Here is a 47177-nt window from a genome sequence, read left to right on the forward strand (position 1 = left end):
CCCGCCCGCGCCGCCGTCGCCCCCGCGCCCGCCGCGCACCTCCGTTCCGAGGACCTGATCCATGGACGCCCTGATCGACTTCCACAGCAACCAGCCGTTCTGGATCTGGCTGGCGCTCGGCGTGATCCTGCTGGCGGTCGAGGCGGCCTTCTCGACCGAGTGGCTGTTGTGGCCCGCCGTGGCGGCCGGGGTGGTGGCGGTGCTGACCGCCATCGGCCTGCCGCTGGGCTTCTGGGGCGAGGTCGCCCTGTTCGCCGCCCTGACGGTCGCCGCGACCCTGCTGTCCCGCCGCCTGATCCAGAAGGTGAACCCGTCCGACGCGCCCGACATCAACGCCCGTGACGGCCGTCTGATCGGCCAGCGGGCGCAGGTCGTGCAGGCCTTCGTCGACGGCCGCGGCCGGGTCTTCGTCTCGGGCGCCGAATGGTCCGCCGAGATCGACGGCGCCGCCCCTCCGCCCGGCGAAAGCGTCATCGTCGAAAGCATCGACGGCCCGAAGCTGAAAGTGCGGGCTGCGTGATTCTCACCTCCCCGTCGCCCTTCAAGGCGATGGGGAGAGGGGCCTCAGCCCTGGCGCCCCCGCTCCTCGATCCATTTGTTCGACAGGCGATCGGCGCGCTCGTTCAGCTCATGTCCCGCATGCCCCTTCACCCAGTGCCATTTCACCTCGTGGCGTGAACGGGCGGCGTCGAGCCGTTTCCACAGGTCCTCGTTCTTGACCGGCTTCTTGTCGGCCGTCTTCCAGCCCCGCGCCTTCCAGCCGCGAATCCACTGGGTGATCCCGTCCATGACGTATTTGCTGTCCGTGTGCAGATCGACGCGGCACGGCCGGGTCAGGGCCTCCAGCGCCATGATCGCGGCCATCAACTCCATGCGGTTGTTGGTCGTCTGCGGCTCGCCGCCCCACAATTCCTTCTCGTGACCGCCGCCGGTCTGCAGGACGGCGCCCCAGCCGCCGGGCCCCGGATTGCCCTTGCAGGCGCCGTCGGTGTGGATGATCACGTGACTCATCCGCGCGCTGTATCAGGTTCCCTTGGCGTCGCGCCACCGAACGGCCTATATGCGGCGTGAAAGTATGCATCGGGCCGCGCATCGGTCCGTACGAGGAGAGACCGCCGTGGGCGCTATGAGCATCTGGCACTGGGTCGTTGTGGGCCTGATCGTCCTTCTGCTGTTCGGCGGCCGTGGCAAGCTGTCGGGCCTGATGGGCGACGCCGCCAAGGGCGTGAAAGCGTTCAAGGACGGCCTGAAGGACACCGACGAGAACAAGCCGTCGGACGACCGCGCGGGCGCCCTGCCGCGCACCGACGCCGAAAAAGAAGACCTGAAGTCGTAATCGCGCGCGCGCGACGGAGAGACTGACGGATGGGTGGCCTGGGCCCCGGTATCGGGGGCATGGAATATATCGTCATCGCCATCGTGGCCCTGCTTGTCGTGGGGCCCGAACGGCTGCCTGCCATGCTGAACAAGCTGGGCAAGCTGGTCGCCAAGGCCCGCAACATGGCCAATGAGTTCCGGCACAGCTTCGACGAGATGGCGCGTCAGTCCGAGCTGGACGACCTGCGCAAGGAGGTCGAGGCCCTGCGTCGCGGCCAGACCAATATGATGCCCCTCGGCGCCGAGGCTGAAGCGACCTTCAAGAGCATCAGCGACGACCTGAATCGTCCGCTGAACGCGCCTGCGCCCGCCCCCGCCCTGACCGGGCCGGAGGAATGGCCCGACGCCGCCCCGGTGATGCAGCCGCTCGAGCCCGAACCGGAGGCGAAGCCCGCGCCCAAGCCGCGCCGCAAGGCTGCGACCAAGACCAAGGCCGCTGACGCCGCTCCGGCGAAGAAAGCTACGCCCCGCAAGACGGCCGCCCCGGCCGCCAAGCCGAAGGTCACCCGCAAGAAGGCGGTCGAGCTGTGACCCATACGGACCGGGACGAAGCCGATATCGAGGCGTCGCGCGCGCCGCTGATGGATCACCTGATCGAGCTGCGCAGCCGGCTCCTGTGGTGCGTCGTCGCCTTCATCGTGGCGTTCATCGGTTGCTTCTACTTCGCCGCCGACATCCAGATCTGGCTGATCAAGCCGTTCCAGGCCGCCTACGCCATGCATTCGCTGGCCCAAGCCTCCGGCGCGCACGGGACAAACCCGCTGGAGCTGATCGCTGTTACGTCCGGCCTGCATCCGATGCCGCACGGCGTGGAGTCTACGGTCGCGTTGCAGGCCACCGCCCCGCTGGAGCAGCTCTTCACCAAGATGAAGGTCGCAGGCTTCGGCGCGGTCGCCCTGGCTTTCCCGATCCTGGCCTACCAGCTTTATCGGTTCGTGGCGCCGGGTCTTTACCGCAACGAAAAGGGCGCCTTCCTGCCCTTCCTGTTTGTGGCTCCCGTCCTGTTTATCATCGGCGCGGCGCTGGTTTATTTCATCATGCTGCCGTTCGTGATGTGGTTCTCTCTGAACCAGCAGATCGCCGCCGAAGGCATCACGGTCGAGCTGAACACCAAGATCTCCGAGTATCTGAGCCTCGTCACCTCGCTGATGCTGGCCTTCGGCCTCTGTTTCCAGTTGCCGGTCGTCACCACCCTGTTGGGCATGGCAGGCATCATCACGTCGAAGATGATGTCCGAGTTCCGCCGCTACGCCATCGTCGCCGTGGTCGTGGTCGCGGCCGTCGTCACCCCGCCCGACCCCATCAGCCAGATCATGCTCGCCGTGCCGCTGGTGCTGCTCTACGAGATCTCCATCTGGTGCGTCCGTCTCATCGAGCTGCGCCGCAAGAAGGCGGACGAGGCCGAGGGGCTGGCCGCCTGAGACGCGCCGCGCGCCTGAACTGACAATCGCCGGTTTGCGAGCGACGGGACGAGCGTCGCCGTACGTGATACCGGAATGCCTATGTCCGTGACCGCCCCCTTGCCGACCTCGCCTCTGGCTCGCCTGACGCATCGCCTCCGCGCCGTGCCGGGCGCGCCCTACTGGGGCGCCGCGGCTCTGACGCTGTGTTCCCTGGGCCTGCGGCTGCTGTTCGCGCCCATTCTGGCCAACGGCTACGGCTTCCTGCTCTTCTATCCGGCGGTGATCCTGGCGGCCTACTGGTGGGGCGGACGTCCCGCCCTGCTGGCCACGGCCCTGTCGACCGTCATGGTCTGCGCCTTCGGCCCGACGCCGTTCAGCTTCCTGGAAGACGACCGGGCCCTGCTGTCCCTCACCTTCTACCTGATCTCCTCGATCCTGCTGGTGCACGTCCTCAGCAGCATCCGCGCCCGCTTCAGCGACCTGGCCCGCAGCCACGCCCGGGTCGAGGCCCTCGCCACCGGTCAGGCCGAGCTGTTCCGCGAACACGCCCAGCGGACCACCGACCACCTCCAGCTGATCTCCGCCATCCTGCAGATGCGGGCCTATGGCGAGGAAGACCCGATGGCCGCGCGCGTGCTGAACAACGCCGCCTCCCGGACCCTGCTGATCTCGCGCACCCATCGCGAGTTCACCGGCGATGACGGCCGCACCGTGGAGTTCGAGGCCTTCGGCCGGCGGCTGGCCGACGCGGTGGCGGAACGGGGCGGGCTGGACCCGGCGCGGGTCACCTTCGGCGACGCCGGCGTCGTTGTGCCGATCGAGCAGGCCACCGCGCTGGGCCTGATCCTGCTGGAGTATCTGACCACCCTGCAGGTGTGCGAACAGCCCCCGCGACTGCTGGTCCTGCTCGACGCCCGCGACGGCGACCGGGTGCTGACCATGATCGCCTCGGGCGCGGCCAACATTCCCGCGCCGCGCGACATGGCCCTGGTCGAGGCGATGACCGAACAGATGGGCGGGACCCTCAAGATCAGCCGCAACCCGAAGGGCTGCGACCTGCGCCTGTCCTTCCCCGCCGCCCTCCAGCCCCCGCCCCGCTGGGAGCCGTTGAACTTCAGCCTGCATTGAGAAAAACGAAAAGGGCGCCGGACGATCTCTCGTCCGGCGCCCTCCTCGATCAGCCCCCGCTGTCGATCAGCAGCTGTAGTACATGTCGAATTCGACCGGGTGCGGGTGCAGTTGCAGCCGCGCGACTTCTTCCTTCTTCAGCTCGATGTAGCTGTCGATGAAGTCGTCATCCATCACGCCGCCCTTCTTCAGGAAGGCGCGGTCAGCGTCCAGGCTGTCCAGGGCTTCCTGCAGCGAGCCGCAGACTTCCGGGATGTTGCCGCGCTCTTCCGGCGGCAGGTCGTACAGGTTCTTGTCGGCGGCCGCGCCCGGATCGATGCGGTTCTCGATGCCGTCCAGACCGGCCATCAGCAGGGCGACGAAGGTCAGGTAGGGGTTGCCCATCGGATCCGGGAAGCGGGCTTCGATGCGCTTGGCCTTCGGCGAGTTGACCCACGGAATACGGATCGAGGCCGAGCGGTTGCGCGACGAATAGGCCAGCTTGACCGGGGCTTCGTAGCCCGGGACCAGACGCTTGTACGAGTTGGTGGTCGAGTTCGAGAAGGCGTTGATGGCCTTCGCGTGCTTGATGATGCCGCCGATGTACCACAGACAGAGGTCCGACAGACCCGCGTACTTGTCGCCGGCGAACAGCGGCTGGCCGTCCTTCCAGATCGACTGGTGCACGTGCATGCCCGAGCCGTTGTCGCCGAAGGTCGGCTTGGCCATGAAGGTCGCCGACTTGCCGTACGACGCGGCCACATTGTGGATCACGTACTTATAGAGCTGGAGGCGGTCGGCCATGGTCAGCAGGTCGCTGAACTTCAGGCCCAGTTCGTGCTGCGCCGGGGCGACTTCGTGGTGGTGCTTCTCGGGCTGCATGCCCAGGTCGCGCATGACGCCGAGCATTTCGCCGCGCAGGTCCTGGGCGCTGTCGACCGGGTTCACCGGGAAGTAGCCGCCCTTCGGCCCCGGACGGTGACCCATGTTGCCTTCCGAGTATTCCGCGCCGGTGTTGGCGGGCAGTTCGGTCGAGTCATAGGTATAGCCGGTGTCGTGCGGAGCGGTGGACCAGCGCACGTCGTCGAAGATGAAGAACTCGGCTTCCGGACCGAAGAAGACGGTGTCGCCCACGCCCGAGGACTGGACGTACGCCAGCGCCTTCTTGGCCATCGAGCGGCTGTCGCGGTTGTAGGCCTCGCCGGTGTCCGGGTTCAGCACGTCGCAGAACAGGAACAGGGTGGTCTGCTGGTAGAACGGGTCGACCCAGAAGTTCGACAGGTCCGGCTTCAGCAGCATGTCGGACTCGTTGATGGCCTTCCAGCCGGCGATCGACGAACCGTCGAACATCGTCCCCTCTTCGAGGAACTCTTCATCGACCAGGTCGATGTCGAAGGTGACGTGTTGCATCCGACCCTTGGTATCGGTGAAGCGGAGATCGACGTAGCGAACGTCCTTCTCCTTGATCTCTTTGAGGATCTTGCCGGCGTCGCTCATTCTTCGAGGTCCTGTTTCTTATGGGGAGGTTAGTAACGGCCGCCCGCGGACGGACGACCGGTCGTCAGGGTGATCAGACCGCTTGCGCGCCCGTCTCACCGGTTCGGATGCGAATGACGTCCAGGACGTCAGACACGAAAATCTTGCCGTCGCCGATCTTCCCGGTGCGGGCGGCGGTCTGGATGGCTTCGATCACCGAGGGGGCCAGGTCGTCCGGCACCACCACCTCGATCTTGATCTTGGGCAGGAAGTCGATGACGTATTCGGCGCCGCGATACAGTTCCGAGTGACCCTTCTGGCGCCCATAGCCCTTGGCTTCGAGCACGGTCATGCCCTGGACGCCCGCGTCCTGCAGGGCTTCTTTCACTTCATCCAGCTTGAACGGCTTGATGACGGCTTCAATCTTTTTCATCGGCGTTCCCGGGCGGGCTCTTGAATGCCTCGCGCTCGGGCACCAAAGGGACATTGCATTGCACAATAAGGCAAGCCCTTTTCCACCGGTGGCGCCATCCGTGAACGGAGTAGAGGCCCTGTGACTGTGTACGATCCCGCTTCGACCCTGCCGGACTGGCGATCCGCCCTGCCCTGGCCCGCCGCCGACGCCCACAAACACGCCCGGGGACGACTGGGCGTCGTCTCGGGAAAAGCCACGCAAACGGGGGCCGCGAGGCTGGCCGCCCGGGCCGGTTTGCGGATCGGCGCGGGCGTGGTGCGAATCCTCTGCCCGCCGGACGCCGCCACGGTCATCGCCGGGGCGATCGAAGCGGTCATGGTCACCCCCTTCGCCTCTGACGAGGCGCTGGCCGCGGCCGCCCGGGCCAAGGACGCCGTGGTCGTCGGCCCCGCCGCCGGGGTCAATGACGCCACCGTCGCCAATATCCGCGCCCTGGCCGAGACCGGCGCCGCCCTGGTCGTCGACGCCGACGGGCTGACGGTCTTCCAGGACTGGCCCGACGAGCTGTTCGACCTGCTGGACCGCGACGACGTCCTGACCCCGCACGAGGGCGAGTTCAAACGCCTGTTCCCGGGCCTGCTGGACAAGGGACGTGAGGCCGCGGCCGTCGGGGCCGCCCGGCGGGCCGGAGCCGTGGTCGTGCTCAAGGGGCCCGAGACGCTGATCGCGGCCCCGGACGGCCGCCTGTCCCGCAATGACAACGGCACACCCTGGCTGGCCACGGCCGGAACCGGCGACGTTCTGGCGGGCATGATCGGCGGCCTGATCGCCCAGCGGATGGACAGTTTCGACGCCGCCCGCGCCGCCGTCTGGATGCACGCCGAGGCCGCCCGCCGGTTCGGCCCCGGCCTGATCGCCGAGGACCTGCCCGAGGGCCTGCCTGCGGTGCTGGCGACCCTCTATGCACAACGCAGCTGAGCCGCGACCCCGGGTCCGGTTCAAATCGTCACCGAACGGGCCTAACAGGACGCCATGTTGATCGTCCTGTCTCCGGCCAAGCGGCTGGACTTCACCGAAGCCGACCCCGCCCTGCCCGCCTCCGGGCGGCGCTTCCTCGAGGACACGGCCTCCCTTTCCAAGACCGCGCGCGCCCGCACCGTGGCCGAACTGCGCAGCCTGATGAGCATTTCGGACGATCTGGCCCGCCTGAACCGCGAACGCTTCCAGGCCTTCCAGCCCGACTCGCTGGACGGTGTGCAGGCCGCCTTCGCCTTCGCCGGCGACGTCTATGAGGGCCTGCAGGCCCGCACGCTCGACGCCGCCGGGCTGGACTACGCCCAGGGCCACGTCCGCATCCTGTCCGGCCTCTACGGCCTGCTGCGGCCGCTGGACCGCATCCAGCCCTACCGGCTGGAGATGGGCACGCGGCTGAAAACCCGTCGCGGCTCCAGCCTGTACGACTTCTGGGGCGACCGCCTGTCGAAGCAGCTGAACGCCGACGCCGAGGGACAGCCGGACCCCACCCTCGTGAACCTCGCCAGCCAGGAGTATTTCGGCGCCGTAGACGCCCGCGCGCTCAAGCTGCCGGTCGTCACCCCGAACTTCTATGAGGAGAAGGACGGGCAGCGCCGGATCATCTCCTTCTTCGCCAAACGCGCCCGCGGGACCATGGCCCGGTTCGCCATCGACGAACGCATTGAAACGGCGGAAGACCTCAAGGCGTTTGATCGGGACGGCTATCGCTTCGACGCCGCCGCCTCGACCGGGACCGAATGGATATTCACCAGATCGGGAAATTCTTGAGCCCGACCGCCATCATGGCGTAAGACCGCAGGCAGAGTCGCAAAGACCTCCAACGGGGAAACGATATGTTCCAGTGGCCCAAGCGTGGTGACGCCTCCAGCGAGAGCGAGCCGTTCCGCGACATCGGCGACCTGAAGGGCCAGGTGGCGGTCATCTCCGGCTCCACCTCGGGCATCGGCCTGGCGCTGGCCAGGGCCGTGGCCAGCCGGGGCGGCGACGTGGTCCTGAACGGCCTCGGCGATCCCGCCGAGATCGAGCGCACCCGCGCCGAGATGGAGGCCAGCTGCGGCGTCCGCGTCCGCTACCACGCCGCCAACATGACGCGCGGCGAGGAAGTCGCCGACATGGTGGCCTATGCGAAGCACGAGCTGGGCCGCGTCGACATCCTGGTCAACAACGCCGGCATCCAGCATGTCGAGGCCGTCGAGAAATTCCCCGCCGACAAGTGGGAGCAGATCATCGCCATCAACCTGTCGTCGACCTTCTATGCGACGCGGGCGGCGATCCCGATCATGAAGGCGCAGGGCCGCGGCCGGATCGTCAACATCGCCTCGGCCCACGGCCTGGTCGCCAGCCCGTTCAAGTCGGCCTATGTCGCCGCCAAGCACGGGGTGATCGGCTTCACCAAGACCGTCGCCCTGGAGCTGGCGCAGGACAACATCACCTGCAACGCCATCTGCCCCGGCTTCGTCGAGACCCCGATCGTCGCCAAGCAGATCGACGATCAGGCCCGCACCCGCGGCATGTCGAAGGAAGCGGTCCTGAAGGATGTGATCCTCGGCTCCCAACCGACCAAGAAATTCGTCACCACCGACCAGCTGGCGGGGATGTTCCTCTATCTGGTCAGCGACCTGGGGGCCTCGGCCAACGGAGCCAGCTTCTCCATCGACGGCGGCTGGACCGCCCAATAGGTCCGAAGGGAGACCGGCTCTGAGCAAATCCAAGGCCGCCTCCCGCCCGACCATCAGCCTCGCCCTGCAGGGCGGCGGCGCCCACGGCGCCTTCCAGTGGGGCGTGCTCGACCGCCTGCTCGAGGACGGCCGCCTCGACGTCCGCGCCGTCACCGCCGCCTCCGCCGGGGCCATGAACGGCGCCGCCCTCATCTCGGGCCTCGAGGCGGGCGGACCCGACGCCGCCCGCGTCCAGCTCGACAAGCTCTGGCGCGAGGTGAACCAGTCCGGCGGCCGCAACGTCTTCGGCGACAGTTCGATCTGGAGCCAGGCGCTCACGCCCGGCTGGCTCAAGGACACCGGCCTGTGGCGCACGGGCGAGAACCTCGCCCTGTCGATGAGCCCCTACCAGTTCAATCCCTTCAACCTGAACCCGCTCAAGCGGGTGCTCGACAACGCCGTCGACTTCGACGCCGTCCGCGCCTCGGCAATTCAGTTCTTCGTCTCGGCCACGGCGGTGAAACAGGGCCGCGCCCACATCTTCCGCACGCCCGAGATCACCCCCGACGTCCTGCTGGCCTCCTCCTGCCTGCCGCACCTCTTCCAGGCGGTCGAGATCGACGGCGAGAGCTATTGGGACGGCGGCTACCTCGCCAATCCGGCGCTGTGGCCCCTGATCCATCCGGACACGCCCGACGACATCCTGATCCTGCCGCTGAACCCGTTCGTGCGGAACGAGACGCCCCACGCGGCGGGCGAGATCATGGATCGCCTGAACGAGATCGTCTTCAACGCCCCGCTGGTCTCTGAACTGCGCGCCTTCGCCCTGCTCCAGTCCCTGATCGCCGACGGCCAGCTGAAGACCGGCAGCCGCCACCGCGTCCAGGCCATCCGCATGCACGCCATCGAAAGCGATCGCTGGCTCGGCCCCCTGTCGCTGGGCTCGAAATTCGACACCGAATGGACCTTCCTCAACCGGCTCAAGGGCTATGGGCGCGAGGCGGCGGAGGACTGGCTGGCCAACTGCTTCGACGCGGTGGGGGAGCGGTCCAGCGTCGATGTGAGGGCTCGGTTCCTCTAGCCGATATGCCCCGCCGCCCGGCTGAGCCGGTCGTTGATCGCCTCGCCCAGACCGGCCTTCGGGATCGGAGACACGGCGATGCCCGCGGGCTTCTCGCGGTCGGCCTCGCGCAGGCGGCGGAACAGGTTGGCGGCGGCCTCGCGCAGGTCGCCGGTCGGGCTCAGGCTCCAGCGGGCGTCGCCGACGCCGGGGCCGAAGCCGAGCAGCAGCTCCCCCTTATGGAGCGAGGTCACATTGATCCGCACCGGGGCGTCCGGCGCATAGTGCAGGGTCAGGCGGCCGGGCGAGCGATGCCCCTCCCCGCCCGCATCCAGCGGGCCGACCACGGCCTCCAGCTCCTCACGGGTGACCGAGCCGGGCCGCAGCAGGCTGACCTTGCCGCCCAGCACCGAGACCACCGTGCTTTCGACCCCCACGGCGCAAGGGCCGCCGTCCACGCCCTCGGCGGCGGCGAAGCCGGTCTCGTCCATGGCGTCCTGGAAGGTGGTCGGGCTGGGCCGTCCCGAGCGGTTGGCCGACGGCGCCACCACCGCCCCGCCGAACAGGTCCAGCACCTCGCGGGCACGCGCATGGCCGGGCACCCGCACCGCCACACTGTCCAGCCCCGCCCGGGCCAGATCGCAGACCGCCTGCCGGTCGCGCACGGGGGCGACGAGGGTCAGCGGCCCCGGCCAGAAGGCCTCGGCCAGCTTGCGCGCATGGTCGTCGAACAGGGCGATCCGCTCGGCGCCCGCCGCATCGGCGACATGCGAGATCAGCGGATTGAAGCGCGGCCGGCCCTTGGCTTCGAAGATCGCCGCCACGGCCTTGGCGTTCGAGGCGTCGGCGCCCAGGCCATAGACCGTCTCGGTCGGCAGCAGGATCAGCTTGCCGTCCGCCAGCGCCCGGGCGGCGGCCTCCTCGGCGCCGTGATCCCGATCCGTCATGCCGTCCGACCTGTCCACGCGTCTGACATCCTCATGCTCGTCCGGCGGTCATGTGCGCCTCCCGACAGTGGGTGCGCAAGTCCGACCGGCGTCAGGGCCGCCGCGGGATCAGCGGGATCATCCGATGCAGGACGTCATCGCGGTCCAGGAACTGGTGTTTCAGCGCGCCGACGACGTGCAGGAACAGCAGCCCGTACAGCGCCTTCACCGCCAGTTCGTGGACGTCCATCAGGGCCCGCGCCGCGTCCCGACCGCCGCCGATGGGCAGCAGGGGCCAGTCGAACAGGCCGAAGAAGACGATCTCCCGTCCCGTCGCCGAACTGGCCGCCCATCCGGTCAGCGGCAGGACGATCAGGGCGACGTAGAAGAGCCTGTGCGTGACCGTGGCCAGCAGCTTTTCCCACGGACGCATGGTCGCAGGCGGCGGCAGCGGGCGATTGGCCACCCGCCATCCGATCCGGACCAGCGTCAGCAGCAGGATGCCCAGCCCCACGGACTTGTGGATCTGCACGAACTCCCGCGACAGCGGCCCCTCGGTCGCCTCATGCGCCGTGATCAGCAGGATCTGGACGAGGATCAGCACGGCGATCCCCCAGTGAAGCACGAGGGAAACCGCGGAGTATCGATTACGAGGCTCGGCCATACTTCCCTTCCGTGACGGCAAACGTTCACTGTGGGTCGATCCTGTCCGCTTCGACCGCCCTTGCGCAAGAGAGGGCGGAGGGGCCATGACCTCTTCATATCGTACGCCAAGCCCGGAATACCGATGACCTACCGCGCCCCGATCCGCGATCTCGCCTTCGCCCTGCAAGCCGTCGCCGGCATTGATCAGGTCGCCGCCACCGGCGCCTTCCCCGACTATGACGCCGACCTGATGGGCGCCGTGCTGGAAGCCGCGGGCCAGTTCTCGGAAGAGGTGCTCGCCCCGCTGAACCGCGTCGGCGACCAGAAGGGCTCGGTCTGCAAGGACGGCAACGTCACCCCCGCCCCGGGCTTCTCGGACGCCTATCGCCAGTTCGCCGCGGGGGGCTGGACCAGCCTGACAGCCCAGGCCCACTCGGGCGGACAACAGCTGCCCAAGGCGCTGGAGCTGGCGGCCTATGAGACCGTCCACGCCGCCAACATGGCCTTCGGCCTCTGCCCCATGCTGTCGCTCGCCGCCATCGAGGCGCTGGAGGCTGTCGGCACCGACAGCCAGAAGGACACCTATCTGACCAAACTGGTGTCCGGCGAATGGACCGGGGCCATGGTCCTGACCGAACCGGGCGCGGGCTCCGACCTCGGCGCCCTGACCGCCACGGCGATCCCGAACGGCGACGGGACGTACAAGCTGTCGGGCCAGAAAATCTTCATCACCTGGGGCGATCACGACGCCACGGACAATATCGTCCACCTGGTGCTGGCCCGCCTGCCCGACTCCCCGCCAGGGCCCAAGGGCATCAGCCTGTTCCTGGCGTCCAAGTATCACGTCAACGCCGACGGCTCTCTGGGCGACCGGAACAGCTTCTATCCGGTCAGCGTCGAGCACAAGCTGGGCATCCACGGCTCGCCCACCTGCGTCATGGCCTATGAGAACGCCACCGCCGAACTGGTCGGCCAGCCCAATCAGGGCCTCGCCCACATGTTCGTCATGATGAACGCCGCCCGCCTCGCCGTCGGCGTCGAGGGCGTCGGTATCGCCGAGCGCGCCTACCAGCACGCCCTCGCCTACGCCCAGGAGCGCAAGCAGGGCCGCAGCGTGTGGACCGGCGCCGCCAACAGCCCGATCGTCGATCATCCCGACGTGCGCCGGACCCTGTCGGTGATGAAGGCCAGAATCGCCGCCGCCCGCGCCATCTGCCTGTCCACCGGCGTCGCCGCCGACCTGGCCCGCCACGCCGCCACCGAAGACGACCGCCGCAAGTGGAAGGGCCGCGAGGACCTTTTCACCCCCATCGCCAAGGCCTGGTCCACCGACGTCGGCTGCGAGGTCGCCTCGCAGGGCGTTCAGGTCCACGGCGGCATGGGCTTCATCGAGGAGACCGGCGCGGCCCAGTACTACCGCGACGCCCGCATCACCCCGATCTACGAGGGCACGAACGGCATCCAGGCCATGGATCTGGTCGGCCGCAAGCTGTCGCAGGACGGCGGCGACGCCGCCAAGGCCCTGATCGCCGACTTCAAGGTCACCCTGACCGCTCTGGGCAAGCTCTACGCCGGCAAGCCGGTCGAGCGCTTCGCCAACGCCGTCGAGGCGGTCGAGGACGCCACCCTGTGGCTGCTCGACGCCAAGCAGGACCCCGCCCGCGCCGCTGACGTGCTGGCCGCCGCCGACGCCTATCTGAAACTGCTGGGCGACGTCACCGGCGGCTGGATGCTGGCCAAGGGCGCGCTGGCGGCGAAGGCCCGACTGGACGCCGGGGACGGCGACCCCGTGTGGCTGAACGGCAAGATCGCGTTGTACGAGGTCTACGCCGCCAACGTCCTCGGCCACGTCTCCAGCCGCCTCGCCGCGGTCGGCCAGGGCGGCGCCCTGCTGGAACGCATGAGCGTGGACGTGCTGGTGGGCTAGTTTTTCAACCACTCACCTCTCCATTCGCCCTCAAGCGAATGGAGAGGGCAGACCGGCGCGATAGCGACGGTCAGGTGAGGGCGGCTCGGTGTCGGCAGGAGACGCCTCGAACGCCGGTGTCGGCGGCGAACCACTTACCGCCTGCGCCGCCCCCTCCTGATCGGCGAAGACGCCGATCTGTCCTCCCCATCGCCTTGAAGGGGCGATGGAGAGGTGAGCGTTCGGCCGTTGACGCTCCCCGCGACCGCGCCCAAGGTCCGCCGTCCAACGGGGAGCCTGTCATGAATCGCCGCGATCTTATCGCCACCTCAGCCGCCGCCCTCGCCGCGACGGCCCTCCCCGCCATGGCCAAAGCCCACGCCGCTGCCAAGACCTCTGCCGGAGCCTCGATGCCCAACGCGCCTGTCCCGCCCGTCGCCAAGAAGATCCCCGTCACCATCGAGCAGCTCGGCCGCACCCGGACCGACGACTATCAGTGGATGAAGGACGACAACTGGCAGCAGGTCCTGCGTGATCCGTCGATCATCAAGGCCGACGTCAAGGAACACCTGAACGCCGAGAACGCCTATCGCGAGGCGATGATGCGCTCGACCGAGCCGCTCCAGCTGGAGCTGTTCGAGGAGATGAAGGGGCGGATCAAGGAGGACGACAGCTCGGTCCCCCTGCCCGACGGTCCGTGGGAGTATTACACCCGCTTCGAGACCGGCCAGCAGCACCCGCTCTACTGCCGCCGCCGCCGACAGACGCCTTACGCCGACGGTTCAATCGCCGTCGCCGGTTCTCATGAACGCCGCGATCCGACGGCTATCGACGACTCGAGCCTGCACACCTCAACTGAACAGATCCTCCTCGACGCCAACGCCCTGGCCGAGGGCAAGGCCTACTCCTCGGTCGGCGAGACCGAACACAGCCGCGACCACACGCTGTTCGCCTACGCCGAGGATGCGCAGGGCTCCGAGGTCTATCGCATCTACATCAAGGACATCGCCACCGGCGCCTTCCTGGGCGAGACCATCGAAAGCGCCATGGGCGGCCTCGCCTTCTCGGCGGACGGTGAGTGGGTGTTCTGGATCAACCGCGACGACAACGGCCGCTCGGACAAGATCCTGAAGCGCCGCACCCGCGGCGGCGAAATCACCACCGTCTACGAAGAGCCGGACGACGGCATGTACATGGGCCTTCAGCTCAGCGCCGACTACAAATACGTCCTCATCACCTCGGGCAACGGCGAGCAGACCGAATACCGCTACGTCCCCGCCGACCAGCCGGAAGCGACCCCGGTCGTCATCGAGCCGCGCCGCGAGGCCGTGCGCTATGACGCCGATCACTGGGGCGACCGCTGGGTCATTCGCACCGACGCCGACGGCGCCGTGGACTTCAAGATCGTCACCGCCCCGACCGACGCGCCGGGGCGCGCCAACTGGACCGATCTGGTGCCGTTCAGCGAGGGCCGTCTGATCGAAAGCGTCTCGCCCTTCGCCGACTATCTGGCCCGGGTCGAGCGCTACGACGCCAACACCCGCATCGTCATCCGCACCCGCGCCGGCGAGGAGCACGCCATCGCCGTGGACGAGCCCGCCTATGTGCTGGGCCTCGGCGGGACCTACGAATACGACTCGCCGATGACGCGGTACGTCTACACCTCGCCGTCCACGCCCGCGCAGACCTTCGACTACAACATGGCCACCCGCGAGCGGACCCTGCGCAAGACGCAGGAGGTCCCGTCGGGCCACAACATCGACGACTATGTGGTCGAGCGGCTGAACGCCCCGGCCCCGGACGGCGCGCTGGTCCCGGTGACCATCCTGCGTCGCAAGTCGACCCCGGTGGACGGCTCGGCGCCGTTGCTGCTGTACGGCTACGGCTCCTACGGCATTCCCATGGGCGCGGGCTTCAACACCAACCGCCTGTCGCTGGTCGATCGCGGCTTCATCTACGCCATCGCCCACATCCGTGGCGGGTCGGACAAGGGCTGGGGCTGGTTCCTGGCCGCGCGCCGGATGACGAAGAAGAACACCTTCACCGACTTCATCGCCGCCGCCGAGCACCTGATCGAGAAGAACTACGCCACGGCCGGAAACATCGTCACCCACGGCGGCTCCGCCGGCGGCATGCTGATGGGGGCGATCAACAACATGCGGCCCGACCTCTGGGCCGGGGTCATCGGCGACGTGCCCTTCGTGGACGTCATCAACACGATGTCGGACACCAGCCTGCCGCTGACGCCGGGCGAGTGGCCCGAGTGGGGCGACCCGATCACCGACCCGGCGGCCTACGACTACATGTACTCGTACAGCCCCTACGACCAGGTCGAGGCCAAGGCCTACCCGGCGGTGCTGGCGACCGGCGGCCTGTCGGACCCGCGCGTCACCTACTGGGAGCCGGAGAAATGGGTCGCCAAGCTGCGTCCGGCGACCACCTCGGGCAAGCCGGTCCTGCTGAAGATCAACATGACCGCGGGCCACTTCAGCTCGTCGGGCCGCTTCGATTATCTGAAGGACATCGCGGTGACCTACGCTTTCGCGATCTGGGCGATCCGGAAGGGCTGGGAGCGGACCTGAGCCGGGCCTACGGGTCCAGCGTCCAGGTCCATGTGCCGGGTTCGTCGGTGCTGAAGGGAACGAACCCGCGCAGTTCCTGCCAGGACTCGCACTCGGTCGAGTCCCCCGAGTAGAAGGTGTAGGGGCCGGGATATTCGACGCAGAGGTCGTGCCCGCCCCGCCAGCTGCGCCCCGATCCGTCAGTGGCGTCCGCATAGAAGTAGAAATTCTGGTTGTCCGTCGAGACCAGCTCCCGGCAGGCGCCGTTGGCCACGTCGTACCAGCCGCGGTTCATGAAGCGGCTCTCGCCCGGCTGGACGTAGGACACCGCCACCGTCGCATCGCGGCCGCTGTTGTTGCAGACGCGCAGATCGACGGTCGAACTGCCACCGCCCCCGTACGAGGCCCCGGGCTTGGTCTGGGCGTCGGCAAGGGTCGGAACCGAGGCCGCCATCACGGCGGCGAGGATGAGATGGATGGACTTCATGGCTTGCTCCCCTCCAGGTGCAGGCATGACGCTATCAAGAAGAACCGCGTTCTGTCACTGATCAAGCCTGACGAGTGAATTCCATGGCCCCGACGCTCCGCGACACCGTCGACGCTGATTTACCGGCGATCACCGCCATCTATGCGGACGAGGTCCTGCACGGCACGGCGACGTTCGAACTGGATCCGCCGGACGAAACCGAGATGGCGTCCCGGCTGGCGGGGGTCCGCAAGCTGGACCTGCCCTGGCTGACCGCCGAGGCCGACGGGCAGTTGCTCGGCTACGCCTATCTGTCGCCGTTCCGACTGCGCCCGGCCTATCGCTACTGCGTCGAGCTGTCGGTCTATATCGCGCCCGAGGCGCGGGGACGGGGCGTCGGGCGGATGCTGATGGAGGCCCTGATCGCCCGCGCCCGGGCCTTGGGCCTGCGCCACCTGATCGGCGCCATCGGCGACAGCGCCAATGCGGGCTCCATCGCCCTGCACAAGGCGGCCGGCTTCCGCGAGGCGGGCGTCTGGCGCGAGACCGGCTGGAAGTTCGAACGCTGGATCGACGTCGTACTCATGCAGCTGGACCTCACGCCCGACGGTCGTCCGCCCGAGAGCGAGGGCCTGCGGCTTTGAGGCCGTTGCGGGGACGACGATAAGGGCCTAGGTCGGGGACATGGCCCTTCTGCGGACCCTGCTGATGCTGTGCGGCGCCCTCGCGGTGCTGACGCTCGGCGCCCTGCCCGCCGCGGCGGCCGGGCCCGCGGCCCCGCCGTGCCACGAGACCTCCGGCCAGATGCATCACGGCGACGCTCCGGCGCAGGGATCGTCCAAGGCGATCAAGGTCATGGCCTGCTGCGTCATGTGCGTGACCGCCCCCCTGCCCGCGCCCATCGAGGCGGCGGCGGTCGCGGCCCGTCCGGACCTTCGCCCCCTTCCCGTCGTCCACCTGAACGGCCACGCCCCGACGCCCGAGCACGGCCCTCCGCGCGCCTGATCCTCCCCTTCGCGCGCCGGTGAGGCCGGCGCAGGATCAGACACGTATTCAAGGAGCCGATCATGGCCCGTCTTCTCGCGCCCCTCGCCGGCGCATCCCTGCTCGCGCTCGCCCTCCCGGCGGCCGCCCAGCAGCATGATCATCACCCCGCAGCCCCCCCGGCCCCCGCGCCGCGGCAGACGCCCGTTCCGGCCCATCCGCCCGAGCATCAGCATCAGGCGCCGGCGCCCGCCGCCGATCCTCACGCCGGTCACGACATGTCCGGCATGGACCACGCCGCCCATGCACCCGACCACGGCATGACCGGCACGCTCGGCCCCTGGCCGATGACCCGCGAGGCGTCCGGCACCGCCTGGCAACCCGACGCCTCCAGCCACGGCGGCGTGCACTGGGGCTCGGGCGACTGGAGCTTCATGGGCCACGCCCAGCTGAACCTGACCTATGACTGGCAGAACGGCCCGCGCGGCGACGACAAGACCTTCGTCAGCGGCATGATCATGGGCTCGGCCCGGCGCGACTTCGCCGACGGCTCGACCCTGAACCTGCGCGCCATGCTCAGCCCCGATCCCTTCATGGGCAAGGACGGCTTCCCCCTGCTGCTGGCGGCGGGCGAGACGGCGGACGGCGTCACTCCCCTGGTCGATCGCCAGCATCCGCACGAGCTGGTGATGGAGCTGTCGGCCAGCTACGCCCGCCCACTGACCGACAAGGACACGGTCTTCGCCTACATCGGCTATCCGGGCGAGCCCGCCTTCGGCCCGCCGGCCTTCATGCACCGCATGAGCGCCATGGACAGCCCCGAGGCGCCGATCACCCACCACTGGCTGGACTCGACCCACATCGTCTTCGGGGTCGCCACCCTGGGCTGGGCGCACGAGAACCTGAAGCTGGAGGCCTCGTCCTTCACCGGCCGCGAACCGGACCAGAACCGCTACGACTTCGACCCGCCGGAGCTGGACAGCTGGTCGGTCCGGGGCACCTGGAACCCGACGGCGGAATGGTCGCTGCAGGCCTCGTACGCCGACGTCACCGGCCCCGAGCAGCTGGAGCCGGACGAGAATGACCGCAAGCTCTCGGCCAGCGCCATCCACACCCGCCGCATCGGCGCCGACGGCTGGTGGTCCACCACCCTCGCCTGGGGCCGCAAGACCGACGACCACGACGAGTCGAAGGACGGCTGGATGCTGGAAAGCGCCTTCAGCCCCGATGATCGCTGGACCGTCTTCGCCCGCGCCGAGCGGATCGAGACGGACGAGCTGGTTCCCGGTCACGGCGGCGGCCACGGCGACCTTTACACGGTCTCCAAGGCCTCGGTCGGCGCGGTGCGTGACTGGCAGGTGGCGCAGAACGTCCGCTTCGGCCTGGGCGCGCTCTACACGGTCAACCAGGTCCCCGGCGCGCTGGAGCCGATCTACGGCGGCGACCCGGACGGCGGCATGATCTTCATGCGGGTGAAGGTGCAGTAGCGGGCCTTCTCCTCCCCGTTCGCGTTGCGAATGGGGAGGGGGACCACCCGGGCGATTCAGCCCGGGTGGTGGAGGGGGCGGCGCAGGCGAAAGGGGATTGGTAGACGGCTTTCCCAAGCCGGAGCCGCCCCCTCCACCACGCTACGCGTGGTCCCCCTCCCCATCTCCGATGGGGAGGTGAGGCTACGGTTCACCTCTCCACGCAGTGGGGAGGTGGCGCGGCGCGGATACGCGCCGTGACGGAGGGGGCGGCGCCGGCGTCGGCTGGCTCTGCTCCCGACAGTCCTAGTGCGGCGCGATATCGTCCGGCGGCGTGGTCAGCCAGGGCGCCAGCCGGAAGCGGCGCGGGGTCTCGCCCACCGTGCGATGCAGGATGAACTGGCGGGCGAAATTGACCACCGACCGGATGGTCTGCTCGTCGAACGGCTTGGACACCGCGCCCAGGGCGCCGGCGAAGCCTTCGGGGATCTGTTCAGGGTTCGCCGTCAGGAACACCACCGCCGTGCCGTAGTCGCCCACGATCCGCTGGGCGATCTGCGGCCCGGTCATCCCGTCCAGCAGGTTCACGTCGATCAGGGCCAGGTCCGGCCGCTCGCGCTCCGCGACGGCGAAGGCGCCCGCCTTGTCCATGGCGCAGCCGACGATGTCGCAGCCGGCCTCGCCCAGCACGAGCTCAAGCTCCATCGCCAGCAACGCCTGGTCTTCAACGATCATGACCCGGAGGTCCGGCAGGTCGGACACGCGACTCCCCCACACACGCTAACGGTACGCGTTTACACTGTTGTGTCCGCCAGCGGACAGGCCAACGCGCCATTGGCTATTTGGTTCTGTGTGGAGTAGGAATTCCCGGCATTTTCAATCGTCGGGGGAACGATGGCCGCGGCGGCGGAAGACCGGATCGTCGAGCTTCAGAGGCGTCTGCTCGGCGGCTATCAGCTGTTGCAGACGCTCGTCGGAATTCGTCTTCGCAGCGTCAGCGACCCGCAAAGCGTCCGGCACCTGACCTGGCTCAGCGACATCACCGCCGCCATGGAGCTGATCAGCCGGCGGATGACCAGCGACGGCCCGCTCGACTTCGCCGGCTACCTCGACGACGTCGGCGCCTTCTGGACCCGCGCCTGCGAAGGGCGGGCGGTGCGGATCGAGGTGCGCGGCCAGACCACCCTGATGCCCGACAGCCACCTCCTGCCCATGGCCATCATCACCCATGAGCTGATCGCCAACGCCTGTCGCCACGCCTTCCCCGACAACCGCCGAGGCTCGATCGCCGTCGCCTTCTCGCGCGCGGTGGGCGGGGTCAGCCTCGTGGTCCGCGATTCGGGAATCGGCGCCGACGCCATCGATCCCGGCGAGGGCCTGTCTCTGGTGCAGGGGCTGGTCGACCACCTCGGCGGGTCGATGACCATCGAGACCGCGCCGGACGCCGGCGTCGGCGTCCGCATCCGCCTGCCGCTGGACACCGTCCCGGCGCACTAGCCCGCCCGTTCACGCATACGAAAAAGCCGCGGAACGCCTGCGCGCCGCGGCCTGTGAACCTGCCTGATCGGGATCAGAAACGGATGGCTGGGGAACTAGGACTCGAACCTAGAATGACGGTACCAAAAACCGGAGTGTTACCATTACACCATTCCCCAGCAGGTCCGGCGTCGCCCCGCCCTGCGGCGAGGAGGCGGTCAGATACGCCGAGCCGAAGCGGGACGCAAGAGGGTTTTCGCGGGGAATTGCATCGGGGTTCCGGAAGGAATTCCAGGGATCGGCGGTCGGCGATCGGCGACCCGAAAACTATTTGCCGGAAGGCGTTTTCTGCGCTTGCGGGGGCAAAAACGCGTCGCTATAAGCCCCCTCCTCAAGTCGGAGTGTGGCTCAGCCTGGTAGAGCACTGCGTTCGGGACGCAGGGGTCGGAGGTTCGAATCCTCTCACTCCGACCATTCTTTCCAAGGGGTTCCCGAGACCCTCGGAAGCAAGCGAAAGAGCCTCCCTCGGGAGGCTCTTTTCGTTTCAGCCTCCCGCTTTTGACGCCACCGCCGCCAGATGCGCGCCCACGCTTTCGATCGTGCGCTCGCCCAGGGCCTTGCGGCGGGCCAGCAGTTCCGGGGAGCCGGCGTCGTAGTCCGTCATGAGCTTCTGCACGAAGGCGCCCGAGCGAACCTCGCCCAGCACCTCGTCCATGGCCGCCTTCGAGGCGTCGCCGATGATGCGCGGCCCGGTCAGGTAGGCGCCGTACTCGGCCGTGTTGGAGATTCGGCCGAAGGCCCCGGCGATTCCCTTCTCGAACATCAGGTCTGTGACCAGCTTCAGCTCGTAGAAGCACTCGAACCACGCCACCTCGGGCGGATAGCCGGCGTTGACCAGCTTCATGAAGGCGCCGTCGACCAGTTCGGCCACCCCGCCGCACAGGACCACCTGCTCGCCGAACAGGTCGCTTTCGCACTCGTCCTTCATCGTGGTCTCGAGAATGCCCTTGCGGCCGCAACCCAGCGCCGCCGCATAGGACAGGCCCAGCGCATGGGCGCCGCCCGTGGCGTTCTGTTGCACCCCAAACAGACAGAAAACCCCCTCCCCGGCCTCGTACAGGTCGCGGATGCGCGGCCCGATTCCCTTGGGCGAGGCCAGAATCACATCCAGGTCCGCGCGCGGCTTGACCAGTTCGAACCGCACCGACAGGCCGTGGGCGAAGATCAGGGCCGCGCCCGGACGGATGTTGGGCTCCAGCTCATCGCGCCACAGGTCGCGGTGCGCCTCGTCCGAGACCATGACGGCGACCACATCGGCCCCCGCCGTCGCCTCGCCCGCCGTCTGGACGGTGAATCCGTCGGCCTGGGCCTTCGCCCGTGTCGCCGAGCCCGCCTTCAGCCCGATGACGATGTCGGTCACGCCCGAGTCGCGCAGGTTCAGCGCATGGGTCCGCCCCTGGCTGCCGTAGCCGATCACGGCCACGCGCTTGCCGCGGATGATGGACAGGTCGCAATCGGCGTCGTGGTAGGCGGGAAGCGGGGTCACTGGATCACCTAAATGAGCTCAAAAACCGCTCCCAGAGACTGGTCCCTGGGGCGCGGCACACTTTGCCATCAACACGCAGCCAATCGTCATCGATTGAAATATCGTCGATGCTCATTCCCATCCAGTAAGCGTGTGGATACGGCGCCCCGAGATACCGGCCGAGAATGTCGAAGCGCAGATAGCGCAACAGGCTCATCCGACTATCCCGAGGAAGGTCAAATAGCTGCATCAACGACGGATAGCCGACCTGACCTTCGTACTCCGGTGTGAAGCCGCCGACCTTGTCGTCCTCCCGAAACTCCCGGATCATCTCTTCGTAAATTGGTTCAACCCAAGCGACGAATTCGCCGCGCTCGACCAGAAGCTGGAACGAATGGAGTTGCGCGGCTGGCCGGGTGGCTTTGCCAAACTGCCACTCGTCGAAGAGAACATTCCGGGGCTCTTCCGGAAGCCCACCGATACTGACCCGCACCGTCATAGCTACGCCCTTTTTGAGCCGCTTGAGGCCCTGTTCATGGTGCCAGATAATGCGGCATGAGCACTGACCTGACCCCCGCTGACGTCGTCACTTTCTGGAAAGAGGCCGGGCCCGGCAAGTGGTTCGCCAAGGACGACGCCTTCGATGACGTCTTCCGCCAGCGGTTCCTGCACGGCCACATGATGGCGGCGCGGCGCGAGCTGGATCACTGGGCCGAGACGGCGGAGGGCTCGCTGGCTCTGCTGATTCTTCTGGACCAGTTCCCGCGCAACTGTTTCCGCGGCACGGCGCACCAGTTCGCCACCGACCCGCTGGCCCGCCATTTCGCCGAACGGGCGGTCGCGCGCGGCCATCATCAGGCCTTCGACGCGGACCTGCGGAACTTCCTGCTGCTGCCATTCGAGCATTCGGAGCGGCTGGAGGACCAAGACCGCTATCTGGCCCTGATCGGCGACGACGCGGACCTGATCAAATGGGGCCACATCCATCGCGACATCATCGTCAGGTTCGGCCGCTTCCCGCATCGGAACGCGTGCCTGGGCCGGGAGACGACGGCGGAGGAGCAGGCGTTCCTGGACGGGGGCGGGTTCGGGGGGTGACTTCCCCCTCCTCCCCATCGCGAACCGCGACGGGGAGGAGAACCACGTTCCTGTGAGCAACCGAATCGATGGTCTGCCCTTCGCGGCGAATCGGCGACACTGTGTCCCCATGAGCGCCGCCTTCGATTTCCAGGACCTGCAGGCCAAGACCGGGGCCGTTCCCGCTGACCACCCCGAGTGGCAGTACCTCAACCTGCTGCGCGACATTCTCCAGAACGGCGCGCGTCGCGATGACCGCACCGGCACCGGCACCTTGGGCGTGTTCGGCCGCCAGATGCGGTTCGACCTGTCCAAGGGCTTCCCGGTCCTGACCACCAAGAAGCTGCACCTGCGCTCCATCATCGTCGAGCTGCTGTGGTTCCTGCGCGGCGAGACCAACATCGGCTGGCTGAAGGAAAACGGCGTCAGCATCTGGGACGAATGGGCCAATGCCGAGGGCGAACTGGGCCCGGTCTACGGCAAGCAATGGCGGTCGTGGGCCGCGCCGGACGGCCGCGTCATCGACCAGATCGAGAAGCTGGTTCACGGCCTCAAGACCAACCCCAACGGCCGCCGCCACATCGTCTCGGCGTGGAACCCGGCCGACGTGGACGACATGGCCCTGCCGCCCTGCCACTGCCTGTTCCAGTTCTTCGTCGCCGACGGAAAGCTGAGCTGCCAGCTGTACCAGCGCAGCGCCGACGTCTTCCTGGGCGTGCCGTTCAACATCGCCAGCTACGCCCTGCTGACCATCATGATGGCGCAGGTGGTCGGGCTGGAGCCCGGCGAGTTCGTGCACACCTTCGGCGACGCCCACCTGTATTTGAACCACATCGAACAGGCCGAACTGCAACTGACCCGCGAGCCCCTGCCCCTGCCGACCATGACCATCACGCCGAAGGACGACCTGTTCGCCTACCGGCTGGAGGACTTCGTCCTGGACGGCTACCAGCCCTGGCCGCACATCAAGGCGCCGGTCGCGGTCTGATGGACCTGAAAGGCCTGCAGGACTCCGTCCTGCAAATCTCCGACATCTACGCCCGCGAGCACGGCATCGACCGCGACAAGGCCGCGTCCGGCGACTGGGCCCTGCTGAAGGTGCAGGAGGAGCTGGGCGAACTGGTCGCCGAGCACCTGCGCACCACCGGCCGGGCGCGCGGCGCGGCGGATCACGCCAAGCTGGGCGACGAGGCGGCCGACGTGCTGGGCATGCTGCTGATCTATTGCCGGGCCGCCGACATCGACATCGAACAGGCCATGCAGCGCAAATGGCTGCATTGGCTGGAGCCCCGCTGATGGCCCTGCCCTCTCTCGTCCTCGTCGTTGCGCGCGGCGCCAACGGCGTGATCGGCCGCGACGGCGACCTGCCCTGGCGGCTGCGCAGCGATCTGCAGCGGTTCAAGGCGATCACCATCGGCAAGCCCTGCATCATGGGTCGCAAGACCTGGGAGAGCCTGCCGCTGAAGCCGCTGCCGGGCCGTCTGAACGTCGTGGTCACCCGGGACGAGGGCTATGGCGAGGACGGCGAGGCCAAGGGCGCACTGGTCGTCACCAATCTGGACGAGGCGATCGAGATCGCGCGCGAACAGGCGGAAGAAGACGGCGTGGAGGAGGTCTGCGTGATCGGCGGCGCGGCCCTGTTCGAGGCGGTCCTGCCGCGCGCGAAGCGGCTCTACATCACCGAGGTGGACGCCGCGCCCGACGGCGACGTGCATTTCCCGGCTTTTGATCCGGTCTGTTGGACGGAGGTCTCGGCCGAGGCGCATCCGGCCGGCGAGAAGGACGACCACGCCTTCGTCTTCAAGGTCTTCGAGCGGCGCTGAATGAAGGGACTGGGGATTAGGGATTAGGGATTAGGTGGACTGTGGGTCGCTTCTGCGTCAGCGCCATGCTCGCCCTGCCAATCCCTAATCCCTAGTCCCTAACCCCTAATCCCTACGACAGCGTCATCAGGGCCGAACGTTCGAAGTCCTGCAGCTCATCATGACGCCCCTCGCGGACCTTGGCGACCCAGTGGGGATCGGCCAGCAGGGCGCGGCCGACGGCGACCAGATCGAACTCCTCGCGTTCCAGCCGTTCAATCAGCCCGTCCAGCGAGGCCGGCTTGGAGCCCGCGCCGCCGAAGGCCGCGATGAACTCGCCGTCCAGCCCGACCGAGCCGACGGTGATGGTGGGCAGGCCGGTCAGCTTCTTGGTCCAGCCGGCGAAATTCAGGTCCGAGCCCTCGAACTCCGGCTCCCAGAACCGGCGCTGCGAGCAGTGGAAGACGTCGACGCCGGCGTCGGCCAGCGGGGTCAGCCACTCGGTCAGCCCTTCGGGCGTCTCGGCGATGCGGGCGGTGTAGTCCTGCTGCTTCCACTGCGACAGGCGCAGGATCAGGGGCATGTCCTCGCCCACGCCCTCGCGCACGGCCTTGACCACCTCGGCGCCGAAGCGCGCGCGCTCGCCGATGGTCGAGCCGCCCCAGCGGTCCTCGCGGCCGTTGGTGCCGCCCCAGAAGAACTGGTCGATCAGATAGCCGTGGGCGCCGTGAATCTCGACGGCGTCAAAGCCCAGCGCCTTCGCCGCCTTCGCCGAGCGGCCGAAGGCGGCCAGGGTGTCGGCGACGTCCTCGTCGGTCATCGGCTCGTATTTCTGCTTGCCCGGCGCGACCAGGCCCGAGGGGCTGTCGACCTTGCCCAGCGGCTGCCACTCGGCGCCCTGGCCGCGGGCCGAGCCCACGTGCCAGATCTGCGGCGCGATCAGGCCGCCGGCGGCGTGGACCTCGTCCACCACCTTGCGCCATTCCGGCAGGGCCTCGCCGTGGAAGACCGGGACGGCGGCGTCATTGCGGGCGGCGGGACGCTCGACCACCGTGCCCTCGGTGACGATCAGGCCGACGCCGCCTTCCGCGCGACGGCGGTAGTAGCCGGGCACGCCGTCAGACGGGATGCCGTTGGGCGAGAAGGACCGCGTCATCGGCGCCATGACGATACGGTTCGGAAGGGTCAGCCCCTTGATGGTGAAGGGGCGGAACAGGGCGTCGACGGACATTGGCGGCTCTCGGAGAGGACTGGAACCGGCAAGGTGGCCATTCGCGTTGCGTTTGAAAACCCTGTTGAGCGCTTTTTCTGCGCCGGTCAGAGACCCAGCGCGTCCGCGACCGCCTTGGCGAACCCGGCGAACCGGCCCGCGATCGCGCCCCGCGGATCGGCGAGCACCACCGGCGCGCCCGCATCCCCGCCCTCGCGCACGGCGGCGTCCAGCGGGATGTCGCCCAAGTAGCTGACGCCCAGACGCGCGGCTTCAGCCTCCGCCCCGCCCTTGCCGAAGATCGGGCCGGTCATGTTCTCGATCAGGCCGAGGGTCGGCACGCCGACCTTGGCGAACAGGGCGTGGCCCCGGCGGGCGTCGGCCAGCGCCACCTCCTGCGGGGTCGAGACGATCACCGCCCCGTCCAGCGGCGTCTTCTGGATCAGGGTCAGTTGCACGTCGCCGGTGCCCGGCGGCAGGTCCACCACCAGCACGTCCAGCGGCGCCGCCTCCGTGCCCCAGCGGGTCTGGGTCAGCATCTGGGTCAGGGCCTGCGAGGCCATCGGCCCGCGCCAGACCATGGCGTCCTCGGCCTTGGTCAGCAGCCCCACCGACATGGCCTTCAGCCCCTGAACGACATGGGGCTGGATCATCCCGTCCACATAGTCCGGCTTGCCCGAGACGCCGAGCATGGTCGGCAGCGACGGGCCATAGACGTCCGCGTCCAGCACCCCGACCGACAGCCCCCGCGCGGCCAGCGCCGCCGCCAGGTTCACCGCCACCGTGGACTTGCCCACCCCGCCCTTGCCCGAGGCCACGGCCAGCACCTTGCGCACATGGGCGGGGCGGTCGGTGGCGACGGGCGCCCTGGGCCGGGTCTGGTCCACCGCCTGCGGCGACAGGGAGGCGGTACGGCGCGGCTTGGCGGCGGGGGCGGTCTCGGCGGTCAGGATGACGGAGACGCGGGTCATGCCCGGCAAGGCCTTCAGCGCGGCCTCGGCGGCGTCGCGGACGGGGGCGTAGAGCGCCGTCTCGCCCGCCGGAACCTCGATGACGAAGCCCGCGCGGTCCTCGGTCACGGTCAGCCCCTGCGCCAGTCCGGCGGCGACCAGCCCCTGCCCGGTCCGGGGATCGGTGACGGCGTCGAGGGCGGCGATGACGGTGGCGCGATCAGGCACGGCGGGTCTTCCAGTATCCGGGCAGCGGGTTGCGGCTGCGGGGCCTGCGTTCTATCGCCGGATGCCCCGCCCCGCGAGCCTCGAATTGTCCGACCCCAAGATCACCCTCATCGCCGGCCCCACCGCCTCGGGCAAGTCGCGGCTGGCGATGGACATGGCCGCGTCCACCGGGGCGGTGATCCTCAACGCCGACAGCCAGCAACTGTACGCCGACCTGCGCGTGCTCAGCGCCCGGCCGTCTCAAGCTGACGAGGCCGAGGCCGAGCACCGCCTCTACGGCGTCGCGGACGCCGCCGAGGCCTGGTCGGTGGGCCGCTGGACCCGCGAGGTCCTGCCGGTTCTGGCCGAACTGGTCGACGCCGGTCGGCCCGCGCTCCTGGTCGGCGGCACCGGCCTGTATTTCACAGCCCTTGCAAGGGGCTTGGCCGATATTCCGGAAGTCCCGGATCAGGTGCGGGACGCCGTCGCCGCCGCCTTCGACGACGAGGGCGAGCCCCTGTTCCGGCGTCGTCTCGCCGCGCTGGACCCCGCCGCCGCCGCCCGCATCGAACAGGGCGACCGCCAGCGCCTGACCCGCGCCATGGCCGTCGCCGAGCACACCGGTCGCGCCCTCAGCGACTGGACCGCCGACACCACGCCCCTGCTGGCGCCTGGGTCCTGGACCGGTCTGGTCGTCGAGCCGGACCGCGAGCGGCTCTACGCCAACTGCGACCTGCGCGTCGGGCTGATGGTCGAACAGGGGGCGCTGGATGAAGTCCGCGCCCTCATGGCCCGCGACCTGTCCCCCGACCTGCCCGCGATGAAGGCCGTCGGCGTGCGCGAGTTCGCCGCCCATCTGGCGGGCGCGACGACGCTGGATCAGGCCATCGACGCCACCCGTCAGGCCACCCGCAACTACGCCAAGCGCCAGCTGACCTGGTTCCGCAACCAGACCCCGGGGTGGCGCAGGGTCTGACGACGCCCGCTCCGCCTTTTCAGCTTCACCGAACGCGGCCAGAGTGCAGGCGACCCGGGGGAAGTTCCATGTATCGCCTTGCACTGACGGCCCTGGCCCTCGGCCTCGCCCTGCCCGCCGCCGCGCAGACCGCGCGCGAACGGAGGCCGACCTATCCCGTCGTCCATATCGAGCAATGGGGCAACGACGAGGAGCCCGACCCCGCCCGCCTGCGCCGCGCCTCGGCCGGGGACAGCGTGCGCGACTGGTTCACGCTCGAGGATCCGGAGATCCAGACCCAGGTGCTGTACGGCGGCCAGGGCTATTCCACCGCCAGCCTGCGGCTGGAGATCACGCCCGGCGGCCGCGTGGGCGGCTGTCGCGTAACCTGGTCGAACGGCGACGCCCGCTGGCCGACCGGCCTGTGCGACCGCATCCGCGAGCGGGCCCGCTTCCGTCCGGCGATCGACGTCGACGGCGCCCCGGTCGGCGACGTGGTCCAGATCACCGTCGACTACAACACCTCGTCCCGCCCCCGGTCGCCGCTGGTGCAGATCGGCTCGGGCGCGCCGCCGGTCGTCGTTCCCGTCGAGCGCCCGTCATGGCCACCCGTCCCCGGTCCGCGCGCCTCGGTGAGCGGACTCGACCGTCTGCGCGGCGGCCCCGACGCGCCCGAGGCCTCCGGCGCGCCCTGGGCCGGGGTCACCGTCCATCCCGCCAAGACCGGGACCAGCGTCTTCTGCGAAGTCTCCGCCTCGTCCGGCGACGCCGATTTCGACCGGCGCGCCTGCGCCGCGGCCGAGGCGGGCGGCTACAACTTCAGCTTCCTGCACCCCAGCCGTCGCCGGATCGGCCTGCTCTTCGTCCTGCAGGACGATACGCCCCGGGCGCTCCTGCCGCTGGAGTCGACGAGCGGCGCCAACATCGAGCACCAGAGTCTCGCCGCCATCGCCGATCAGCTGATCGCGGACGGGCATGACCTCGACACCGGCCTGCGCGTCTTCGTCACCGCCGGGCCCAACGGCCGCGCCGTCCGCTGTGAGGTCACCCGCAGCTCCGGGTCGGACGCGCTGGACGTCGCCGCCTGCCGCCTGATCCGCAAGGACGCGCGCTTCACCATCGCCCGCGATGTGTTCGGCCGCCCGGTCGAGGACGGCATGCCGATCACCTTCCCGCCCGCCCTCTGACGGAGGCCGCCGCGCGAGCCCTTCAATTCGCAGGCGTTTCGCCCTATATTGGAATGGTCCGGTTTCGGCCGGACTATGGCGATAAACGTGCCTGTAATAAGCGGACCGGACCCGGGTGCGATTCCCGGCGGCTCCACCATTTCTCCCCGCGTTATCGGCGGAGTGAGCATGGGGCCGACTAGCATCGACGGACGTGTAAAGAGGATTGCTTTCGCTCGTCCTGACCCACCGTATCGGGTCATTTTCTAACTGCGAACGATAACTTCGCTGGGGAATACGCTGTCGCCGCGTAATGCGGTTCCGGTAATTCCAATCTAACTCCTGGGGGTTCAGATCCTCAGGCGGGGCCCGGGAGGCGCCTGGCAACAGAAGCCTCCCACTTTCCTCCCATGACGAAGACGACCGGCCGGCTGGGGATAGAATCCCGCCGCTAACCTTCTTTGGCGTCTTCCGCACTCGCCCGTCGGGAGGTATCACCGCCGCTGGACAGCGAGACCCCGACCCGATGGCTGAAGAAACGCCCCCCGTGGACGACATGCACTACGAGCAGCTGGCGCAGGACGCCCTGCGCGGGGTGATCAAGGCTGCGCTGGACCGGGCCGCGGGACCGGACGGCATTCCGGGCGCGCACCATTTCTACATCACCTTCAAGACCCGCGCGCCGGGCGTCAGCGTCCCGCCGGACGTCCTGGCCAAGTACCCGGACGAAATGACCGTGGTGCTGCAGCACCAGTACTGGGACCTGAAGGTCGAACCGACCCGCTTCTCGGTGATGCTCAAGTTCGGCGGCATGCCCAAGGTTCTGGCCATGCCCTTCACCGCCGTGACCCGCTTCTACGATCCGTCGGTGCAGTTCCTGCTGCAGTTCGAACCGCCCGCGACGGTCGAGGAGATCGCCGCCGAGGTCGCCGCCGCCGAGGCGGACGAGACCCCGGTCCCGCCGCTGGGCGGTGACGACGCGCCCAAGGTCGTGTCGCTCGACCAGTTCCGGAAGAAGTAGCCCCTTCCCCTCCCCGCCTGATGGGCTAACGTCCGCGGACTGGAACTGCGGGGGTTGCGCATGCTTCGGGGTCTGATCTTCCTGCTGACGGGACTGATGGCGCTGGCCGGTCCGGCCACGGCGCAGACACGCGCGCCCGCCCCCACCCCAAGCCGCTTCGACGGCTGGACCGCCGCCATCATACAGGCGGACTGGCGCGACGGACGCGGACATCCGATCCAGGCCTTCGACAACGCCCGCCGCGATCTGGTTCAGGGCTTCCAGCGCGCCGGCTTCAGCCGCGCGGACATGATCGACTTCAGCCTCGAGACCGACAGCCCCGACGACGTCCTGTCCGGCGTGCGCGCCAAGGCGGCGAGCGCCACCCGCGGCTGCCTGATCTACTTCACCTCCCATGGCGCGCCGGACGGCATGGTCTTCGGCGACGCCGCCCGGATGACGCCCGACATCATGGCCAATCTGGTGCGCAACAGCTGTGGCGAGCGCCCCACCGTGGTGATCGTCTCGGCCTGCTATTCCGGCATCTTCCTGAACGCCCTGCAGGGGCCGAACCGGATGGTCCTGACCGCCGCGCGGCGCGACCGCACCTCGTTCGGCTGCGGGGCGGACGAGCGCTATCCGTGGTTCGACGGCTGCATTCTGGAAAGCCTGCCGACGGCGGCGGACTTCCTCGCCCTCGCGGCCGAGGCCCGGGCCTGCGTCAGCCGCAAGGAAGCCGAGGCCGGCATCGAGCGCCCCTCCGAGCCCCAGCTGTTCGTCGGCGCCAACATGCAGATGCGCCTGCCCACGCTGCGGTTCCAGACCGCGTCCTGAGGCCCCTTTCGGGATGAAAGAGGGACCTCGCGGGCCCACGACCAAATCTGCCGCATCGGCATGTCAGACTGTGCTCCGGTCTTTGACATCACCAGTTGAGCTGCTGCCCGCACACCCCGCCTCACGCGAAAAAGTGCACGATGTGCACTCCATTTTTTCCGAGTGCACAATTCGACCCTTGGGTAGGTCTGAAGGCCCGGGCTCGCGCCCTAGCGGCGCGGAAACACCCGGATCGTGATCCGCTCGCGCTCGCCCTCGCGCCGCTCGACCAGCAGGCGGGCGACCTGGCTGTCGTCGTGGAAGAGGTAGCCCTTGATGGCGTCGAGCAGGGCCTTGGCCAGGTTGTCGAGGTCCATCCACGGCGGATCGCCGACGTGCTCCATGACGATCTCGACGACGTAGTCGCCCCACGCCGGACGCGAGGACCACTCCTTGCGCATGAACTCATAGACCAGCGGCTTGTAGTATTTGGCCTGGGTGGTCAGCCCCTCGATGGTGATCTCCACCACCTCGCCGCTCTCGCGGGCGCGCACCTTGCCCGTTCCTATCCAACCTGTGCCGATCGAGCCGGGGGTCATTCACGGTTTCCGCCACGAGCCTTGCCCGCCCGCGTCCCCGTGCTACACCGCCGCGCATCTTCCCGCCACGCCTGAAAGTCTGCCATGACCCACCGTATCGAAACCGACACCTTCGGCCCCATCGAGGTCGCCTCGGACCGTTACTGGGGGGCACAGGCGCAGCGCTCGCTGGGCAACTTCAAGATCGGCTGGGAGAAGCAGCCCCTGCCGGTCGTCCGCGCCCTGGGCATCGTCAAGCGCGCCGCCGCCGAGACCAACCGCGATCTGGGCAAGCTGGACGCCAAGCTGGCCGACGCCATCATCGCCGCCGCCAATGAAGTGATCGAGGGCAAGCTGAACGACCACTTCCCGCTGGTCGTGTGGCAGACGGGGTCGGGCACCCAGTCGAACATGAACGCCAACGAGGTGATCTCGAACCGCGCCATCGAGATGCTGGGCGGCGAGATGGGGACCAAGAAGCCGGTCCACCCGAACGACCACGTCAACATGAGCCAGTCGTCGAACGACACCTATCCGACGGCGATGCACGTGGCCTGCGCCGAACAGGTCGTCCGCGACCTGATCCCGGCCCTGAAGCACCTTCACGCCGCGCTGAAGGCCAAGTCGGACGCCTGGCAGGGCATCATCAAGATCGGCCGCACCCACACCCAGGACGCCACCCCGCTGACGCTGGGCCAGGAGTTCGGCGGCTACGCCCAGCAGGTCGCCAACGGCATCGAGCGCATCGAGCAGACCCTGCCCAAGCTGATGGAGCTGGCCCAGGGCGGCACCGCCGTCGGCACCGGCCTGAACGCCCCCGTCGGCTTCGCCGAGAAGGTCGCCGAGCAGATCGCCGGCATCACCGGCCTGCCCTTCACCACCGCCCCCAACAAGTTCGAAGCCCTGGCCGCCCACGACGCCATGGTGTTCTCGCACGGCGCCATCAATACGGTCGCCGCCTCGCTGTTCAAGATCGCCAACGACATCCGCTTCCTGGGCTCGGGCCCGCGTTCGGGCCTCGGCGAACTGTCGCTGCCGGAGAACGAGCCGGGCTCCTCGATCATGCCGGGCAAGGTCAACCCGACCCAGTGCGAGGCCCTGACGCAGGTCTGCGCCCAGGTCTTCGGCAACCACGCCGCCCTGACCTTCGCCGGCTCGCAGGGCCATTTCGAGCTGAACGTCTTCAACCCTGTGATGGCCTACAACTTCCTGCAGTCGGTCCGTCTGGTCGCCGACGCGGCCATCAGCTTCACCGACAACTGCGTCGTCGGCATCGAGCCGCGCGAGGACAACATCAAGCGGGGCCTCGAGAACTCGCTGATGCTGGTCACCGCCCTGAACGGCAAGCTGGGCTATGACGCCTGCGCCAAGATCGCCAAGACCGCGCACAAGAACGGCACCACCCTGCGCGAGGAAGCCGTTGGCGGCGGCTATCTGACGAACGAGGAGTTCGATCAGTACGTCCGTCCCGAACTGATGATCTCGCCGTCGTAAGCCGGAATGCTCGGCGCCCTCCTTTTCTCGGTCATCCTCGCCATCGGCTGGCTGACCGTCCGTTCGATGAACCGGGAGAAGGGGCGGCGCGATCGCGCCGAGGCGATCAAGGCGCGGGTCCGGGAACGGCACGGCGCCGCCGACCTGTTCGTCTCGCGCGAGGACGGCAGCTTTGTCGGCCTGTCCGCTGACGGCGACAGGATCATCGTCGGCAAGACCGACGACTGGCAGACCTTCCCGGTTTCCGACCTTCTGGCCGTCGAGGGCGTGCGCGACGGCGTGGTCCTGATCCGCGCCGAGCCGGACGGCGACCCGGTCACGGCCGCCCCGGTCGCCGAACAGGGCGTCGCCGACGTGCCCGAACGCATCCGCGCCCTCGGCCTGAGGCTCACCATCGGGGCGCAGGTGTTCGAGGTCCTGTTCTTCGACGGCGGCCGCCACGGGATCAGCCCCCTGAACGAGGCGTTCCGCAAGCAGGCCGTCCGCGCCGAAGCCTGGCACCGCAAGCTGTCGACGGCGATGCGGCTGGCGCGCTGACAGGCCCGCGCCTGACCGCTCTGGTCGCGCCCTTGTTTGAAATGCCGGCGGCCGCAACGGTCACGCGCGTAAGCCTGCCCGTGGAGCTTGAGGGACGCCCCCATCTGCTGATGCTGTCCGAGCCCGGCGCCGTCGAAAGGCGACGCCTCGGTCGCCCTGTCGGTTCTTTGACCGCTCGCGAGGACGACATCCGTCGCGACCCCGACCGTCTGGTCACGGCGTTCTGACGGTCAGCGCTTCTCGCGGATGGTGCGGCCGACCGGCGCCAGCGCCAGCTTGGCCAGCTCCAGATCCTTCAGGGCGAAGGGGATGCCGATGATCGAGATGAACTCGCCGACCGCGATGATCAGGTGCGTCAGGGCGATGTACCAACCGGCGACCAGGAACCAGATCACGTTCAGAACGACGCCCAGTCCGCCGACCACCGGGTTGGGCTGGTCCTGCCAGACGATCTCGCGACCGAACGGCCAGAAGCTGTAGCTGGCGATGCGCCAGGCCGCGAAGGTCCACGGCAGGCCGACGACGGTCAGCGCCAGCAAGGCGCCGCCCAGCAGCCAAAGCAGGCCCGAAAGCCAGCCGCCGAAGAAGAACCAGAGCAGGTTGAGGATCAGACGGATCATGCCCTCAACATAGCCCCTGCCCGCCGGCGCACCACCTGCGCCCGCATGAATTCGCCGTAAGCCGCCCATTGATAAACCGAGGGTATGCGAATACGGGTTCCACAATCCCCGATTGAAGATCAGGGGTCATGGAGGAACCGATGGCGAAAGTTCGTGTGTTCTTCGCGACCAACCGCAACCACCTGGAGGGCAACAAGGTCCAGGTGTTCGGAAAGGCGTTCAATCCGGACGGCGTGGCGGCCCTGCGGTTCGGCTATGCGGACTTCCAGTCCGACCCCGTCCGGCCGAAGGTGCAGGAGGTGCACGTCTACCCCGACGTGAAGGGTGAGACGGACATCGCCAGGACGGGCGGCGGCATGTTCATGAAGGCCCTGCACGAGGCGATGGCCCGGACGCGAAAGACCGACACCCTGGTCTTCATCCACGGCTTCAACGTCTCGTTCATGGGCGCGCTCGAGGCGGGCGCCCTGCTGGGCCAGAGCCTGGTCATCAACGACGGGGACGACGGCCCGGATCGTCAGGTCAATGTGGTGGTGTTCAGCTGGCCGTCGGACGGCGCCGCGGTGCCGCTGATGTCCTACTACAGCGACCGGGAGGACGCGCGCGCCTCAGGCCCGGCCGTGGCGAGGGCGTTCCTCAAGCTGCGGGACTTCATCAAGGAGATGCCCGAGGACGAATACTGCCAGCGCCGCATCCACCTGCTGGCGCACAGCATGGGCAACTACGTCCTGAGGAACGGCGTCCAGGCGCTGATCGCCAAGGAACGGGATAGCCTGGTCCGGCTGTTCGACCAGATCATGCTGGCGGCGCCGGATGAGGACGACGACACCTTCGAGCACGATACCAAGCTGCGCCTTCTGCCGCGCATCGGGCGGCAGGTGACTGTCTATTACAACCCCACCGACCGCGCCCTGCTGATCTCAGACAAGACCAAGGCCAATCCCGACCGGCTGGGATCGGACGGCCCCCGGCTGGTCGACCTGCTGCCGAAGAAGGTGGTGCTGGTCGACTGCCGGCGGGTGGCGCGCGGGGCGGACCGGTGGGCGCACCACGGCTACTACGTCCGCAGCGAGGCCATGGAGATGGACATGGGCGCGGTCATGTCGGACACGCCGCTGGACGACATTCCGAACCGCGAGTTCCTGGACCGGGCGCGCAGCTGGCGGCTGATCGAGGAGCTCGGCGAGAAGCCCGTCGAACTGCCGCCGGCCGTCGAACCCGACGAGACCTGACCGGCCTCAGTGCTTCTCGGTCCAGCGCGCCTTGGCCTCGTCCTTCGTCAGGTTCAGGTGCACGTGCTCGTCGACATGATCGACCCAGCTGACCGGGATCATGTGGTGCTTGAAGCCGCCGGTGAGATCGAGCTTGGCCAGTTCGATCTGGTCGCCGTGGACGTGGTCGACACGCCCGACATGCTCGCCGTCCGAGCCGACGACTTCGAGGTGTTCACGGATTTGGCTGGCGTCTACCATGGGACTCTCCTCAGACTGTGGGGTCTGGGAAACCGCCCGGTCCGCACCGGGTTGCATCACGGAGGTCGTCATGGGCGAGGTCGTGAACCTGAACCGGTTCCGGAAGGATCGGGCCAAGGCCGAGGCGAAGGCGACCGCCTCCGCCAATCGCGCCGCGCATGGGCGCACCAAGGCGGACAAGACCAAGGCCGCCAGGGAACGCACCCGCGCCGAGCAGCTTCTGGATGGGTCGAAGCTGGAGGATTGAGATGGGCGGCTATGCCCCGAAGACCCGGGCCGGCCTGATCGCCCTGATCGCCATGCGTCGGGCGGCCGCCGAGAAGATCCGCCGCGAGAAACTGGCCGAGGCGAAAACACCGGAACAGGTCGCGCCCCTCGTCGAGGCGGATCGCCGCCAGAAGAAGGCCGGCTGGTTCCGGCGCTAGGCCTTCGGCGCGCGGATCAGCAGCCCCTGCCCCGACAGCACCAGCAACAGGCCGACCAGCGCCGGCCAGCCGAAGCGCGCGCCCTCGAACAACACCGAGACCAGCATGGCGATCGGCGGCGTCAGGGCTGAGATGTAGCTGGCCATGGCGTAACCGATGGTCCGGGCGATGGTGAAGTACAGGCCGAAGGCGATGACCGAGCCGAAAAGCGACAGATACAGCAGCGAGCCGATGTAGGCCGGCGTGGGCGCGATGCTGAACTCCACCCCGGCGGCCAGACCGTAGATCGCCAGCAGCCCCGTGCCGTAGGCCATGGCCCAGGCGGTCGAGGGAATGGCCTGCGAGCCGTGCTGCTGGCCCTTCCAGGCGAAGAAATTGCCGAACGCCGACGCCGTGGTGGCGATCAGGGCCAGCCCCACGCCGACGGCGGCGCGATGGTCGAAGCCTGCGCCCAGCACCTCCCCGCCCGAAAGGACCGCGACCCCGGCGATGCCCAGCAGGGCCCCGCCCCAGGAGGCTGCCGCCGCCTTCTGCCGCGCGACCAGACGAAACAGGACCAGATTGATGAAGGTCAGGGAGGCGAAGGTCACCGCCACGATGGCCGAGGCCACATGCTCCTCGGCGGCGTAGGTGAAGCTGTAGCTGACCGAGAAGGCGAAAGCCCCCTGCCCCAGCGCCGCCAGATGCTGGGCCTTCGTCAGCTTCAGGTTCTGCCGGAACACCAGACAGCCCAGGAAGAGCACTGCCGAGGCCAGACCGAACCGCCAGACGATGGAGGCGATGTTCGGAACCGCGCCGAGCTGGAGGGTGATCGCGTACCAGGTCGTGCCCCAGATCATCGCGCAGATGATCACGCCGACGATCCCAAGCAGGGTCGTGCGGGACAGGCGCGGGCGCGCGACAGGCGCTTCGGTCGGGGTCGTCATGGTCCGCAGATGAACCACGCCGGGGTCCGGGCACAAGCCGGGTTATCGCTGATCCGGCATAAGGCGCGCTTGTGCCGGTCGGGCCGGGGTCAGGCGCGCAGCTTCAGCGCCTGCCGCGCATCGACCGGGACGGCGTGATAGGCGGTCGCCGGACGGATGTTCAGCCGCGTCCGGGCCTCGTCCAGCGGGCGGGCGAACAGGGCTTCGTAGTCCAGCCCCGGCAGCCAGCGCGCCGCGCGGCCGTTGCGCCAGGCCTGCAGCACCGCCTTGCGGGCGGGGATGGAGCGGTTCTCACGCTGGATCTCCCGCGCCGCGCCCCAGCCGATGAAGGCGAAGCCGAGGTTGCGGGTCTGGGCATAGGAGAAGGCGACGACGCAGGCCTCGCCCAGGGCGTCGGTCTCATAGCCGGTCAGCACATGCCAGACGTCGTGGATGTCCCGAATACGGCGCGAGTACCAGATGATGGGGTGCGGCGCGTCAGCCATCGGCGCGACCTTGCGGGCCTCATCGGCCAATCCCTCGGCGGTGAAATCCCGGCTCTCGCGGAAGTCGCGATAGGCGGCGCCGACCGTGCCCGGCTCGAATCGCGCCAGCCAGGCCGGATCATCCAGCTGATGCGCCAGCTCCTCGCGCAGGAAGGCCTGACGCCCGCCCTCGACGGTCTTGAGCATCCGGTTATAGCCGCGCCCGAGCGAGCGGCCCGACAGGGCGCGCATGATCTCGAACACCTGGGCCGTGTCTTCCTTGTTTCGGATCAGCCGGCGGAAGGCCCGCAGGGCCGTCAACGGCTCGAGCCGCTGGGGTTTCAGACGCTCGAACTCATCGAAGTCGACGGCGGCGGTCATGGAGGCCATCCCCTGGAAGACACAGCCACCATAGCGCGATCCCCGAGGGAGGTGAACGACGATAAGGCCGCAGCCACCGGCTCCCTCATGCGTTAGGCTGGCGCTGATCGGAGGAGCCCCATGCGCCACGCCATCCTGCTGACCCTGCTGCCGTTGGCCCTCGCGGCCTGCGCGCCCTCCCCCTCGCCCGAGCCCGGCGGGCCGCCGACGATGGGGCACGGCATGACCGTGGTGAATGTCACCGCCACCTATCGCGAGCGCATCCTGCTGACGCCCGGCCATGTGCTGAAGGTCCGCGTCGAGGACGTCAGCCTCGCCGACGCCCCCGCCCGGGTGCTGGCCGAACACACCGAGACGCTGGACGGCGGCGCGCCCCCCTATCATGTCACCCTCGGCTTCCCGAGCAGCCAGATCGACCCGCGCCACACCTATGCGGTCCGCGCCGAAATCCGCGATCCGGGCGGCGCGCTGCGGTTCACCACCGACACGCGCCACGCCGTTCTGACCCACGGGGCCCCCGCCTCCGCGGACATCGTGCTGGTCGCCGTGCGCTGAGCCGCCTACTGAGGACGAATGCTGAAGAAGCGCTCCGTCTCCCTGTCCGGCCACGCCACCTCCGTCGCCCTCGAACCCCAGTTCTGGGCCGTGCTGGATCAGGTCGGTGAAGCGCTGGGCCTGTCGCACGCCGGGCTGATGAAGCGGATCGACGAGACCCGCGGCCGGACGCCGCTCGCGTCGGCCTGCCGCCTGCTGGCCCTGGCCTGGGCCGGGGGCGATCGTTCTTTCGCAAATCAGGGTTCGTCGGATTGACTTCAGCCATGGCGAGCGCATCGTCCGGGTCTTCTTCCGGAGCGCGGCCGTGGCCTTTCAACTCGACAAATCCCTGCTTCCCGCCGTCGTCTTCGGCGGTCTGATCGCCGCCGGCCTGATCGGCGCCGGCGCCTTCATCGGCTCGGGCGTGGTCAATGCGCAGGTGGGTAACCGGCAGGTCACCGTGCGGGGCGTGGCCGAGCGCGACGTCGTCGCCGACCTCGCGGTCCTGAACCTCAGCTTCAAGGCCGCCAACGACGACCTGCCGACCGCCCAGGCGCAGATCGACCGCGACCTTGGCCTCGTCCGCGAGTTCCTGCGACGTCAGGGCTATCCGGACGACCAGATCACTATCGGCCGGCTTCAGGTCACCGACACCCGGGCGCGCGAATACGGCTCGTCGGACAATGTCGTCCGCTACATCCTGAGCCAGAATGTGGTGGTCCGCACCCGCGACGTGCAGCGCGTCGCGCAGACCGAAAGAGCCCTGAACGGTCTGGTCCGCGAAGGCGTCCAACTGGACTTCGCCTCGCCCAACTATGTCTTCACCCGGCTGAACGACGTCCGGCCGTCGATGATCGCCGAGGCCACGGCCTCCGCCCGGACCGGGGCCGAGCAGTTCGCCAAGGATTCCGGTGCTCCGCTGGGTCCGATCAGGCAGGCGACCCAGGGGTCGTTCGAAATCCTGGCCCGTGAGGACATCGACCCGGAGCCCAGCTCGTTGAACAAGCGGGTCCGGGTCGTCGCCACGGTCACCTACCAACTGCGCTGATCAGTTCGCCGCCGGCTCCGGATTGGGCGAAGGCGGCTCGACCGGCGGCGGCGTCGGGATGTCCGGCATCTTCGGCGCCTCCGGCAGGGTCGGCCGGGGCAGGTCCACGTCAATGTCGACGTCCGTCGTCTTCGGCGTGTCGATGGTCCCGCCACGCATCAGCAGGACGACGGCGATGATGATCACCACCACGACCAGACCGCCGATCAGGACGCCCAGAAAACCGCCGCCTCCGCTACGGGGCGGTGGATTGTTGATCGTGGTGTGATGCACCACCTCGGGCCGCTCGGGCGGCGGGCGTTCCGGATCCGTCATGGCTCAGCCTCCCGTCGGCGCGGCCGGGGCAGAAACCTCCGGCAGGTCGACGTCGACATTCACTTCCTTCTTCTGCGTGCCGGGGATGCCGCCGCTGAAGAAGATGAAGGCGATCACCGCCACCACGACGACCAGACCGCCGACGATAAACGCCAGACCGGTGTTGCCGCCGCCGCTGCTGCTGTTCTCCGCCATCAGGGACCTCCTCTTGCTTCCTGTCCGGGCGACAGAACGGGAGCCGACCGTCACGGTTCCTTTCTTGTGGAGACCGCCGTTATGTGTAACACCCCGAATGGGGGAATTATGGCCGATCACAACCTTTTCGCGCGCAACGCACGGGCCATTCTGGCCCTGTCCGCGACCGCCGTTCCGCTGGGCGGTTGCGTCATCGCGCCCGGCGCGGCCGGGGTCGACGGCCACTACCTCGGCTACGTGCGGCTGAAGCCGGGAGCCGCCGCCGAGGGCGGGCGGGTCTCGGATGTCGAGACCCTCGGCGCCTGGCTGGAACCGGCGTCACGGACCGGCGGCCCCGGCAGCGCCGGTCTGGGCTACCGACGGGCCGAGCGGGTGGCCGTGCCGCTGGACTGCCGCATCGCGGTCATTGTGCGCTCCGAGGCCCAGATGGCCGAGGCGCGCACCCTCATTCAATCGCTGGAAGGACGTCAGGCATGCGCCGTCAACGCCGTGGATCAGTGATCCGCCTCACCGCCGCCCTCGGCGCCGTCGCCCTGACGGGCGCCTGCGCCCACAACGACGTGCTGGTCTTCGGCACCAGCACCACCATCGGCCTGAACGTCGAGACGGCCTCCACCAACGGCGCGGCGCCGTCGATCGTGCTGGGTTACGAGCGCGAGGAAGCGGTGTGGATGCCGCTCGTCCTCAACGGACGCGACAGCGACCTGGCGATGTGCGCGGACAATGGACAGGGTCAGTGCCAGACCGGCAGCGTTCCCGTCTCGCAGGCCATGTACCGCTCGGAGATCACACGGGACGGCCGCACCAACCGCGACGCCTATTCGGTCTTCGCCAGCCTCGGCGCGCGCTTCAACGGCAACGCCAACACCAATGACGGCGTGGGCGCCGGAGGCGGGCTCGCCCAGTTCTTCGCCACCGGCAACGCCGCGCTCAATATTTCCGCCAACGAGGCGCTGGTTACGGCCCTCAAGGTCGAAAGCCCGGAAGGCGCCGCGGCCCAGGCGGCCGCCGTCAGGGGCGCGGCCGGTGGAACGGTCGACGTCGACGCCCTGCTGGCGGCCGACGTGTCGGCGATCGATGAGCTGGAGACCTGCAGCAAGGGGAGCGACGACGGATGGCACTGGTCGACCATTCTCGACGCCATTCCGGACTCCGCGGTGACCCCCGGCGACATGCGCTACCTCAGCCGCATCACCTCCCCCGCCCAGATGCGTACCCGGTTGCACAGCAACCCGCGGCTCCGGACCGCCGCGCTCGCCGCCGCCCGTTCCACCGACCTTTGCTGAAGAAGCGACCATGCCCGACACCGAAGCCATGAACCGCGACGTCGCCGTCGTCGTCTGCAAGTCCAGCCAGGTCGCCTCGGTGAAGCGGCTTTGGCTGGGGTCCGGCTACGAGGAGATCACCGGCCTGCCCGAAGATGTCTTCGCCCTGGCGCGGGTCTTCAAGGGCGTGAACAACGCCGACCCCAAGGTCGACGAGTACGACCAGCGGGTCCTGATGTTCGCGACCAAGGCCGAAGACGCGGCCGCTGACGACCCCGATGCAGAGGGGCAAGACTGACCGTCGGGTGCGAGCTGTCCGGGGCAAACACAGCCCCGCCCCCTTAACCCGCGCCTCGCGTGTGCTACATTCGTTCTCCTACGAATGGACGCCGCGTGACCGATTCCCTGCCCTCCCCGCGTATCTCTGACCTCGCCCGCTCGCATGGCCCCGAAGGCCAGGGGGCGCTCGACTATCTGAAGGGGCTCAACCCCGAACAACGCGATGCGGTGGAGACCACTGAAGGACCCGTGCTGGTGCTGGCCGGCGCGGGCACCGGCAAGACGCGGGTGCTGACCACCCGTCTGGCGCACATCCTGGCCACCGGCCGGGCGAAGCCGTGGGAACTTCTGGTCGTCACCTTCACCAACAAGGCCGCGCGCGAGATGCGCGAGCGGATCACCCATCTGATCGGTCCGTCGGCGGAAGGCCTGCGCTGGCTGGGCACCTTCCACTCGGTGGCCGCCCAGATCCTGCGTCGCCACGCCGAACTGGTCGGGCTGAAGTCGACCTTCACCATCCTGGACACCGACGATCAGGAACGGGTGTGCAAGCAACTGCTCGAGGCCATGAACCTCGACACCAAGCGCTGGACGCCCAAGTCGCTGAACAACCTGATCGACCACTGGAAGAACCGCGGCTGGACGCCCGACAAGCTGCCGCCGTCCGAGGATTTCGCCAACGGCAAGGGCCAGACCCTGTACGCCGCCTATCAGGCGCGGCTGGCCAGCCTGAACGCCTGCGACTTCGGCGACCTGCTGCTGCACAACCTGACGATCCTGTCGCAGCACGCGGATATCGCTGAGGAATATCGCCGCCGCTTCCGCTACATCCTGGTCGACGAATATCAGGACACCAACGTCGCCCAGTACCTGTGGCTGCGCCTGCTGACCGCCTCGACCGGCAACGTCTGCTGCGTCGGCGACGACGACCAGTCGATCTACGGCTGGCGCGGGGCCGAGGTGGACAACATCCTGCGCTTCGAGCGCGACTTCCCCGGCGCCAAGGTGATCCGGCTGGAGCGCAACTACCGCTCGACCCACCACATCCTCGGCGCCGCCTCCGGGCTGATCAAGGCGAACCGCAGCCGTCTGGGCAAGACGCTGTGGACCGAGGACAAGACCGGCGACAAGGTCCGGGTGCGGGGCGTCTGGGACGGCGAGGCCGAGGCCCGGCTGATCGCCGACGAGATCGAGACCGCCCGCAAGCAGGGCGTCAGCTACCGTGACATGGCGGTGCTGGTGCGGGCCTCGTTCCAGATGCGGGCGTTCGAGGAACGCTTCGTCATGCTGGCCATCCCCTACACGGTCATCGGCGGCCCGCGCTTCTTCGAACGGGCCGAAATCCGCGATGCCCACGCCTATCTGCGCCTGATCCTGTCCGAGGACGACGATCTGGCCTTCGAGCGGATCGTCAATGTGCCCAAGCGCGGGCTGGGCGACACCAGCGTCCAGAAGGTGCTGCAGATCGCGCGCGAGAACGGCGTCTCGGCCATGGCGGCGGTGCGTCACCTGATCGGCACGGACGAGCTTCAGGCCCGCACCCGCACGGCCTTTTCCAACTTCATCCGCGACATCGACCGCTGGCGCGCGCTGGGCCAGACGACCAGCCACTGGGAGCTGACCGAGGCTGTTCTGGAGGAGAGCGGCTACACCGACATGCAGAAGGCCGACCGGGCGACCGGCCAGACCCGGCTCGACAACCTGAAAGAGCTGACGCAGTCGATGCAGCAGTTCGACGGCCTGACCGCCTATCTGGAGCACGTCTCACTGGTCATGGACCTCGACCGGGGCGAGAGCGCCGAGTCGGTGCAGATCATGACCCTGCACGGGGCCAAGGGTCTGGAGTTCCCGCTGGTCTTCCTGCCGGGCTGGGAGGAAGGCGTCTTCCCCAGCCAGCGCAGCATCGACGAAAAGGGCGAGAAGGGCCTCGAGGAGGAACGCCGCCTGGCCTACGTCGGCGTGACGCGGGGCAAGGAGGATGTCCGCATCTCCTTCGCCGCCAACCGCCTCGTCTACGGGCGCTGGACCAGCCAACTGCCCAGCCGGTTTGTCGACGAGCTGCCCATCGACCACGTCGAGCCGCAGTCGGACACCGGCTATTACGGCGCCTCCTCCGGCATGAAGGAGGCCAAGAGCCGCTGGGACGAGGCCCCCTCGTTCGGCTCGGGCTATTCCTCGCCGGGCTGGAAGCGCGGCCAGGCCTTCACGGCCAACCGCGTTCCCAACGCCCAGCCCGCCCGCCAGACCCTGCTGGAAGGCAACGGCCGGCTGGTCGCCACCGCCGATCCGAAGGCCGGCTCCGGCTGGTCGCGCGGCGACCGCGTCTTCCACCAGAAATTCGGCTATGGCGCCGTCAGGGCCATCGAAGGCAACAAGCTGGTCGTCGCCTTCGACAAGGCGGGCGAGAAGAAGGTGATCGATACGTTCGTGGAGAAGGCTTGATCCGCCTCCGGGAAACAAACTGTGGGTGGACTTCCCATCCTCGCCCAACCGAAGCTGGCGCGAACCCAGCGCGAGTCTCCGCCGATGATGAACCGCCGCACCCTGCTCACCGCCACGGCCGCCGTCGCGGCGACGCCCGCCCTGCCCGCCTTCGCGCGCCGGACCGCGCCCTCGGGCTTCGTGCGGCGCGAGGGGACGCAGTTCACCCTGGACGGCAAACCGTACCGCTATGTCGGGACCAACCTCTGGTACGCGGCGTGGATCGGGCATGAGGGGCGGCTGGCGCGCGAACTGGACGCGCTGGCGGCGGACGGGGTGACCAATCTGCGCATCGCCGCCTCGGCCGAGCACTCGCCGCTGAAGAACTCGGTGCGCCCCGCCTTCCATGATCAGGCCGACGAGTACAACGAGGCCCTGCTGACCGGGCTGGACCACGCCATGGCCGAGATCGGCAAGCGCGGCATGAAGGCGGTGCTGTACCTGACCAATTTCTGGGAATGGTCGGGCGGCATGGCCACCTATCTGCTGTGGACCAACGGCGGCCGCTACATCGACGCGGGCGACCCCGCGCACCCGTGGCCCGCCTTCCCCGAGTTCGTCTCGGAGTTCTATTCCAGCGGCGAGGCCGTCGCCCGCTATCACGCCCACATCCGCAAGATCGTCGGGCGGGTGAACACCGTGACCGGCAAACCGTACGCCGAGGACCCGGCCGTCATGGGGTGGCAACTGGCCAATGAACCGCGCCCAGGCGGCACGGACGCCACCGTCGACCGCACCCTGCCCGCCTTCCATGCGTGGATCGGCGAGACCGCGCGGCTGATCAAGTCGCTGGCGCCGCACCATCTGGTCTCGACCGGCGGCGAGGGGCTGAAGGGCTCGATGGAGCGGCTCGGACTGGTCCTGTCGTCACAGGCGGACGACGCCATCGACTACCACACGGCCCACGTCTGGCCGGGCAACTGGGGCTGGCTGGACCGCACCGACATGCCCGCCACCCACGCCCGCGCCGTGGCCCTGTCGAGCGAGTATGTGGCCCAGCACGTCGAGCTGGCGAAACAGGCGGGCAAGCCGCTGGTGGTCGAGGAGTTCGGCTATCCCCGCAACGGCGACGTCTACGATCTGGACGCCTCGACCTCGATGCGGGACGACCTCTACGGGGCCATCCACGCGGCCGTGCTGGCCAGCGTCCGCGAGGGCGGGCCGCTGGCCGGGTCCAACTTCTGGGCGTGGAACGGCGAGGGCCGGGCCCAGCATCCGGACTTCCGCTTCCGCAGCGGCGACACCGCGTTCGTGGGCGACCCGCCGCACGAGCCGCAGGGCTGGTACGGCGTGTTCGACCAGGACGTCTCGACCCGTCGGATCATCCGGGCCCAGGCCGAGGCGCTGGCGGCGCTCTAGCGGCGGCTCGGGGCGACGATCACAGGCGGCTCGGCCGTCGGCGCGGGGCAGTCGATGCGGGCGCACAGCTGACGCCGCATCTCGGCCTCCATGAGCGGCTGGAAGCGCTCGATCATGTCCCCCGCCTGCCGCGAGAGCGTCAGGGTCTTGGCCATCACCGACCGCCCGGTGGGGCTTTCGTAGAAGGCGACCAGCTCTTCCAGTTCCTGCAGGGTGAAGGTCTCGGCGTACTGCTCGACGTAGGCGTCCATCATCTGCGGCATCACATTGCCGAACGCCTCGAGGAAGGCCTCGCGCACCACCGGCACTTTGTCGGCCGGGATGCGGGAGTCGCTCAGCATCGGCGCGACCATGGATTCCATCATGGTGTTGGTCAGCTTCTCGAACTGGCTGACCTCGAAGAAGCGGCGCACCAGCGCCTTGCGCGCCTCGAACTCGGCGTCCTGCCGGCCGGCGACCGCCGCGGGCGGATCAGTGCGGGCGGCGGCGGGCGCCGCGGCCGACAGTGCCGCGACGGCGGCGAGACAGGCAAACGTGGTCCGGATCATGAAAGTACCCCTGTTTTCCGTTTCCTAGCCGGGAAGCGCCGCCGAAGAAACAGCGGCCGCCGCCCATCCCCAACCCTTCGTTAAGCCTGAACACGGACGCTGCGCGCGTGCGTGAGTCCCGTTCCACGACCGTTGCGACCGAACCGGCCCCCACCTGGTGGGAGACGGCGACCTGCGTCGCCCTGATCGCCATGCTGACCGGCGCCCTGATCGGCCCGGTGTTCGCCCCCCTGCAGCAGGAGACGCCGGTGCTGCGTCTGGTCTGGCTGCCCGCCTATGCGGCTATCGCCGGACTGGTGATCTTCCGGCTGGACCGGATGTGGCGCGCCTGGCCCGCGGCGATCCTGGTCGTGATGCTGGTGGGGCTGTGCTTCGCCTCCAAATACTGGTCGCTGGACTATCATACGACCAGCCGCCGGGTGATCGCCCTGGCCATCAGCTGCGTCTTCGCCCTGTATCTGGGCGCGGCCTTCCGGGGGCCGCACCTGCCCCGCCTGCTGATGCTGTCCAGCCTGATCATGGCCGTCGGCAGCCTGATCATGGTCTTCGCCTTCCCCGCCATCGGGGTGCACCACGACGTCAACGCCGGCCTTTGGCGGGGGCTCTGGTACGAGAAGAACCAGATGGGCGCGGTCATGGTGATCGGCGCCACGGCGGCGGCGGCCTGTCTGGCCTCCAACGACCCGCGCCGCCTGCTGCCCGCCCTCTCCTTCGCCCTGTCCAGCGGTCTGGTGCTGGCCACCCAGTCCAAGACCTCCCTGCTGTGTCTGGTGCTGGGCGTCGGCGTGGTCGGCGGCTTCTGGGCCCTGCGCAGGGGCGGCGCCGCCTTCGCCGTCGTGGCGATCTGGAGCGCCGTCGTGGTCAGCGCCCTGGGCCTCTGGATCTGGGAGACCCACTCCGTCGCCGTGCTGGAGGCGCTGGGCAAGGACCCGTCGCTGACCGGCCGGACCGACATCTGGGCCAGCCTGATGCGCCGCGTCGCCGAGCGTCCGTGGACCGGCTACGGCTACGGCGCCTTCTGGGGCCGGATCGGCGAGAGCCCGCCCGCCGACTGGGTGCGCAAGGAGACCGGCTGGATCGTGCCCTCGGCGCACAACGGCTGGATCGACCTGCTGGTCCAGCTGGGCTGGCCGGGCGCGATCCTGGTCGGCGGCCAGCTGGCCCTGACCTTCGTCGTCACCCTGTTCCGCAGCGCCGGGTCCGGCGTTCGCGAGGGCTGGTGGGCGCTGGGCTTCCTGGCGGCCTTCTTCGTGCTCAGCCTGTCGGAATCGATCCTGCTGACCCACCAGAGCCTGCCGTTCGTCCTCTTCCTCGCCGTGATGACCCGCGCCTTCCTGCCCTCGTCCACAGCCGAGGCGGTCCCGCTTGCTCCAAAGCCCCGTCGGGCCTACCAGACCGGTCCCCGAATCGCCGCACACTCGTTGAATGGCCAACTCCGCCGATCTCTTCCTGTTCGATGACGAGCCGACGCAGCCGCGTCCGGCCGAGCCCGTTTCCACGCCTCCGGTCGCCCCGACGCCCGCTCCGGCGCCCGTCCCGCAGGCCGTCGCGCCCGTGACGCCGCCGCCCGCCGCGCGCCCGGCCGACACC

The 47177-nt window shown here is 68.6% G+C and carries 56 protein-coding genes, 2 tRNA genes and 1 other RNA gene; 39 read left to right on the forward strand and 20 right to left on the reverse strand.

Features of this window, described 5'->3' with window-relative positions:
* Window positions 1-61: 61 nt before the first annotated feature.
* Window positions 62-520, forward strand: coding sequence for an NfeD family protein (locus VGE03_RS11450; RefSeq protein WP_331046605.1), 459 nt, complete (start codon window positions 62-64; stop codon window positions 518-520).
* A 44-nt stretch (window positions 521-564) separates the two neighbouring features.
* Here the strand turns inward: VGE03_RS11450 and rnhA are convergent, their stop codons facing one another.
* Window positions 565-1011, reverse strand: coding sequence for a ribonuclease HI (gene rnhA / locus VGE03_RS11455; RefSeq protein WP_331046606.1), 447 nt, complete (start codon window positions 1009-1011; stop codon window positions 565-567).
* A 106-nt stretch (window positions 1012-1117) separates the two neighbouring features.
* Between rnhA and VGE03_RS11460 the strand changes: the two genes are divergently transcribed.
* The 4 genes from VGE03_RS11460 to VGE03_RS11475 all read left to right on the forward strand — a co-directional run bounded on the left by VGE03_RS11460 (window position 1118) and on the right by VGE03_RS11475 (window position 3908).
* Window positions 1118-1336, forward strand: a complete 219-nt coding sequence (locus VGE03_RS11460; RefSeq protein ID WP_331046607.1) for a twin-arginine translocase TatA/TatE family subunit — start codon at window positions 1118-1120, stop codon at window positions 1334-1336.
* Window positions 1337-1395: 59 nt separating this feature from the next.
* Window positions 1396-1908: a Sec-independent protein translocase protein TatB gene (gene tatB, locus VGE03_RS11465; protein WP_331046608.1), complete on the forward strand. Its 513-nt coding sequence runs from the start codon at window positions 1396-1398 to the stop codon at window positions 1906-1908.
* Window positions 1905-2798, forward strand: coding sequence for a twin-arginine translocase subunit TatC (gene tatC / locus VGE03_RS11470; RefSeq protein WP_331046609.1), 894 nt, complete (start codon window positions 1905-1907; stop codon window positions 2796-2798). Before tatB ends, tatC begins: the two co-directional genes overlap by 4 nt.
* 87 nt (window positions 2799-2885) lie before the next feature.
* Entirely contained in the window at window positions 2886-3908 is a 1023-nt protein-coding gene (locus VGE03_RS11475) for a DUF4118 domain-containing protein (RefSeq protein ID WP_331046610.1), read from the forward strand.
* Window positions 3909-3974: 66 nt separating this feature from the next.
* Here the strand turns inward: VGE03_RS11475 and glnA are convergent, their stop codons facing one another.
* Window positions 3975-5384 carry a type I glutamate--ammonia ligase gene (gene glnA / locus VGE03_RS11480; RefSeq protein WP_331046611.1) on the reverse strand — a complete coding sequence of 470 codons (1410 nt, stop codon included), beginning with the start codon at window positions 5382-5384 and terminating at the stop codon, window positions 3975-3977.
* 73 nt (window positions 5385-5457) lie between these two features.
* The gene (locus VGE03_RS11485; protein WP_141627033.1) at window positions 5458-5796 is read right to left on the reverse strand and encodes a P-II family nitrogen regulator; all 339 of its coding nucleotides are present in this window, start codon (window positions 5794-5796) and stop codon (window positions 5458-5460) included.
* Between the two features lie 120 nt (window positions 5797-5916).
* Here VGE03_RS11485 and VGE03_RS11490 point away from each other — a divergent pair, with 120 nt between their 5' ends.
* The 4 genes from VGE03_RS11490 (at window position 5917) to VGE03_RS11505 (ending at window position 9552) form a co-directional block, all read left to right on the forward strand.
* A complete protein-coding gene (locus VGE03_RS11490) occupies window positions 5917-6756 on the forward strand; it encodes an NAD(P)H-hydrate dehydratase (RefSeq protein ID WP_331046612.1) in 840 nt (279 codons plus the stop codon).
* A gap of 54 nt (window positions 6757-6810) precedes the next feature.
* Window positions 6811-7581, forward strand: coding sequence for a peroxide stress protein YaaA (yaaA, locus tag VGE03_RS11495; protein ID WP_331046613.1), 771 nt, complete (start codon window positions 6811-6813; stop codon window positions 7579-7581).
* Window positions 7582-7646: 65 nt separating this feature from the next.
* On the forward strand, window positions 7647-8492 hold the full coding sequence (locus VGE03_RS11500) for a 3-hydroxybutyrate dehydrogenase (RefSeq protein WP_331046614.1): 846 nt from the start codon (window positions 7647-7649) through the stop codon (window positions 8490-8492).
* 19 nt (window positions 8493-8511) lie between these two features.
* Entirely contained in the window at window positions 8512-9552 is a 1041-nt protein-coding gene (locus VGE03_RS11505) for a patatin-like phospholipase family protein (protein ID WP_331046658.1), read from the forward strand.
* Here VGE03_RS11505 and VGE03_RS11510 read toward each other — a convergent pair.
* Both VGE03_RS11510 and VGE03_RS11515 read right to left on the reverse strand, forming a co-directional pair.
* Window positions 9549-10478 (reverse strand): L-threonylcarbamoyladenylate synthase, encoded by a 930-nt coding sequence (locus VGE03_RS11510; protein WP_331046659.1) that lies wholly within the window; start codon window positions 10476-10478, stop codon window positions 9549-9551. The genes VGE03_RS11505 and VGE03_RS11510 overlap by 4 nt on opposite strands.
* Window positions 10479-10569: 91 nt before the next feature.
* Window positions 10570-11121, reverse strand: coding sequence for a cytochrome b (locus tag VGE03_RS11515; RefSeq protein ID WP_331046615.1), 552 nt, complete (start codon window positions 11119-11121; stop codon window positions 10570-10572).
* Between the two features lie 123 nt (window positions 11122-11244).
* On the opposite strand from VGE03_RS11515, the gene VGE03_RS11520 reads away from it, so the two are divergent.
* Together VGE03_RS11520 and VGE03_RS11525 are read left to right on the forward strand one after the other, a co-directional pair.
* A complete protein-coding gene (locus VGE03_RS11520) occupies window positions 11245-13029 on the forward strand; it encodes an acyl-CoA dehydrogenase (protein WP_331046616.1) in 1785 nt (594 codons plus the stop codon).
* A gap of 281 nt (window positions 13030-13310) precedes the next feature.
* Window positions 13311-15590 carry a S9 family peptidase gene (locus tag VGE03_RS11525; RefSeq protein ID WP_331046617.1) on the forward strand — a complete coding sequence of 760 codons (2280 nt, stop codon included), beginning with the start codon at window positions 13311-13313 and terminating at the stop codon, window positions 15588-15590.
* 7 nt (window positions 15591-15597) lie between these two features.
* Here the strand turns inward: VGE03_RS11525 and VGE03_RS11530 are convergent, their stop codons facing one another.
* Entirely contained in the window at window positions 15598-16056 is a 459-nt protein-coding gene (locus VGE03_RS11530) for a DUF1036 domain-containing protein (RefSeq protein WP_331046618.1), read from the reverse strand.
* Window positions 16057-16139: 83 nt separating this feature from the next.
* Between VGE03_RS11530 and VGE03_RS11535 the strand changes: the two genes are divergently transcribed.
* The 3 genes from VGE03_RS11535 to VGE03_RS11545 all read left to right on the forward strand — a co-directional run bounded on the left by VGE03_RS11535 (window position 16140) and on the right by VGE03_RS11545 (window position 18506).
* Window positions 16140-16679 carry an N-acetyltransferase family protein gene (locus VGE03_RS11535; RefSeq protein ID WP_331046619.1) on the forward strand — a complete coding sequence of 180 codons (540 nt, stop codon included), beginning with the start codon at window positions 16140-16142 and terminating at the stop codon, window positions 16677-16679.
* 40 nt (window positions 16680-16719) lie between these two features.
* Window positions 16720-17040 (forward strand): hypothetical protein, encoded by a 321-nt coding sequence (locus VGE03_RS11540; RefSeq protein WP_331046620.1) that lies wholly within the window; start codon window positions 16720-16722, stop codon window positions 17038-17040.
* Between the two features lie 62 nt (window positions 17041-17102).
* A complete protein-coding gene (locus VGE03_RS11545; RefSeq protein ID WP_331046621.1) occupies window positions 17103-18506 on the forward strand; it encodes a hypothetical protein in 1404 nt (467 codons plus the stop codon).
* Between the two features lie 285 nt (window positions 18507-18791).
* Here VGE03_RS11545 and VGE03_RS11550 read toward each other — a convergent pair whose 3' ends face one another.
* The gene (locus tag VGE03_RS11550; protein ID WP_331046622.1) at window positions 18792-19247 is read right to left on the reverse strand and encodes a response regulator; all 456 of its coding nucleotides are present in this window, start codon (window positions 19245-19247) and stop codon (window positions 18792-18794) included.
* Window positions 19248-19379: 132 nt separating this feature from the next.
* Between VGE03_RS11550 and VGE03_RS11555 the strand changes: the two genes are divergently transcribed.
* Entirely contained in the window at window positions 19380-19982 is a 603-nt protein-coding gene (locus VGE03_RS11555) for a sensor histidine kinase (RefSeq protein ID WP_331046623.1), read from the forward strand.
* A gap of 84 nt (window positions 19983-20066) precedes the next feature.
* Here the strand turns inward: VGE03_RS11555 and VGE03_RS11560 are convergent.
* Window positions 20067-20140, reverse strand: a tRNA-Gln gene (locus VGE03_RS11560).
* Between the two features lie 218 nt (window positions 20141-20358).
* On the opposite strand from VGE03_RS11560, the gene VGE03_RS11565 reads away from it, so the two are divergent.
* Window positions 20359-20435: transfer RNA gene (locus tag VGE03_RS11565), tRNA-Pro, on the forward strand.
* A 70-nt stretch (window positions 20436-20505) separates the two neighbouring features.
* Here the strand turns inward: VGE03_RS11565 and ilvC are convergent.
* Complete coding sequence (gene ilvC / locus VGE03_RS11570) at window positions 20506-21507, reverse strand: ketol-acid reductoisomerase (RefSeq protein ID WP_331046624.1); 1002 nt, start codon at window positions 21505-21507, stop codon at window positions 20506-20508.
* Between the two features lie 4 nt (window positions 21508-21511).
* Window positions 21512-21985, reverse strand: coding sequence for a hypothetical protein (locus VGE03_RS11575; RefSeq protein ID WP_331046625.1), 474 nt, complete (start codon window positions 21983-21985; stop codon window positions 21512-21514).
* 56 nt (window positions 21986-22041) lie between these two features.
* Here VGE03_RS11575 and VGE03_RS11580 point away from each other — a divergent pair, with 56 nt between their 5' ends.
* The 4 genes from VGE03_RS11580 to VGE03_RS11595 all read left to right on the forward strand — a co-directional run bounded on the left by VGE03_RS11580 (window position 22042) and on the right by VGE03_RS11595 (window position 24386).
* Window positions 22042-22584, forward strand: coding sequence for a DUF924 family protein (locus tag VGE03_RS11580; RefSeq protein WP_331046626.1), 543 nt, complete (start codon window positions 22042-22044; stop codon window positions 22582-22584).
* Window positions 22585-22693: 109 nt separating this feature from the next.
* Window positions 22694-23551: a thymidylate synthase gene (locus VGE03_RS11585; protein WP_331046627.1), complete on the forward strand. Its 858-nt coding sequence runs from the start codon at window positions 22694-22696 to the stop codon at window positions 23549-23551.
* Window positions 23551-23859 carry a phosphoribosyl-ATP pyrophosphohydrolase gene (locus tag VGE03_RS11590; RefSeq protein WP_331046628.1) on the forward strand — a complete coding sequence of 103 codons (309 nt, stop codon included), beginning with the start codon at window positions 23551-23553 and terminating at the stop codon, window positions 23857-23859. The genes VGE03_RS11585 and VGE03_RS11590 overlap by 1 nt, the downstream gene beginning before the upstream one ends.
* On the forward strand, window positions 23859-24386 hold the full coding sequence (locus VGE03_RS11595; RefSeq protein ID WP_331046629.1) for a dihydrofolate reductase: 528 nt from the start codon (window positions 23859-23861) through the stop codon (window positions 24384-24386). The genes VGE03_RS11590 and VGE03_RS11595 overlap by 1 nt, the downstream gene beginning before the upstream one ends.
* 112 nt (window positions 24387-24498) lie before the next feature.
* On the opposite strand, the gene VGE03_RS11600 is transcribed toward VGE03_RS11595, so the two are convergent.
* Entirely contained in the window at window positions 24499-25596 is a 1098-nt protein-coding gene (locus VGE03_RS11600) for an NADH:flavin oxidoreductase (protein WP_331046630.1), read from the reverse strand.
* Between the two features lie 86 nt (window positions 25597-25682).
* A complete protein-coding gene (locus tag VGE03_RS11605; RefSeq protein WP_331046631.1) occupies window positions 25683-26753 on the reverse strand; it encodes an Mrp/NBP35 family ATP-binding protein in 1071 nt (356 codons plus the stop codon).
* Between the two features lie 85 nt (window positions 26754-26838).
* Between VGE03_RS11605 and miaA the strand changes: the two genes are divergently transcribed.
* From miaA to VGE03_RS11630, 5 genes are all read left to right on the forward strand, one after another.
* The gene (gene miaA, locus VGE03_RS11610) at window positions 26839-27708 is read left to right on the forward strand and encodes a tRNA (adenosine(37)-N6)-dimethylallyltransferase MiaA (RefSeq protein ID WP_331046632.1); all 870 of its coding nucleotides are present in this window, start codon (window positions 26839-26841) and stop codon (window positions 27706-27708) included.
* Window positions 27709-27776: 68 nt separating this feature from the next.
* Entirely contained in the window at window positions 27777-28874 is a 1098-nt protein-coding gene (locus VGE03_RS11615; RefSeq protein ID WP_331046633.1) for an energy transducer TonB, read from the forward strand.
* A 17-nt stretch (window positions 28875-28891) separates the two neighbouring features.
* Window positions 28892-29255, forward strand: a transfer-messenger RNA (tmRNA) gene (gene ssrA / locus VGE03_RS11620).
* Between the two features lie 124 nt (window positions 29256-29379).
* Complete coding sequence (locus VGE03_RS11625) at window positions 29380-29874, forward strand: SspB family protein (protein WP_331046634.1); 495 nt, start codon at window positions 29380-29382, stop codon at window positions 29872-29874.
* 60 nt (window positions 29875-29934) lie between these two features.
* Complete coding sequence (locus VGE03_RS11630; RefSeq protein ID WP_331046635.1) at window positions 29935-30687, forward strand: C13 family peptidase; 753 nt, start codon at window positions 29935-29937, stop codon at window positions 30685-30687.
* A gap of 209 nt (window positions 30688-30896) precedes the next feature.
* Here the strand turns inward: VGE03_RS11630 and VGE03_RS11635 are convergent, their stop codons facing one another.
* Window positions 30897-31265 (reverse strand): RusA family crossover junction endodeoxyribonuclease, encoded by a 369-nt coding sequence (locus tag VGE03_RS11635; RefSeq protein ID WP_331046636.1) that lies wholly within the window; start codon window positions 31263-31265, stop codon window positions 30897-30899.
* Between the two features lie 84 nt (window positions 31266-31349).
* Between VGE03_RS11635 and fumC the strand changes: the two genes are divergently transcribed.
* A complete protein-coding gene (gene fumC, locus VGE03_RS11640) occupies window positions 31350-32738 on the forward strand; it encodes a class II fumarate hydratase (RefSeq protein WP_331046637.1) in 1389 nt (462 codons plus the stop codon).
* Between the two features lie 6 nt (window positions 32739-32744).
* Window positions 32745-33275 carry a hypothetical protein gene (locus VGE03_RS11645; RefSeq protein ID WP_331046638.1) on the forward strand — a complete coding sequence of 177 codons (531 nt, stop codon included), beginning with the start codon at window positions 32745-32747 and terminating at the stop codon, window positions 33273-33275.
* A gap of 230 nt (window positions 33276-33505) precedes the next feature.
* Here VGE03_RS11645 and VGE03_RS11650 read toward each other — a convergent pair whose 3' ends face one another.
* Window positions 33506-33895: a YccF domain-containing protein gene (locus VGE03_RS11650; protein ID WP_331046639.1), complete on the reverse strand. Its 390-nt coding sequence runs from the start codon at window positions 33893-33895 to the stop codon at window positions 33506-33508.
* A gap of 140 nt (window positions 33896-34035) precedes the next feature.
* Between VGE03_RS11650 and VGE03_RS11655 the strand changes: the two genes are divergently transcribed.
* Complete coding sequence (locus VGE03_RS11655) at window positions 34036-35127, forward strand: alpha/beta hydrolase (RefSeq protein ID WP_331046640.1); 1092 nt, start codon at window positions 34036-34038, stop codon at window positions 35125-35127.
* 6 nt (window positions 35128-35133) lie between these two features.
* On the opposite strand, the gene VGE03_RS11660 is transcribed toward VGE03_RS11655, so the two are convergent.
* Entirely contained in the window at window positions 35134-35367 is a 234-nt protein-coding gene (locus VGE03_RS11660; protein WP_331046641.1) for a DUF2171 domain-containing protein, read from the reverse strand.
* A gap of 70 nt (window positions 35368-35437) precedes the next feature.
* On the opposite strand from VGE03_RS11660, the gene VGE03_RS11665 reads away from it, so the two are divergent.
* Entirely contained in the window at window positions 35438-35614 is a 177-nt protein-coding gene (locus VGE03_RS11665; RefSeq protein ID WP_331046642.1) for a DUF4169 family protein, read from the forward strand.
* A gap of 1 nt (window position 35615) precedes the next feature.
* Entirely contained in the window at window positions 35616-35792 is a 177-nt protein-coding gene (locus VGE03_RS11670) for a hypothetical protein (RefSeq protein WP_331046643.1), read from the forward strand.
* Here VGE03_RS11670 and VGE03_RS11675 read toward each other — a convergent pair.
* A complete protein-coding gene (locus tag VGE03_RS11675) occupies window positions 35789-36736 on the reverse strand; it encodes a DMT family transporter (protein ID WP_331046644.1) in 948 nt (315 codons plus the stop codon). The genes VGE03_RS11670 and VGE03_RS11675 overlap by 4 nt on opposite strands.
* Before the next feature lie 71 nt (window positions 36737-36807).
* On the reverse strand, window positions 36808-37563 hold the full coding sequence (locus VGE03_RS11680; RefSeq protein ID WP_331046645.1) for a Coq4 family protein: 756 nt from the start codon (window positions 37561-37563) through the stop codon (window positions 36808-36810).
* Between the two features lie 120 nt (window positions 37564-37683).
* On the opposite strand from VGE03_RS11680, the gene VGE03_RS11685 reads away from it, so the two are divergent.
* Genes VGE03_RS11685 through VGE03_RS11695 form a run of 3 tightly spaced genes read left to right on the forward strand, consistent with a single transcriptional unit; the run spans window position 37684 to window position 39145 of the window.
* Window positions 37684-38118 carry a YbaY family lipoprotein gene (locus tag VGE03_RS11685; RefSeq protein WP_331046646.1) on the forward strand — a complete coding sequence of 145 codons (435 nt, stop codon included), beginning with the start codon at window positions 37684-37686 and terminating at the stop codon, window positions 38116-38118.
* Between the two features lie 18 nt (window positions 38119-38136).
* Window positions 38137-38373 (forward strand): ribbon-helix-helix domain-containing protein, encoded by a 237-nt coding sequence (locus VGE03_RS11690; protein ID WP_331046647.1) that lies wholly within the window; start codon window positions 38137-38139, stop codon window positions 38371-38373.
* 49 nt (window positions 38374-38422) lie between these two features.
* Complete coding sequence (locus VGE03_RS11695) at window positions 38423-39145, forward strand: SIMPL domain-containing protein (RefSeq protein WP_331046648.1); 723 nt, start codon at window positions 38423-38425, stop codon at window positions 39143-39145.
* Here VGE03_RS11695 and VGE03_RS11700 read toward each other — a convergent pair whose 3' ends face one another.
* The gene (locus VGE03_RS11700) at window positions 39146-39460 is read right to left on the reverse strand and encodes a hypothetical protein (RefSeq protein ID WP_331046649.1); all 315 of its coding nucleotides are present in this window, start codon (window positions 39458-39460) and stop codon (window positions 39146-39148) included.
* Between the two features lie 3 nt (window positions 39461-39463).
* Complete coding sequence (locus VGE03_RS11705; RefSeq protein WP_331046650.1) at window positions 39464-39655, reverse strand: hypothetical protein; 192 nt, start codon at window positions 39653-39655, stop codon at window positions 39464-39466.
* A gap of 108 nt (window positions 39656-39763) precedes the next feature.
* On the opposite strand from VGE03_RS11705, the gene VGE03_RS11710 reads away from it, so the two are divergent.
* The 5 genes from VGE03_RS11710 to VGE03_RS11730 all read left to right on the forward strand — a co-directional run bounded on the left by VGE03_RS11710 (window position 39764) and on the right by VGE03_RS11730 (window position 45039).
* Complete coding sequence (locus tag VGE03_RS11710) at window positions 39764-40156, forward strand: hypothetical protein (protein WP_331046651.1); 393 nt, start codon at window positions 39764-39766, stop codon at window positions 40154-40156.
* Window positions 40129-40941: a hypothetical protein gene (locus VGE03_RS11715; protein WP_331046652.1), complete on the forward strand. Its 813-nt coding sequence runs from the start codon at window positions 40129-40131 to the stop codon at window positions 40939-40941. The genes VGE03_RS11710 and VGE03_RS11715 overlap by 28 nt, the downstream gene beginning before the upstream one ends.
* Window positions 40942-40951: 10 nt before the next feature.
* Window positions 40952-41218, forward strand: coding sequence for a hypothetical protein (locus tag VGE03_RS11720; RefSeq protein ID WP_331046653.1), 267 nt, complete (start codon window positions 40952-40954; stop codon window positions 41216-41218).
* Between the two features lie 95 nt (window positions 41219-41313).
* Entirely contained in the window at window positions 41314-43641 is a 2328-nt protein-coding gene (locus tag VGE03_RS11725) for an ATP-dependent helicase (protein ID WP_331046654.1), read from the forward strand.
* A gap of 21 nt (window positions 43642-43662) precedes the next feature.
* Window positions 43663-45039 carry a glycoside hydrolase 5 family protein gene (locus VGE03_RS11730; protein ID WP_331046655.1) on the forward strand — a complete coding sequence of 459 codons (1377 nt, stop codon included), beginning with the start codon at window positions 43663-43665 and terminating at the stop codon, window positions 45037-45039.
* On the opposite strand, the gene VGE03_RS11735 is transcribed toward VGE03_RS11730, so the two are convergent.
* Entirely contained in the window at window positions 45036-45587 is a 552-nt protein-coding gene (locus VGE03_RS11735) for a DUF2059 domain-containing protein (RefSeq protein WP_331046656.1), read from the reverse strand. The genes VGE03_RS11730 and VGE03_RS11735 overlap by 4 nt on opposite strands.
* 107 nt (window positions 45588-45694) lie before the next feature.
* Here VGE03_RS11735 and VGE03_RS11740 point away from each other — a divergent pair, with 107 nt between their 5' ends.
* Window positions 45695-47047, forward strand: coding sequence for an O-antigen ligase (locus VGE03_RS11740; RefSeq protein WP_331046657.1), 1353 nt, complete (start codon window positions 45695-45697; stop codon window positions 47045-47047).
* Window positions 47048-47177 lie beyond the last annotated feature (130 nt).

This window comes from Brevundimonas sp., assembly GCF_036400995.1.
In the GTDB taxonomy this organism is placed as follows: Bacteria; Pseudomonadota; Alphaproteobacteria; order Caulobacterales; family Caulobacteraceae; genus Brevundimonas.

Bases quoted from the DNA above. Each gene is read 5' to 3' on its own strand.
- VGE03_RS11450 (WP_331046605.1), top strand. From the start codon at position 62: ATGGACGCCCTGATCGACTTCCACAGCAACCAGCCGTTCTGGATCTGG.
- rnhA (WP_331046606.1), bottom strand. From the start codon at position 1,011: ATGAGTCACGTGATCATCCACACCGACGGCGCCTGCAAGGGCAATCCG.
- tatB (WP_331046608.1), top strand. From the start codon at position 1,396: ATGGAATATATCGTCATCGCCATCGTGGCCCTGCTTGTCGTGGGGCCC.
- glnA (WP_331046611.1), bottom strand. From the start codon at position 5,384: ATGAGCGACGCCGGCAAGATCCTCAAAGAGATCAAGGAGAAGGACGTT.
- VGE03_RS11485 (WP_141627033.1), bottom strand. From the start codon at position 5,796: ATGAAAAAGATTGAAGCCGTCATCAAGCCGTTCAAGCTGGATGAAGTG.
- yaaA (WP_331046613.1), top strand. From the start codon at position 6,811: ATGTTGATCGTCCTGTCTCCGGCCAAGCGGCTGGACTTCACCGAAGCC.
- VGE03_RS11500 (WP_331046614.1), top strand. From the start codon at position 7,647: ATGTTCCAGTGGCCCAAGCGTGGTGACGCCTCCAGCGAGAGCGAGCCG.
- VGE03_RS11510 (WP_331046659.1), bottom strand. From the start codon at position 10,478: ATGACGGATCGGGATCACGGCGCCGAGGAGGCCGCCGCCCGGGCGCTG.
- VGE03_RS11515 (WP_331046615.1), bottom strand. From the start codon at position 11,121: ATGGCCGAGCCTCGTAATCGATACTCCGCGGTTTCCCTCGTGCTTCAC.
- VGE03_RS11520 (WP_331046616.1), top strand. From the start codon at position 11,245: ATGACCTACCGCGCCCCGATCCGCGATCTCGCCTTCGCCCTGCAAGCC.
- VGE03_RS11525 (WP_331046617.1), top strand. From the start codon at position 13,311: ATGAATCGCCGCGATCTTATCGCCACCTCAGCCGCCGCCCTCGCCGCG.
- VGE03_RS11530 (WP_331046618.1), bottom strand. From the start codon at position 16,056: ATGAAGTCCATCCATCTCATCCTCGCCGCCGTGATGGCGGCCTCGGTT.
- VGE03_RS11535 (WP_331046619.1), top strand. From the start codon at position 16,140: ATGGCCCCGACGCTCCGCGACACCGTCGACGCTGATTTACCGGCGATC.
- VGE03_RS11540 (WP_331046620.1), top strand. From the start codon at position 16,720: ATGGCCCTTCTGCGGACCCTGCTGATGCTGTGCGGCGCCCTCGCGGTG.
- VGE03_RS11545 (WP_331046621.1), top strand. From the start codon at position 17,103: ATGGCCCGTCTTCTCGCGCCCCTCGCCGGCGCATCCCTGCTCGCGCTC.
- VGE03_RS11555 (WP_331046623.1), top strand. From the start codon at position 19,380: ATGGCCGCGGCGGCGGAAGACCGGATCGTCGAGCTTCAGAGGCGTCTG.
- VGE03_RS11575 (WP_331046625.1), bottom strand. From the start codon at position 21,985: ATGACGGTGCGGGTCAGTATCGGTGGGCTTCCGGAAGAGCCCCGGAAT.
- VGE03_RS11580 (WP_331046626.1), top strand. From the start codon at position 22,042: ATGAGCACTGACCTGACCCCCGCTGACGTCGTCACTTTCTGGAAAGAG.
- VGE03_RS11585 (WP_331046627.1), top strand. From the start codon at position 22,694: ATGAGCGCCGCCTTCGATTTCCAGGACCTGCAGGCCAAGACCGGGGCC.
- VGE03_RS11590 (WP_331046628.1), top strand. From the start codon at position 23,551: ATGGACCTGAAAGGCCTGCAGGACTCCGTCCTGCAAATCTCCGACATC.
- VGE03_RS11595 (WP_331046629.1), top strand. From the start codon at position 23,859: ATGGCCCTGCCCTCTCTCGTCCTCGTCGTTGCGCGCGGCGCCAACGGC.
- VGE03_RS11600 (WP_331046630.1), bottom strand. From the start codon at position 25,596: ATGTCCGTCGACGCCCTGTTCCGCCCCTTCACCATCAAGGGGCTGACC.
- VGE03_RS11615 (WP_331046633.1), top strand. From the start codon at position 27,777: ATGTATCGCCTTGCACTGACGGCCCTGGCCCTCGGCCTCGCCCTGCCC.
- VGE03_RS11625 (WP_331046634.1), top strand. From the start codon at position 29,380: ATGGCTGAAGAAACGCCCCCCGTGGACGACATGCACTACGAGCAGCTG.
- VGE03_RS11630 (WP_331046635.1), top strand. From the start codon at position 29,935: ATGCTTCGGGGTCTGATCTTCCTGCTGACGGGACTGATGGCGCTGGCC.
- VGE03_RS11635 (WP_331046636.1), bottom strand. From the start codon at position 31,265: ATGACCCCCGGCTCGATCGGCACAGGTTGGATAGGAACGGGCAAGGTG.
- fumC (WP_331046637.1), top strand. From the start codon at position 31,350: ATGACCCACCGTATCGAAACCGACACCTTCGGCCCCATCGAGGTCGCC.
- VGE03_RS11645 (WP_331046638.1), top strand. From the start codon at position 32,745: ATGCTCGGCGCCCTCCTTTTCTCGGTCATCCTCGCCATCGGCTGGCTG.
- VGE03_RS11650 (WP_331046639.1), bottom strand. From the start codon at position 33,895: ATGATCCGTCTGATCCTCAACCTGCTCTGGTTCTTCTTCGGCGGCTGG.
- VGE03_RS11655 (WP_331046640.1), top strand. From the start codon at position 34,036: ATGGCGAAAGTTCGTGTGTTCTTCGCGACCAACCGCAACCACCTGGAG.
- VGE03_RS11660 (WP_331046641.1), bottom strand. From the start codon at position 35,367: ATGGTAGACGCCAGCCAAATCCGTGAACACCTCGAAGTCGTCGGCTCG.
- VGE03_RS11665 (WP_331046642.1), top strand. From the start codon at position 35,438: ATGGGCGAGGTCGTGAACCTGAACCGGTTCCGGAAGGATCGGGCCAAG.
- VGE03_RS11670 (WP_331046643.1), top strand. From the start codon at position 35,616: ATGGGCGGCTATGCCCCGAAGACCCGGGCCGGCCTGATCGCCCTGATC.
- VGE03_RS11680 (WP_331046645.1), bottom strand. From the start codon at position 37,563: ATGACCGCCGCCGTCGACTTCGATGAGTTCGAGCGTCTGAAACCCCAG.
- VGE03_RS11685 (WP_331046646.1), top strand. From the start codon at position 37,684: ATGCGCCACGCCATCCTGCTGACCCTGCTGCCGTTGGCCCTCGCGGCC.
- VGE03_RS11690 (WP_331046647.1), top strand. From the start codon at position 38,137: ATGCTGAAGAAGCGCTCCGTCTCCCTGTCCGGCCACGCCACCTCCGTC.
- VGE03_RS11700 (WP_331046649.1), bottom strand. From the start codon at position 39,460: ATGACGGATCCGGAACGCCCGCCGCCCGAGCGGCCCGAGGTGGTGCAT.
- VGE03_RS11705 (WP_331046650.1), bottom strand. From the start codon at position 39,655: ATGGCGGAGAACAGCAGCAGCGGCGGCGGCAACACCGGTCTGGCGTTT.
- VGE03_RS11710 (WP_331046651.1), top strand. From the start codon at position 39,764: ATGGCCGATCACAACCTTTTCGCGCGCAACGCACGGGCCATTCTGGCC.
- VGE03_RS11715 (WP_331046652.1), top strand. From the start codon at position 40,129: ATGCGCCGTCAACGCCGTGGATCAGTGATCCGCCTCACCGCCGCCCTC.
- VGE03_RS11720 (WP_331046653.1), top strand. From the start codon at position 40,952: ATGCCCGACACCGAAGCCATGAACCGCGACGTCGCCGTCGTCGTCTGC.
- VGE03_RS11735 (WP_331046656.1), bottom strand. From the start codon at position 45,587: ATGATCCGGACCACGTTTGCCTGTCTCGCCGCCGTCGCGGCACTGTCG.